The organism is Pedobacter sp. 05T44 (assembly GCF_056395985.1).
In genome coordinates this window covers 1-57,671 of record NZ_JBFTKO010000009.1, presented here as the reverse complement: position 1 = coordinate 57,671, position 57,671 = coordinate 1, and the positions used below count along the sequence as shown (strand labels likewise).

General features: G+C 37.8%; 51 protein-coding genes (1 of these 51 running past the window's edge). 23 read left to right on the top strand and 28 right to left on the bottom strand.

The genetic code is table 11. The features are described 5' to 3' along the window. The 6 genes from AC1DDK_RS15125 to AC1DDK_RS15100 all read left to right on the top strand — a co-directional run. On the top strand, positions 1-309 hold the 3' end of the coding sequence (locus AC1DDK_RS15125; RefSeq protein ID WP_288882639.1) for a SusD/RagB family nutrient-binding outer membrane lipoprotein. It extends 1,197 nt beyond the left edge of the window; the window shows 309 of its 1,506 coding nt (coding positions 1,198-1,506); its start codon lies beyond the left edge, outside the window; the stop codon is at positions 307-309. 23 nt (positions 310-332) lie between these two features. Next, positions 333-830 (top strand): lipid-binding protein, encoded by a 498-nt coding sequence (locus AC1DDK_RS15120; RefSeq protein ID WP_288882637.1) that lies wholly within the window; start codon positions 333-335, stop codon positions 828-830. Between the two features lie 229 nt (positions 831-1,059). Beyond that, the gene (locus tag AC1DDK_RS15115) at positions 1,060-1,518 is read left to right on the top strand and encodes an SRPBCC family protein (protein ID WP_337717412.1); all 459 of its coding nucleotides are present in this window, start codon (positions 1,060-1,062) and stop codon (positions 1,516-1,518) included. Positions 1,519-1,792: 274 nt separating this feature from the next. Further along, entirely contained in the window at positions 1,793-2,194 is a 402-nt protein-coding gene (locus AC1DDK_RS15110) for a GNAT family N-acetyltransferase (protein ID WP_337717414.1), read from the top strand. 312 nt (positions 2,195-2,506) lie between these two features. Then, positions 2,507-3,205 (top strand): FMN-binding negative transcriptional regulator, encoded by a 699-nt coding sequence (locus AC1DDK_RS15105; protein WP_337717416.1) that lies wholly within the window; start codon positions 2,507-2,509, stop codon positions 3,203-3,205. Between the two features lie 12 nt (positions 3,206-3,217). Next, positions 3,218-3,718 (top strand): P-loop nucleotide/nucleoside kinase family protein, encoded by a 501-nt coding sequence (locus AC1DDK_RS15100; protein WP_288882630.1) that lies wholly within the window; start codon positions 3,218-3,220, stop codon positions 3,716-3,718. A 210-nt stretch (positions 3,719-3,928) separates the two neighbouring features. Here AC1DDK_RS15100 and AC1DDK_RS15095 read toward each other — a convergent pair whose 3' ends face one another. The 4 genes from AC1DDK_RS15095 to AC1DDK_RS15080 all read right to left on the bottom strand — a co-directional run bounded on the left by AC1DDK_RS15095 (position 3,929) and on the right by AC1DDK_RS15080 (position 7,183). Next, on the bottom strand, positions 3,929-4,657 hold the full coding sequence (locus AC1DDK_RS15095) for an MBL fold metallo-hydrolase (RefSeq protein ID WP_288882629.1): 729 nt from the start codon (positions 4,655-4,657) through the stop codon (positions 3,929-3,931). Between the two features lie 315 nt (positions 4,658-4,972). Beyond that, positions 4,973-5,332: a DUF4406 domain-containing protein gene (locus AC1DDK_RS15090; RefSeq protein ID WP_288882628.1), complete on the bottom strand. Its 360-nt coding sequence runs from the start codon at positions 5,330-5,332 to the stop codon at positions 4,973-4,975. 14 nt (positions 5,333-5,346) lie between these two features. Beyond that, a complete protein-coding gene (nudK, locus tag AC1DDK_RS15085) occupies positions 5,347-5,946 on the bottom strand; it encodes a GDP-mannose pyrophosphatase NudK (protein ID WP_337717418.1) in 600 nt (199 codons plus the stop codon). Positions 5,947-6,232: 286 nt separating this feature from the next. Next, positions 6,233-7,183: a proline dehydrogenase family protein gene (locus AC1DDK_RS15080; protein ID WP_288882625.1), complete on the bottom strand. Its 951-nt coding sequence runs from the start codon at positions 7,181-7,183 to the stop codon at positions 6,233-6,235. Between the two features lie 261 nt (positions 7,184-7,444). On the opposite strand from AC1DDK_RS15080, the gene AC1DDK_RS15075 reads away from it, so the two are divergent. The 5 genes from AC1DDK_RS15075 (at position 7,445) to AC1DDK_RS15055 (ending at position 13,273) form a co-directional block, all read left to right on the top strand. Beyond that, a complete protein-coding gene (locus tag AC1DDK_RS15075) occupies positions 7,445-8,305 on the top strand; it encodes a hypothetical protein (RefSeq protein ID WP_288882623.1) in 861 nt (286 codons plus the stop codon). Positions 8,306-8,394: 89 nt separating this feature from the next. Next, the gene (locus AC1DDK_RS15070) at positions 8,395-9,564 is read left to right on the top strand and encodes an RsiV family protein (RefSeq protein ID WP_288882621.1); all 1,170 of its coding nucleotides are present in this window, start codon (positions 8,395-8,397) and stop codon (positions 9,562-9,564) included. Between the two features lie 70 nt (positions 9,565-9,634). Then, a complete protein-coding gene (locus AC1DDK_RS15065; RefSeq protein ID WP_337717420.1) occupies positions 9,635-11,053 on the top strand; it encodes a S41 family peptidase in 1,419 nt (472 codons plus the stop codon). A 213-nt stretch (positions 11,054-11,266) separates the two neighbouring features. Beyond that, a complete protein-coding gene (locus AC1DDK_RS15060) occupies positions 11,267-12,565 on the top strand; it encodes an OmpA family protein (RefSeq protein WP_288882617.1) in 1,299 nt (432 codons plus the stop codon). Positions 12,566-12,610: 45 nt separating this feature from the next. Next, positions 12,611-13,273, top strand: coding sequence for a head GIN domain-containing protein (locus AC1DDK_RS15055; RefSeq protein ID WP_337717422.1), 663 nt, complete (start codon positions 12,611-12,613; stop codon positions 13,271-13,273). Positions 13,274-13,468: 195 nt separating this feature from the next. On the opposite strand, the gene AC1DDK_RS15050 is transcribed toward AC1DDK_RS15055, so the two are convergent. Continuing rightward, the gene (locus tag AC1DDK_RS15050) at positions 13,469-14,440 is read right to left on the bottom strand and encodes a hypothetical protein (RefSeq protein ID WP_288882614.1); all 972 of its coding nucleotides are present in this window, start codon (positions 14,438-14,440) and stop codon (positions 13,469-13,471) included. 288 nt (positions 14,441-14,728) lie between these two features. Here AC1DDK_RS15050 and AC1DDK_RS15045 point away from each other — a divergent pair, with 288 nt between their 5' ends. Next, positions 14,729-15,883: a DmpA family aminopeptidase gene (locus tag AC1DDK_RS15045; RefSeq protein ID WP_288882613.1), complete on the top strand. Its 1,155-nt coding sequence runs from the start codon at positions 14,729-14,731 to the stop codon at positions 15,881-15,883. Positions 15,884-15,996: 113 nt separating this feature from the next. On the opposite strand, the gene AC1DDK_RS15040 is transcribed toward AC1DDK_RS15045, so the two are convergent. Then, positions 15,997-16,572, bottom strand: coding sequence for a DUF4352 domain-containing protein (locus AC1DDK_RS15040; protein WP_288882611.1), 576 nt, complete (start codon positions 16,570-16,572; stop codon positions 15,997-15,999). A 56-nt stretch (positions 16,573-16,628) separates the two neighbouring features. Continuing rightward, positions 16,629-17,228 carry a hypothetical protein gene (locus AC1DDK_RS15035; protein ID WP_288882610.1) on the bottom strand — a complete coding sequence of 200 codons (600 nt, stop codon included), beginning with the start codon at positions 17,226-17,228 and terminating at the stop codon, positions 16,629-16,631. A gap of 485 nt (positions 17,229-17,713) precedes the next feature. On the opposite strand from AC1DDK_RS15035, the gene AC1DDK_RS15030 reads away from it, so the two are divergent. Beyond that, entirely contained in the window at positions 17,714-18,622 is a 909-nt protein-coding gene (locus tag AC1DDK_RS15030; RefSeq protein WP_288882609.1) for an SAM-dependent methyltransferase, read from the top strand. Between the two features lie 284 nt (positions 18,623-18,906). Here AC1DDK_RS15030 and AC1DDK_RS15025 read toward each other — a convergent pair whose 3' ends face one another. Beyond that, positions 18,907-19,497 (bottom strand): RNA polymerase sigma factor, encoded by a 591-nt coding sequence (locus AC1DDK_RS15025; RefSeq protein WP_288882607.1) that lies wholly within the window; start codon positions 19,495-19,497, stop codon positions 18,907-18,909. 544 nt (positions 19,498-20,041) lie between these two features. On the opposite strand from AC1DDK_RS15025, the gene AC1DDK_RS15020 reads away from it, so the two are divergent. Next, positions 20,042-21,319 (top strand): hypothetical protein, encoded by a 1,278-nt coding sequence (locus AC1DDK_RS15020; protein WP_337717424.1) that lies wholly within the window; start codon positions 20,042-20,044, stop codon positions 21,317-21,319. A gap of 180 nt (positions 21,320-21,499) precedes the next feature. On the opposite strand, the gene AC1DDK_RS15015 is transcribed toward AC1DDK_RS15020, so the two are convergent. From AC1DDK_RS15015 to AC1DDK_RS14985, 7 genes are all read right to left on the bottom strand, one after another. After that, positions 21,500-22,447 carry a nitrilase family protein gene (locus tag AC1DDK_RS15015; protein ID WP_288882604.1) on the bottom strand — a complete coding sequence of 316 codons (948 nt, stop codon included), beginning with the start codon at positions 22,445-22,447 and terminating at the stop codon, positions 21,500-21,502. Positions 22,448-22,512: 65 nt separating this feature from the next. Next, positions 22,513-23,316 carry an AraC family transcriptional regulator gene (locus tag AC1DDK_RS15010; protein ID WP_288882602.1) on the bottom strand — a complete coding sequence of 268 codons (804 nt, stop codon included), beginning with the start codon at positions 23,314-23,316 and terminating at the stop codon, positions 22,513-22,515. A 173-nt stretch (positions 23,317-23,489) separates the two neighbouring features. After that, entirely contained in the window at positions 23,490-24,347 is an 858-nt protein-coding gene (locus AC1DDK_RS15005) for a hypothetical protein (protein ID WP_337717426.1), read from the bottom strand. 129 nt (positions 24,348-24,476) lie between these two features. After that, positions 24,477-25,019, bottom strand: coding sequence for a histidine phosphatase family protein (locus tag AC1DDK_RS15000; protein WP_288882600.1), 543 nt, complete (start codon positions 25,017-25,019; stop codon positions 24,477-24,479). A gap of 316 nt (positions 25,020-25,335) precedes the next feature. Next, positions 25,336-26,118 (bottom strand): hypothetical protein, encoded by a 783-nt coding sequence (locus AC1DDK_RS14995; RefSeq protein ID WP_288882599.1) that lies wholly within the window; start codon positions 26,116-26,118, stop codon positions 25,336-25,338. 89 nt (positions 26,119-26,207) lie between these two features. Next, the gene (locus AC1DDK_RS14990; RefSeq protein WP_288882598.1) at positions 26,208-26,837 is read right to left on the bottom strand and encodes a response regulator; all 630 of its coding nucleotides are present in this window, start codon (positions 26,835-26,837) and stop codon (positions 26,208-26,210) included. A gap of 73 nt (positions 26,838-26,910) precedes the next feature. Beyond that, the gene (locus AC1DDK_RS14985) at positions 26,911-29,919 is read right to left on the bottom strand and encodes a sensor histidine kinase (RefSeq protein WP_288882597.1); all 3,009 of its coding nucleotides are present in this window, start codon (positions 29,917-29,919) and stop codon (positions 26,911-26,913) included. 268 nt (positions 29,920-30,187) lie between these two features. Here AC1DDK_RS14985 and AC1DDK_RS14980 point away from each other — a divergent pair, with 268 nt between their 5' ends. The 3 genes from AC1DDK_RS14980 (at position 30,188) to AC1DDK_RS14970 (ending at position 35,064) form a co-directional block, all read left to right on the top strand. Next, positions 30,188-30,694 (top strand): hypothetical protein, encoded by a 507-nt coding sequence (locus tag AC1DDK_RS14980; protein WP_337717428.1) that lies wholly within the window; start codon positions 30,188-30,190, stop codon positions 30,692-30,694. Between the two features lie 448 nt (positions 30,695-31,142). Beyond that, positions 31,143-33,554 (top strand): TonB-dependent receptor, encoded by a 2,412-nt coding sequence (locus tag AC1DDK_RS14975; protein WP_337717430.1) that lies wholly within the window; start codon positions 31,143-31,145, stop codon positions 33,552-33,554. Between the two features lie 736 nt (positions 33,555-34,290). Continuing rightward, on the top strand, positions 34,291-35,064 hold the full coding sequence (locus AC1DDK_RS14970; RefSeq protein ID WP_337717432.1) for a hypothetical protein: 774 nt from the start codon (positions 34,291-34,293) through the stop codon (positions 35,062-35,064). A gap of 96 nt (positions 35,065-35,160) precedes the next feature. Here the strand turns inward: AC1DDK_RS14970 and AC1DDK_RS14965 are convergent, their stop codons facing one another. Both AC1DDK_RS14965 and AC1DDK_RS14960 read right to left on the bottom strand, forming a co-directional pair. Continuing rightward, entirely contained in the window at positions 35,161-35,922 is a 762-nt protein-coding gene (locus AC1DDK_RS14965; protein ID WP_048907264.1) for a LytR/AlgR family response regulator transcription factor, read from the bottom strand. Further along, entirely contained in the window at positions 35,919-36,995 is a 1,077-nt protein-coding gene (locus AC1DDK_RS14960; protein ID WP_337717434.1) for a sensor histidine kinase, read from the bottom strand. Before AC1DDK_RS14960 ends, AC1DDK_RS14965 begins: the two co-directional genes overlap by 4 nt. A 221-nt stretch (positions 36,996-37,216) precedes the next feature. Between AC1DDK_RS14960 and AC1DDK_RS14955 the strand changes: the two genes are divergently transcribed. From AC1DDK_RS14955 to AC1DDK_RS14930, 6 genes are all read left to right on the top strand, one after another. After that, positions 37,217-38,371: a lactonase family protein gene (locus AC1DDK_RS14955; RefSeq protein WP_337717435.1), complete on the top strand. Its 1,155-nt coding sequence runs from the start codon at positions 37,217-37,219 to the stop codon at positions 38,369-38,371. A 366-nt stretch (positions 38,372-38,737) separates the two neighbouring features. Beyond that, entirely contained in the window at positions 38,738-41,278 is a 2,541-nt protein-coding gene (locus AC1DDK_RS14950) for an ATP-dependent Clp protease ATP-binding subunit (RefSeq protein ID WP_048907160.1), read from the top strand. Positions 41,279-41,489: 211 nt separating this feature from the next. Next, on the top strand, positions 41,490-42,458 hold the full coding sequence (locus AC1DDK_RS14945; protein WP_337717437.1) for a formylglycine-generating enzyme family protein: 969 nt from the start codon (positions 41,490-41,492) through the stop codon (positions 42,456-42,458). Between the two features lie 42 nt (positions 42,459-42,500). After that, entirely contained in the window at positions 42,501-43,826 is a 1,326-nt protein-coding gene (locus AC1DDK_RS14940; RefSeq protein WP_172661110.1) for a Gfo/Idh/MocA family protein, read from the top strand. 14 nt (positions 43,827-43,840) lie between these two features. Beyond that, positions 43,841-44,848, top strand: a complete 1,008-nt coding sequence (locus AC1DDK_RS14935; RefSeq protein ID WP_172661109.1) for an FAD:protein FMN transferase — start codon at positions 43,841-43,843, stop codon at positions 44,846-44,848. A 39-nt stretch (positions 44,849-44,887) separates the two neighbouring features. Continuing rightward, positions 44,888-45,826, top strand: coding sequence for a hydroxypyruvate isomerase family protein (locus AC1DDK_RS14930; RefSeq protein WP_172661108.1), 939 nt, complete (start codon positions 44,888-44,890; stop codon positions 45,824-45,826). A gap of 4 nt (positions 45,827-45,830) precedes the next feature. Here AC1DDK_RS14930 and AC1DDK_RS14925 read toward each other — a convergent pair whose 3' ends face one another. From AC1DDK_RS14925 to AC1DDK_RS14875, 11 genes are all read right to left on the bottom strand, one after another. Continuing rightward, positions 45,831-46,904: a PA0069 family radical SAM protein gene (locus tag AC1DDK_RS14925; RefSeq protein ID WP_172661107.1), complete on the bottom strand. Its 1,074-nt coding sequence runs from the start codon at positions 46,902-46,904 to the stop codon at positions 45,831-45,833. Positions 46,905-46,976: 72 nt separating this feature from the next. Then, positions 46,977-48,212, bottom strand: a complete 1,236-nt coding sequence (locus AC1DDK_RS14920) for a carboxypeptidase-like regulatory domain-containing protein (RefSeq protein ID WP_337717438.1) — start codon at positions 48,210-48,212, stop codon at positions 46,977-46,979. Positions 48,213-48,229: 17 nt separating this feature from the next. Next, a complete protein-coding gene (locus tag AC1DDK_RS14915; protein WP_288882589.1) occupies positions 48,230-49,045 on the bottom strand; it encodes an enoyl-ACP reductase FabI in 816 nt (271 codons plus the stop codon). 81 nt (positions 49,046-49,126) lie between these two features. Further along, positions 49,127-50,785, bottom strand: coding sequence for a DNA repair protein RecN (gene recN, locus AC1DDK_RS14910; RefSeq protein WP_172661104.1), 1,659 nt, complete (start codon positions 50,783-50,785; stop codon positions 49,127-49,129). 153 nt (positions 50,786-50,938) lie between these two features. Continuing rightward, the gene (locus AC1DDK_RS14905; protein WP_288882588.1) at positions 50,939-52,738 is read right to left on the bottom strand and encodes a M56 family metallopeptidase; all 1,800 of its coding nucleotides are present in this window, start codon (positions 52,736-52,738) and stop codon (positions 50,939-50,941) included. A gap of 27 nt (positions 52,739-52,765) precedes the next feature. Further along, positions 52,766-53,146, bottom strand: a complete 381-nt coding sequence (locus AC1DDK_RS14900; protein WP_172661102.1) for a BlaI/MecI/CopY family transcriptional regulator — start codon at positions 53,144-53,146, stop codon at positions 52,766-52,768. A 77-nt stretch (positions 53,147-53,223) separates the two neighbouring features. Continuing rightward, positions 53,224-54,165: a type IX secretion system protein PorD gene (porD, locus tag AC1DDK_RS14895; RefSeq protein WP_288882587.1), complete on the bottom strand. Its 942-nt coding sequence runs from the start codon at positions 54,163-54,165 to the stop codon at positions 53,224-53,226. 2 nt (positions 54,166-54,167) lie between these two features. Then, positions 54,168-55,361: a bifunctional phosphopantothenoylcysteine decarboxylase/phosphopantothenate--cysteine ligase CoaBC gene (coaBC, locus tag AC1DDK_RS14890; RefSeq protein WP_172661100.1), complete on the bottom strand. Its 1,194-nt coding sequence runs from the start codon at positions 55,359-55,361 to the stop codon at positions 54,168-54,170. Between the two features lie 42 nt (positions 55,362-55,403). Then, complete coding sequence (locus AC1DDK_RS14885; RefSeq protein ID WP_172661099.1) at positions 55,404-55,730, bottom strand: DNA-directed RNA polymerase subunit omega; 327 nt, start codon at positions 55,728-55,730, stop codon at positions 55,404-55,406. Continuing rightward, complete coding sequence (locus AC1DDK_RS14880) at positions 55,730-56,668, bottom strand: outer membrane protein assembly factor BamD (RefSeq protein ID WP_172661098.1); 939 nt, start codon at positions 56,666-56,668, stop codon at positions 55,730-55,732. The genes AC1DDK_RS14885 and AC1DDK_RS14880 overlap by 1 nt, the downstream gene beginning before the upstream one ends. 87 nt (positions 56,669-56,755) lie before the next feature. After that, complete coding sequence (locus AC1DDK_RS14875; protein ID WP_172661097.1) at positions 56,756-57,124, bottom strand: DUF5655 domain-containing protein; 369 nt, start codon at positions 57,122-57,124, stop codon at positions 56,756-56,758. Positions 57,125-57,671 lie beyond the last annotated feature (547 nt).

Here is a 57,671-nt window from a genome sequence, read left to right as displayed (position 1 = left end):
AAATACCCTACAACTGCCAACCTGGAGACAAAAATAGAAAAGATAATTGTTCAGAAGTGGGCGTCACTATTTGGTTCCCATGCTTTGGAAGCTTTCTTTGAACAAAACAGAACAGGTTACCCAAGGATTAGCCCTGTATATTCAACAGAGGAAGATTACCAACCGGGTACTTTAGTTTATGCATCCAGAGGTGTTACCGGTGCGGGAAATTTTCCTAGAAGATTAGTTTATCCAGAGTATGAAAAAAGTAGAAATACCAATACCCCAGCCGAGGTGCCGATTTATACCAAAGTTTGGTGGGGAAAATAGTTTTTTAATCAAAAGAGATTCAGATGAAAATTAATAATAATAAGATATTGACTTTAATGTTGATGGTTATTGCAGCCGTATATGCTACAAGCTGCAAAAAGGACGTAGATTATGGAGGAACAGTAATGCAAAAAATGTCAGGTGACTGGCATGTATCGGTGGACAATTCTGCGAAGCGATATAATTTGTATAGTTTCAATACAGCAGACAATAGTGCTAAACAGTTTTGGATTCAAAGTACGGGTCTGAGAGCTGGGACGAAGAATATAGCAATCAAAGGAAAGATAAATGTAGATCTTGGGAGTCAGACTTTCTCGGTATCAAATGTTACTAATGTCGCTGTTGGGGCTCCTTACACAAGTTTTAGCATTTCAAATGGCCGAATCATCACAAATGGGACTGTTGGTCCCGGATCGGGTACACCTACAGATTCGATCACATTTGACCTGAATATTGATGGTGCTACATTCAAAGTGACAGGAAGACATAAAACTGGATTTGTAGAGGATCGTCCTAAATGATGTACTGCGCAGCAGCCTTTAATCACTTTGCTGCTGCGCCTAACTTAAAAGGTTCTCAATAGACTATTCCGAGCACTGGAATAGTCTATTACTTATTTGAGACGGTGTGAATATGGTTTAAAATTATGAGGGTTGATAGAACAAGTCATCAGACTTCTCTTAGGTTAAAAAGCTGTGAAGTAAATACAATCCTTTTTAATCGGTTACACAAATTTAGAGACGTAAGAATATGATTGATCAAACAATACAAGTCGTCATCAATGCACCCCATAAGGACGTTTATAACTATATCTCTGACTTGAGGAATGACAGAGAATGGAGAACAGAGGTGATATTGACTTCATCACAGGCTGACTTGGAAATAGGAAATATTGCAATAGAAAGCTCCTTTCTTTCCAGAAAGATCCCTCAATATATCCGCCGACTGGAATGCATAGCGTTTCAGCAAAATGATATGATTTTATACCAAACGCTTGATGGTGATCCCCATTACTTGAAAAGTACCCGGAGTGTGCAGATTTGCGAAGGTGATTCTACACGGTTCATTTATCGACTCGAATTTGATCAGAGCATAGTCAAGCATGCTTTGGGCTTCAGCTTACCTAAGTTAAATATTGATGTTGTGACCAGAAGATCAATGCGAAATTACATGAACAATTTGAAGACCATCCTGGAAACCAATGTGTAAAATGGGAGTAAGTTCAAGATCAAATAAACCCATGTCTTTTTTGATGTTATTGAGTAATCTGCTACTACGGTTGTAAACCGAAAAGCGTAAATCCAGCTGACTCGAGTTCTTGAATATAGCCAGTGTAATCAAGGCCAATATTTATACGCTCACAGAATCCTATAACGGACAATATATCACGCCATTCTTTTAATCCCTCGAAAAAAAAATGGTTAGGATTTGTATTTTTGTGATTATGATTTTTAGAACTGCGGAACTTTCAGATATAAAACAGATGCAGATAGTGAGACACTTGGTGAAAGAGAATACACTAAGTGATCCTAATCTTGTTCCAGATAAAGATGTAGCATATTACATTTCCGAGAAAGGAAAGGGATGGGTTTGTGAAGTGGATGGGCTAGTGGTGGGTTTCTCTATTATAGACCTCATGGAAAGAAGTGTTTGGGCGCTATTTGTTGATCCAGAATTTGCAGAAAAGGGGATTGGAAAGGAGTTGCACAGGCTAATGATCGATTGGTATTTTGAACAAACCACTGATACGGTGGTGTTGGGGACATCCCCGGGTACCCGGGCAGAACGATTCTATAATTTTCAAGGCTGGACTCCTATCGGAAGTTATGCTAACGGAGAGACTAAATTTGAAATGCATTATGAGGACTGGTTGAGATTTCGTTGAATTTGAGTACCTGATTCTGTTTTAAGCAGATAACCCACTTCATTCCTTCTCCCCAATTTTGAAAATAGCTGGTAAACGATTTTTCCGGCTATTTCTTTTTCAAATACCCTAAGTATTCCCATGGCGTTATGCCACATTGTTTTATAAAGCTTTTCGTGAGATAGGAAGGGGGTATTGAAGCTTACTTCATAAGCAATTTGTGTATTGATGAGTTTTTCTTTTATGAGTAATTTAATGGAAAGTTGGATAGGCCCTGTAACCTTTCTGCTCAGTTCATTGTCTCTATCTTTAAAAATTATAACAATTGACTATATGTATAGATCACCATTTTTTGAGGAAGAGGATAGTGAAAAGGTATTGGCATTTATGTTTGCAAATCCTTTTATTACCCTGATAGGTAACGATGGGGAATTTCCTGTTGCCACCCAGGTACCGGTAATTGTAAAAAGGATAGGTGATATGATCCTGCTGGTTGGCCATATCATGAGAAAATCAGATCATTTCCGTGCGTTCAGTATCAATGAATCAGTAATGGCGCTATTCAGTGGTTCACACGCTTACATCAGTGCTTCTGTTTATGAAAAACCAAGTTCGGTGTCAACTTGGAATTATCTTTCGGTACAGGCAAAAGGCAGGATTAAAATGCTAGATGAAGCTGGGACTTACCAAGCGGTAAAAGACTTGACTGATATATATGAATCTCCGGATAGCAGCCCAGCGGCATTTGGAAGGATGGATAAAGATTACATTAAAAAACATCTAAAAGCAATAGTCGGATTTGAGCTGGAAGTACTCAAACTCGATCATACTTTTAAATTAAGCCAGAATCATTCAGCTCAAAATCGCAAAGGCATCATAAATAAATTACTTGCAGGTAGCGATATGGATATAGCTTTGGCGCAAGAAATGGAAAAGCAGCAAAACGATCCAATAGAAATCACGAAAAAACTTACTAATGATTTAGGGGTGTGTACTTCTGGAACACGCCATGTAAATGAGAAGAAGATATAATAACTGAGATTTATGATACATTTAATAATTGGCACGCAAGGTGCCGGGAAATCTACTTACTCCATGAATTTAGCAGAAAAAATTAATGGAATTCACCTCTCAATTGATGATTGGATGCAGGAATTGTTTGGTCCAGACCTTCCAGTACCGATGGATTTTGGATGGATAATGATAAGAGTGCACAGATGTGAGCAACGAATATGGTCCACTGCAGTAAAAATAGCTCAGACAGGTGGAAATGTAATTTTGGATCTTGGTTTTATGAAGGTGCAAAATAGAAGTCTATACCTAGGGTTGGCAAAAGAGCATGGGATTTCAACCCAACTACATTATATTAACGCACAATTGCCGACTCGTTTGGAACGTGTTATGAAGCGGAACGCTGATAAGAGCAAAACTTATTCTTTTGAAGTGAGCCCAGCTATGTTTCATTACATGGAAAATGAATTTGAACCACCAACTGAAGACGAATTGAAAGATATTGTCTTTATCAATACAGATGAGTCTATTTAAGTAGAAACTTCTGCTAAATATTAAAAATTCTTAATCTAATTAATTTGCCACACAAATTCATTGGGGAAGATTTGAATATTAATGTGAGATAGGACATTACCCCTGATATAAAATAAAAGTTGATTATGTAGAAGGGGGCTAAGATTTGCCTCCTTCTTGGTTTGTTATGAGACTAAATTTCTTGATTTTTTGTAGCATCTCAGCGAAATTTTAAAATATGCTTTTTCTTAAGTCAATGAGTTGTTGCTTCACATTTTTTCGCACTATTCCGCCATGATAACAAATCAATTCATTAATTTCTAATTCAATAAGCTTTTCAATGGACCTAATCGCTGCCGGGAGGTTTAGCGTGTACTGTGGATTGGCAATATTAAGATGGCCATTTTCTATAACCAATGCATCACCTGCAATGAGTGTTTTGGTTCGGTAAAGATAAATAGATATATGTCCAGGCATGTGCCCAGGAGTTGGAATGATCCTAAGATCTTTATTTTCTTTGAAATCATCCGTCGTGAATACATAGTCCACATTAACAGGTTTTACGGATGTCAGCATTAACTGAAAATAACGCGCATTAGCTTTTTCTGATTCAGGTAACTCTGGATATATTTTTTGCGCCTGCAGCATTCGCAAAGATTTTTTCCTGCCATTAACATAATTTGCTTCCGTTGAAGAGGAACAGACTTTAACATGAGGGTAGACTTCTTTAATCTCATGAAGACCACCAATGTGATCGATATCGTGATGGGTTACAATTATAGAAGTCAGATTTTTCAAGGAAAAACCAATTTGATTCATCGCCTTTTCGATTAATGGTAATGATCCTTCATATCCGCAATCAACTAAAATAAGTTCATGTTCCGAGCTCAGAAGAGCTGGATGTAGAATAGTTTCAGCGCCACTAAAACTGTACTTTATTTCGAGACAATTTATTTTCATTTTTTTAGGGGGATTATTCAATGTCTTTCTAGTAACTGCATTTATAAAAGGCAGTAATATCAAGATGAATGCTACATCTGGGGTGATATACAATGGCTGACTAGGATCTGTATGGTTAGTTTAAAGTATCCTTTTATTATTGGCGCAGAACATCAAAGTGAATAGAAAATTGCATGGGTTGGACAAAAATTAATTTAAAGGCGCAGGAGAAAGGTGGGTAGTTAGAAGGAGGCAAATTTCAGCCCCCTTCCGGGTTTGTTGCGAGACTAAATTTATCAACCTTTTTTTGTAGTAAGTTTACAAGTAATTTTAATTTCACTGTTCAGCATTTGGAACTTCGTCAATGTGAAAATAAATTTTTAAACCTCTTTCCCTACCAATTCTAACATCTTCATCAGCACCTTTGGATAGACCTTCAATTCGAAGTATTGCATCGCATTTTTCCAGTAATCGGTGGGCACAAGGGTATTGTATTTCATTCCAGATTTCATCACCTGTTTGTGTAGAACCTGCCAGATTTATCAGTGGCAAGGCAACCCATTCGCCAATCATTGGTACGTGACCTTTTCTGAATAATGGGACGGCAAAGGCTTCAAGGTTAGCCAGATTTTGCTTCATTAAAATCGGATCATCATTAGTGCCGCTTCTATAAGGGCCTGCAATTAGTATAAGCATATTGTTCTTGTTTTCTAATTTTGTAATAAGTTTAAGGTCATTATCCGATTAATTAATAAATGCTGCAATAGCATTATGGTTTTGCCATCTTTTATTTCTCCCAGTTCTATCATCGCAAATGCTTGAGGGAAGGGGATTTCGAGAACAGTTATATGCTCCTCCTCCTCGGGTAGGCCTCCACCATCATTTATTTTCATCTCTGATGTGTACGAGGCTATGAAAAAGTATAAAAGTTCTGTAACTGATCCAGGAGACATATAAGCTTCAAATATTTTCGTAACCTCAATAATTTTAAAGCCTGTTTCTTCTTCTGTTTCTCGTTTGATACAATCTTCAGGGCTATCCAAATCCAATAATCCCGCACATGTTTCGATAAGCATTCCATCTTTATTCCCATTTAAATATGTCGGTAGCCGAAATTGTTTCGTTAAAATCACAGTATTTCGTTCCCTGTTATATAGCAGTATCGTTGCTCCATTTCCACGGTCATACACTTCTCTTGTATGTACCACAGCTTTGCCGTCTTTTTTCTCCGCCTGATAGGTCACCTTGTTCAGGATATACCAATTGTCCGATAAAATCTCTTTATTTATTAACTTGATATTTTTTTCCATATTTATCTATATAATTGAACATTTAATGTTGAGGAAAATGATAATCATCTCTACTATTCCTATGTAGTGGATAATTTATCCTGTGCAAAGAAGTGACATCGCTCTAATACTTATTATTTTTCGAGACGCCGTTGCCGAACTCCAGCCCATTTTTATTAATCCTTTTGATGAAAAAAAGATTTGATTTCCTTAGCACCGCAAGTTCCTTTGTCAGGTCTTTGTCGATCCTTCTGGTTATAGCTGGAGTTCACAACATATTTATCCTCATCGAAGTCAATTTTTGAATTTAAAGAGAACTAGAATTCGATATATCTGCAAGCGCCTGAAAGAGATTTAATGGATATTCTGATAGTCTGTTGCATAAATATAGATACCATTCTTTACCATAAACAAAATAAAGCTTAGTCATATAGCCCTCTGCCTGTAATTGAAGCAAACCTTCTTCTTGAATACCATAAAGGCTTTCAAATTCATAATCCGTTTTATCAGGGTGGTAAAAGTCGATGAGTTTCTTTGCCTCCTGCTGTATATCTGCATGATGAGTCGCTATAGAACATTTGTGTCTAATTTCAAACAGTTCTCCGATATAGCCCAAATATACTGTGTCAAGTTGCGAACCCCTTTTCATGCTTAACCCTTCATCAGTGCCGAAAGCACCTTTAACGATTCTGATTCTGCCTGGCAGCTTTTTTAGTTCATCGAAATCTTCACGCGTTCTGTACAAATATGCCTGAAGGGTTACCGCGAGTACATCAGTAAGTTCTGAAGCCTTCTTATAAATTCCCAACACATTGTCGGTCTGATGAGGCCCCTCAGCGCTTAGGTTCACCTCGATTCCAAATCGGGAGGCAACTGAGCAGATTTCCATTAAGTTCTCCAAACATAGCTCAAGAGAAACATTTAAACCTATATGTGACAAATCGAGGGAAACTGTAGAATTCAATTCTTTTGACGCGATATGAGTACAAATCCTTAAGAACTCATCTTTGGCAGCATTTGCCTCCGAAGCCTGGTTAATATTTTCACCCATATATTCAATAGAGCATTTCATTGAACGATTGTTCGCCTGTATAACTTTCTTCAGTGTTTCCTCTAACGTTTCACCTCCAATATATCGGTCTGCTGCCTTACGCAGGATACCATATAGTAATTTGTTGTTGAGCAAGTATTGTTTTGCCTGTTCATTAGTAGCTATGGTTTTTAAAGCGGCACTTCCAATACTTAATAATTCTTCCATTTGCTTTTGATATATAAAATTCTTGTGTTAACTGTATTATTTGTGATATCCCTTTAATCCTTAAGAGAAGTATGGCTAAGGTAAGCTATCAGTTGAGCTACTGCAATCACATGTTTATGGGATTTCTGGTGAGTAATAATAAGTAAATGACATTTTGAAATTATTAATATTTCCTGTAACCTTTTTGATTGTCTGTTTGTCTTGTAAAAAAAGTAATGGGTTCGCATCCTATTATTTAAGATCAACATAAACTCTTATAAAATGGTAATCAATCACTACCAGACAAAAAAGAACTATCTAAGAAAGAAAAGTTCAGCCAAAATCGCCGGTTCAATTTTTAGACTAATATTGCTAGGTGCTATCTTTAGTAGCTGTAAAAATAATATCCAGAAAGAACCTGAACTACCCCAGGTGAAGATGATTAAGTCGATCAAGACAACTGATGGGCAACTTGGGCAAAATTTTATAGTCAATTATGGTTTGGACAGACAAGTGTCTTATGTTGGCTCAGCTGATTTCAGGTTTGGCTATACCTATAGTTACTTAGGTACACAGATTAGCCGTATCGAGCACAATGCTGGAGATTTGCTTTATACGCTCGTTTTGAATTATTCAAATAATAATGTACTATCAAATGCAGAATTTAAAGTCACAAATGCTTCTGGTGTAATCATATCCTTCCCGTTGACTTGCAAGAATACCGGAAACCTTATCACAATAGCTACAAATGCCCATGATTTAACCTTTCTTGAACTCCAGGTAAGCGATGGAAAATTAATTAAAGCACTTACAAACGCCTGGTACTTAAAAACCTCAATAAGTTTTCAGTATAACGATAAAAAGGAGCGAGTCTATGGAAATGTGATTCCGGTACTTGCATTGAAAAATCCCATTTCACCTGCAATTGCGATTCTGGTAAATGAACTTATTTCGCTTTCCTTGCAGGCATTTTTTTCAAAACAGCTTTCAGCATTTCAGTCCTTAAGATCTTCGGTAACTATAAACTATACTCCAAATTCAGGAGATTTAACATCTATAAAATGCCAGAGTGATGAGCTGGATCCTGATGGAAATCTTGTTAAAAGTGTTAAAACCGATATCACCTATACTTATTCGAATTAAATATTAACGGACTTAATCTATCAGGCAAAAGAACGGGTTTTGCAGTCTTCTGAATTTTCAGCTTTCCTTTTTATCACACTAGTAAAATTATGAATTTGTATCGATCAACCATTTATATATCGTCTGTGGTTTGCCTTTCTATCTTTTTCTCTTGTAACGGAGATGGCAAACAAAAGTCATCTAAGATTAGCAAATCTACTCCAGGAACTTTGCAAATCCCTGAAATCCTGCCTCACGCATTGCCTGAAGAATTTTACATGCGGCTTGAGGGAGAAATTGGGGGGCAAGCCGTCGTAATGAATCTACAAAGGGACAAATCTGAGTTCTATGGGAACTATTATTATCAGGGTTCCTGGCTAACTTTATCGGAGATGGAAACCAGCCTCAAGGAAACATTTGTTTTTTCAGAATCGGGATTTAATCTGAACGACGAGGAACGTTTCATGCACCTTAAATGGACTGGTGTAGGATTCGTTGGGTACTGGACGGCCGACAATGGCCGAAAATCTTACCCACTGATTTTAAGAGAAAGTTATCCAGAGGGGAGTTTTCAGTTTAAACATAGAATTTTTAAGGATTCAATACAGAGCGTCCCCGTAGAGTATGAAAAAGGGATTGTAGAATTCCAGGAACAGTATATTGTAGCTGATGGAAATAACCGGGATTACAAATGGTTGGATAAAGTCATCAAGTTAAGAGATGGAATTAATGGTAGTCAGTCCTGGGAGCGGGGTATTTCAAAAAAATCTGATGGGATACTGAATGCTTTGTTAGTTGACCTACCAGATACCCTCGGAGCAGATAGTGCATTGTTGCATTCGAACTATTTCAATATGTCTAAAAACACCATACTGTATAATGAAAGATCATTTCTGGTTTTGGAAAAGAATTTTAGCGCATATACTGGTGGTTTGCATCCAAATTACAGTACAACTATGGTTTGCTTTGATGTGAAAAATAAAAAGCTTTTGCACCTGAAAGATATTTTAAAGGCAGATGCAAACCTTTCAGCTGTTCTGGAAAGTTGTTTCCGGGAACAATATGGCCTTAAAAAAAATCAATCCCTTAAAGAGATTCTATTTGAAGAGGAAATTTATGAGAATCATAATTTTTACTTCAACAATAATGGATTAGCATTTAAATACAATACTTATGAAATCGCACCCTATAGTGAAGGCGAAATATCCATATTCCTTCCTTTTTCAAAGATTAGAAATATGATTCGACCCACATTTCTGCAAAGATTTGACCCCTCGTGAGAATCCCCATCGGTTAAAATCACATGCTTATGTGATTGATGAAGCTTGATTAACGGGTTATCTTACAAAGATGATAACAAGAATAAATATAATTAGGGGAAAACATTTATTGCTGCTTGCCATGGCTTTGACGGGTGGTAGCCTTGCTAAGGCACAACGTTTGTTTACCGTTAGTGAACTAAAAAAAGATTTTTCCGTGGTGAAGGCTGCACTTAAGGAGGCACACGCTGGAATTTACCGATATAGTGATAAGGTCGATATTGAAAATCATTTCGTTTCCATGGAAAAAGGAATTAACCGACCAATGACTGAGCAGGCTTTCTTCAGATACCTCAACCCATTTATAGCAACAATTAAGGACGGCCATACCAAATTCCACAGGGAGGGGAGACCGGATGATTTGTTTGCCTTTGCAAAAACTGGTTATTTCCCCTTGAAGCTCTATTTTTACGGTAACAAAGCTTATGTGCGCTCGGATACTGTTAACGGGAGAATATCAGCCGGGGCAGAAATAACAAGCATCAATGGAAGGCCGGTCAAAGTTGTTCGCGACCTGATTTTTAAAAACATTTTCGTTGATGGCAAAGGGAATACAATGAAGTATGCCCTTATCAATGATAGTTTTGGGGGCTATTATGCGACATTTATTGAAACATCGAAGCTATTTAAGGTTGGCTATGTAGACAATGGGCAAGCAAAGACGATCTCCATTGCCGGAGTATCGTCACAAAATATTGGTCACATCGAGGACCTTGTTGCCCCGTACCAGCTAAGTTTTCTTGGCGAGAGAATTGCCCTAATGCGTATCTCAGTCTTTCAGCCTGGCCCTGCTGCGGTCGGGTTTGATAAGTTTCTTTCCGAATCCTTTCAGGCAATTCGAAACGCTCAGATTTCAACTCTCCTTTTAGATTTGCGCAATAATGAAGGCGGAATTGATGCTTATGGAATCATGTTGTATTCATATCTCACAGATATAAGTTTTAACTATTATGACAGATTTACCGTGGCAGGACCTGCTGAGTATAGTTTTAGCCGCTATGCTAAATTACCGCCAGAACTGGAGCATTTAAAAAGGTTTATAAAAAAAGTTGATGGCGAGTACCAGTTCTCGCAAAAAGTAGGGCTAGGCCCTCAGCAGCCCAATCCGCTGAATTTCAACGGTAAACTTATAATTTTAATCAACGGAAGAAGTTTTTCAGTAACGAGCGAATTTGCGTCGATAGCAAAGGATAACCGTAGGGCAGTTTTCATAGGTGAAGATACAGGTGGAGCAGCAGGAGGTAATACCAGTGGAGCATTTGCTCTTGTAACTCTGCCCAATACCAAATTGGGACTTGATATTCCCCTCCTGGGCTACCATATGCACCTTAAAGATTATTCACAGGCTGATTTTGGCGTAAAAGCAGATTATCAGATTGTCCCTTCCATAAAAGATATCATGGAGAAGAATGACCCTGTCATGCAAAAAGCACTTGCACTATCAAAATAAGGATTGAAATACGATAAATGTCTTACTTTTTTTATTGCAGTATAGGATTTGTTTTCTGTTGGTGAACATTTGAAAATCAATTTGATTGCTGCATTTTTTTGTCTTGTCTGGATTAAACCCCATGAACATGTGATTGTTGCATACTGCTCACTGGGCTACTTTTGTAACCATTAGGTATACACTAGGGATAATATTCCCCAAAAATTAGAAGAAATGAAAAAGATATTATTTGCACTGATTGCCACCTGCTCAATATGGACGGCCGCAGATGCTCAGATACTCCAGGGCCTTGGAAGAAAGATGAAAGATAAGGTTCAGGAGCGGATTAACTCAAAAATTGATAAAGCTGCCAACGCTAGTCTTGAAAAAGTTGAAGATAAAATTTCAGGAAAAAATAAGGAAGCCACAAAAAACGACAATCAACCGGCTATGGTGACTGAAAAGGAGTCTTTAAAATCATACTCTAAATTTGACTTTATTGCTGGGGAGAAAATTATTTACCTAGATGATTTTTCCAAGGATCCAATTGGAGAACTTCCCGCAAAATGGAATTCAAATGGAAAAGGAGAGGTGATAAAAGTGGACAAAACACCGGGGAAATTTCTTAGACTATTCCCAGGTACGAAATATCTCTCAGCCAATACTGCGGCATTTGGAGACAATTTTACGATAGAATTTGATCTTATTATGGATGGTACGCCTCCTTCAGGCACACGGTTTTACCCGGATCTGGCCATAGGTTTGTTTGCTGCAGGACGAAAGCCCGGCACGGACAATGCATTTTTGGATCAATATCCAAAGGTAGAAAACATCACCGAAATTTTACTCAAACCCAATGTTGACGGCGCCTCTATGTCTTCGTTAAAGAGCAAGGGAATGGCGAATGCTACCACGTTTGAAAGCGGGGCCATCGCATACAAAGAATACACTGCTTCATTCGGTCATCTCGCACATTACGCCATTCAAGTTGAAAAACAGCGATTGAGATTTTGGGTGGACGGCCATAAGGTTTTCGATACCCCTAGAGCAATCAACCTAAGCCCAGGACTCAATCAAATTTATTTGAATTGCTTTAAATACTGGTTTTATAACGAAGATAACTTTGGTCTATATGTCAGCAATTTCAAAATAGCAACAGGTATTCCCAAGCCGGCGGAAACCCTACTGACAAAAGGCTCATTTTCAACCAGTGGAATACTTTTTGACCCTGGCTCCGATCAGCTCAAACTGCAATCCATGGGTATTATAAAGGATGTGAGCAAATATCTGACCGAGGATCCGGCCATTAAGCTGAAAATCATTGGCTACACGGACAGCGATGGTGAAGCCGACGCTAACCAGCAACTTTCTGCGAAACGTGCAGCAGCAGTTAAAAAAGTTTTGATAAACGAATTCAAGATAGAGGCATCCAGACTGGAAGCCTTAGGTAAAGGGGAAACAGTGCCCATCAATGATAACAAAACAGAATCTAATAAGGCCTTGAACCGCAGAGTGGAGTTTGTAAAGGGCTAAAAAAAGCAAATAAAAATCGGCTTAAAAGCCACAAAATAAAATCACATGAACATAAAAAAAATAATTTTTCTCCTGCTAACTTTGCAGACTGGTATGTTTTTATCTTGTAAGAAGGACCAAATCAATGCTGATGGGGATCAAACGAGCGAAGTGAGAAAGCCGGGCAATTTTAAACAGGTATATACCAGTGGATCCACGCCCATTTTCATTTCCTACGGATCCGAATATAAAATAGAGCTGAAAGGCTCCAAAAATCTGATTGCAAGGTATAAGACTACTATTTCGGGCGATGAGCTGGCGCTAGGGTATGAACACTTGGAACTCGGTAAGGATGACCTTAAAATCTATGTGACCTTGCCGCTGTTGGAAAAAATCTCTTTAAGTGGTAGTACTACGATTGAAATTCATGGCAATTTCCCTGATCAGGCCACGCTCCTAGCTGATATTAGTGGTTCGGGTGACATAGAATTACTTGGGACAATGAAAACAGAAAATTCAAAAATTAACATTTCAGGTAGTGGAGATGCAAGGTTTAAAAACATGATTAGTAAAAATGCAATATTGAGTATATCTGGAAGTGGCGACATCCGGAGCAGTGTGACCGCTAACTTGAAAGCAGGGATAAGCGGAAGTGGTAACATTTATTATACGGGAGAGCCTGTTGTCGATTCTGGAATAAGTGGAACCGGAAGAGTAATTAAAAAATAATAAAGTATATCTGTCAAATTGCGAAGGGCCGGCTGTTAAGCCAGCCCTTTTTTGATTTCCTGATAATCATATCTTTATGGTTTTCATGGAGATTGAAGTAAATAAATTTTGATTTAAACCCTAGAAATCCGCTCAACATGTGATCCTGATCGCACCAAGATGCTGCTTAAATCAGCAAAATTAACAGGAGTTTCTTCATAAACGACTCATATCTATCAGGGTGTCGAAATTATAATTGATGATCTGAGCTTTCGTTTGAAGCAAGCTGCCGTCGAACAGCATGAGGTTAACCTTATCGAACAGTGCTTTGGAAATTTCTAAAATTTCAACAGTGACATTTTTTCCTTTGACAGTTGATTTATCTTGATAAAGCTTCGCTGCCTGAACTGCCATGTTTCCAAGTGCTGTCTTCCTGGCCTTAAAGTAGGACAGGTTAACGCCAAATTCCAGTTCGTCGCACATTCTGATCAAAATCGCTCTTGAAATGCGGTAGGCTGATGCTTCGCGTGAAACTGCGGCTCTGCGTTCTTCTTCAGAGCCGGCGTAATGATCTGATTTGGCAGACCAGTTTACGATTTCATTTTGGGCATTTCTCGAACTTTCAATCATATCCTGTCTGTATTGTGAGAGCTCCATTTTGTAAAAGTTAAACCTGACATCCAGTTGTTCGACTATCTTGCTGCCGGCAGAGCCTCCCGGATGATAAGAAGGAGTGCCAAGTTCTGTCATTTTCTGGCCAATGGCTTCGGTAAAATCCCTGTATAGATAACGGAATTCCGCATGTTCCTTCTCATAGTTGAAGCGTTTTACGACCGGGTCAAAAAAAGGATTAGGTATGGAATCTATGAATGCCCGCGCGGGTATAAATTCCTCGGCCGGGGCCAGAAGGTTTTCAGGTGTGATTTTTATGCGAGAAATTTGTTTCACAGCCAATTCAGTATTAATCAGTGGTTTGGCATAGTAGGATTTGATCAAAGTTTTCACTTGGGGTTCATTTGATATTTTCTTATAGAAATCTTCGATGTCCACAAGTCCTTCATCTGCTGCCATCATGGACTTCACCTGTTCGAGAACTTCCTTGTCGAGTAGCGCTTCCGGATTCGCAATTTGGCTGTATCCTTTCAACAGATTTAAAGTCAGTACAGAAATTAAGAGTATTTTTTTCATCATTATTTTTCTTTACTACAAGACAATGCTATTGCTGGTTTGGTTACAGGATTAAACTATTTAATGTTCAGCCTATATTTTCGGTGGACCAGGGGGATAGCTATACCGGAAATCCGCTTATGGATTCCGAAATAAGTGGAACAAGAAGGGCAATCAAAAATTAATGAATATCCTATAACAAACTGCGGGAAGGGCTTGCTTTATTAAATAGCAAGCCCTTTCTGTTTATAACTGTAAAATCACATTTTTATGTGGTTTGGTGATGGTTTGTTTTAAATAAATTTGTATATGAAAACAAAAATCTTGATTATCTGTGTATTAACATCACTTTGCACAGGCGCTTATGGCCAGCGGGCCAGAGAATTGGGAATTATATTCGAAGGAAAACCGGGCGAAAATAATACCATTACAGACGTTAAAGGCGTTTTAGTTGGTTATAAAACCTTGATATCTGGGGCAGGGACTTTAAGAACAGGAAAAGGTCCAGTACGCACCGGAGTGACTGTCATATTTCCAAAAGGCAAATCAATAGCGCCTGTTCCTGCAGGTTGGTTTTGTTTGAACGGAGATGGTGAGATGACGGGAACCACAGCTATTGAGGAATATGGCTTTAACTATGGGGCGATAGGTATTACCAATACCAATAGTGTGGGCGTGGTTAGAGATGGGATTGGGGAATGGAATATTAAAAACTTTTCAAAGGACGGGCAGACCGATTTCTCGTTTGGTTTACCTGTTGTCGCGGAAACCTTTGACGGACTACTTAATGATATTAACGGTCTGCATGTTAAAAGAGAAGATGTATTTGACGCTTTGAACAATGCACACGATGGGAAGATAGAAGAAGGGAATGTCGGGGGAGGAACCGGAATGTCCATGTTTCTATATAAAGGAGGTAGTGGAAGTGCCTCAAGAGTTTTTAAAATTGATACTTCCAGCTATACCCTTGGCGCGTTTATTCAGGGTAATTTCGGTGGCAGGCAGGATTTGGTCATTTCCGGAGTGCCAGTGGGTAAACTTTTAAAAGATGATATGCCAGTGATCAATTCAAAAGAAAAAGACGGTTCTATTATTGTCATAATTGCAACAGATGCCCCACTGCTGCCTGCGCAGTTAAAGATGGTGGCAAAGCGTGCAGCCCTTGGTGTAGGAAAAACAGGAGGTTTGGGTAGAAACAGTTCGGGTGATATATTTTTAGCTTTCAGTACCATCTCTCCAAATGATAATGAAAAAGGGACAATGCAATTCTGGAAAGTGCTGTCGAAAGAAATGCTGGACAAGGTATATCAGGCAACCATACAGGCGACAGAAGAGGCCATAATTAATGCTTTGGTTGCTTCAAAAACAATGGGCGGAATAAATGATAACCTCATTTATGGGATACCACATGATAAAATGATGCAAGTTATCAATAATTACAGCCACCAGGAAAAAAAGAAATAATTGAATATGTTGTTCAAGAAGAACATACTGGGTGGCAATCTTAAATAAAGACCCGCATACTGCACTATAAAACAATATGCGGGCCTAAGTAGAGCTGCTAACAGTCTGTCCTCTTACAAGGAAAATTTAGCCTTTGTCTGCTTATCGAGCATGGTCAAATCATCAGATTCAGGAAGGCTGATTTCAAACTCCTTCAAATGATCAGGAGCTTGAAAACCCATCGCCACACAGCGGTGAAATTCACCGGCTGGAAATTTTTCAGACCAGATTTTATCATTTTCTTTATTTTTTTCGTTGTCGGGATTGGCAAGGTTATAGGCGCTAAGTGAACCAAGAATATCACCAAACACCGTACCCTGTTTATCTCGTATTTTTGCTGTAGACAGGATAACCCCCATGTTGATCTCCCGATCAGTCTTATTTTTTACAGAAATGTCCAACACCACATATTGGTTGCCTTTCTTTGGAACAAACCCCACTGAACTTGTGGGCCTGAATGGTGTGGCTTTATAAATACTTAGCTGATAAGTCGTCGTTTCGATAGTTACCAGGGCCTTTTGCGTTTGATTTGCCTTAGTTATTTCCTCATTACCTGCATGCTCCTCTAGCTGCTGGCTTTGCGCTTTCTTTTCGCTGCAGGCAGCAAATAGCAGTGTTACGCTTAAAAGTGAGATGAATAATTTTTTCATTTTATTTATTTTCTAGTTAATGGGTTGTTAGCAGCTTTACTGAACTCAGCTGCCAGTTATTTTTCTTCGTGGAAACTGAATAATACTTTGGGCTCAGAATCAATCCTTAACATATCAAGGCATTTCTCACCATATTGGTTAACAAATGGCTCACACGCAAATTTTGCTTTAAGTAGTGTTCGGGAATCAAAGTCAGCCTGCGTTAGTTTCTTTTTAGACTCTGGGCCATAATTTATTACCATTCGATCTGTTCCGGTTACCGGATGCAGTTCAATGCTCTTATATACAATACCGTTGCTCAGCTCTGTTTCCCCTACAACCACTGTACCCTTTGTTTCTGTCCAGCTTTGCCTGGTCTCGCCCCCAGAGGAAGTTGCTTTAAGGTAAAGAAGCGCTGTATAGGTTCCATCGGCAGAAAAGTGATAAAACATATAACTGCCTCCAGCACCATCTTTATAACTTGAATTATAGGAATCATAAAAATTTGTTGAAGATAAAATACCAAACTGCCAGTAGTTTGTTGGTGAAATTAACTCTGCCGGTACTGTCGTTCTCGGGGAATCCCCAAAGTCTGTCTGTTCTTCTGGTGAAGATTTTTTGCAAGCTGAAAGTATAAGCAAAGCAGTTATACCCAGTAGCGCAATTTTGTTTTTCATTTTTATATACATTAAGTTGTATTGGCATTACCTATAGCTGGCTTTGCACTGCACAAAGGTAGCCTAGGGTTAAAGTGGGGGCAATAACATCTTAATGTGATTTTCAGGGCTAATTAATTCGTCTTTTGATCGCTATTCTTTAAAAAACAAGTGCGTAAATCGGATCGCAATCTTTAATTCTCCAATGCATTGTTAGCAGGTTGACCGGGATTTTATACGCTGTGCTTCTAATCTAGTCTAACTCAGTGCAAATGATAATCACTTTTTGATCCTTTCAAAACTTATTGGCGATTGCTTTTCCAGAATAGATTCACGCAGGCATACAATCACATTTATATGCGATTGTCTCATATTGCCACCCATTTTAATTTTGGGGAATAATCGGCTTTGGAAAACAGCTAGTCTTTTTTACCAATTCCTGAACGATTCAACATCCAGAATCGCGTCTGTATCAATCCCGAAAAATCATTGAAAATACCTAATAAATGAAAGCAGAAACAATCAATAATGAAAAGGCCATAGATACCCTAAAAGTGATCATCGCAAATGGCGGCCCCTTAGAAAACGACTACTCAGACTTAGAAATGAGTTTAGCCACACTTGCACTGGCAGATCCTAGGGACGGTGAGCTTGCCCTTAAAATGGCACCGCTAATAAGCTCATGTGGATTCCTGTTTGACAAAGTCTCCCTGATGGGGCATATTCGAACCAAACCATACGGCTATGCAGGAGATTTTGAAATAATCGAACGCATCTATCAGAATGAAATTCTTCGTGAGGATTACAGACTTTGGGATACCTACAGTCTTAAACATCCTGCAGCACAGGCGGTAAGAAACAGAAAAAAATATTTTAAGACCCTGCTTAGCAGTAAACTTGTGCAGCGCTCTTCATTGACGCTTTTAGACATCGCAAGCGGACCTGCAAGAGATCTTTTTGAAGTGTATCAGGACTTAAATTATGGTAAGCATCTGCTGAGCACCTGTGTGGAAATGGATAACAAGGCTATCGAATATGCAACTTTGCTCACCGCGCCATTCTCTGACAAAATTACTTTTATCAATAAGAATATCTTTCGCTTCAGTACCACAGAGCAATATGATTTGGTGTGGTCTGCTGGCTTATTTGATTACTTTGATGATAAAGCCTTTGTCAGGTTGCTGAAAGGGTTTGGAAAATGGGTTAATCCAGGTGGTGAAATCGTGATTGGAAATTTCAATGATGAATACAATCCGAGTCGAGTATTTATGGAGTTGTTTGGGGAATGGCACCTTAATCACAGAAGTGAGCATGATCTTATTGGTTTAGCACTGGAGGCGGGTTATCTCAATGAGCAGATCAGTGTTGGGAGAGAGCCTGAAAACATCAATCTTTTTCTTCACATCAGATGTTAAATCGTACAGCCGGATTTAATCCGGCTGTTTTCTATCATTTAAAGGTTTTACTGGAATTTTGTCCATTTTACCAGCTCAGTGACAATAAAAAAAGTAATGCAATTTTAGTCTTAAGAATAACGGATCACTTCATGAGCCTTTCTGTGGTATGATCGTTAGGTGAAAGTTCTACTTGACTCAAACCAGGGGTGCATGTAATTAGTTTTCGTGCTCAGCGCGGCCATCACCCTTAATCCCTGAATGCCGGGTGCCTATGGTGTAGGTTGTTCGGTAGTTAATAGCTTTCAGGCCAAATTATCGAGTATGCTTTTAGGCGTGCTTTTGGCGTAAATACTTTTTTTCAGACCTGAAGACAGGGCCTCACGCAACGCTTTTCTGGCCCTGGTTACCCTGACCTTAGACAAAACCTCGCTGATGCCAAGATTTTCTGCTATTTCTTTATGAGAGAATCCTTCAATTGCAAATAAATTAAAGGGCCCTCTAAGACAGCCTGGTAGATTCTGTAATGCCATTAACAGGTATTCCGTATCGGTACTGTTGGTAGAATAATATCCAGGTAAATTAATAGCTTCTTCCATTGGCTGGGTCGGTATACGCCTTTGGTTTTGCTGATAAACATTAATTGCACAGTTGATCATTATCCTTCTTATCCATCCCTCAAAAGATCCCGATGCATTGTAACTGGAGATCCTGTCAAAAACTTTTTTAAAGCCCAGCATTAAAATATCTTCTGCCTCCATAGTATCGGAGGCATACCTACTTGTTAGTGCCATCATTTTTTGGGAGTAGGCATTAAATATCTCCTGCTGTGCCCTTGGGTTACCCTGGATGCACTCCGTAATTAGCTTGTCCTGGAAAGTTATTGAACTGATCATGCTTTTTGATTTACCTTGTCTGTCGGTTTAACCACTTTAATTATGGTCGATGCAAAACTACCCCACATCAAATTTCTGGTCAATCACATGTTTGTGGGTTTTTTCAAAAAAAAGTGATGAGTAACTTCCTGATTGACATCTGTTTGTGGTTGTGCAAATCCTGTCAGGAGGCACGATGGACTGTTTCAAATCCGGATGCCAGTAGGACCGCGCCCTGGTTGTAAAATCATGCGATAAATAGGCAGACCTACTAGAGTTACAAGGAGAGCTATTCTTCATTTTTTGTTTTGGCCTGGCTGTTGGGGTCAGCAGGAGCTCGCCGCTGTAAGCTGCAAACAAAAATCCTGAAAGTAGACTGGGAATGACTTTTACCGGATTGTTTCTCTGACTTCCATAGGCATTTCGTTTTGCATAAATCACATCAACATGTGGTGGCCTGTAGTTTCCTGTTTAGTTAGTTTTGTTCAGTGAATTCAACCATGATTCATCCCAGTATTAATCCCATTGAAAATGAATGTCAGGAGTTCCTTTAACATAAACAATAATGAAAAAAAATCTTTTTATGCTCACATTAGTCCTGATTGTTTTCTCCTGCAAGAAAAATGGTCAGAAGCCAGAAACTGATCATGCACAACCTGTAAAACGAGACATCGGCATCCCGATAACCGGACGTTCCGCTGTTACAAAGACTATTGGTATTGATGGCGGATCAGTAAGCGCAGATGATGGTCTACTTTCAGTTATCGTTCCGGCCGGTGCGCTACAAGAGGCGATAGATGTCAGTATTCAGGCCATTGAAAATACACTGCCTGGTAGCCAGGGTCCTGCCTACAGACTTCTCCCAGAAGGTACCGTATTTAAAAAGCCAGTCACCATCCGAATTTCCTATGCAGAACTAAACCTGGAAGGCACAGATCCGGCATTGTTGAGGCTCACTTATCAAGATGCTGAAGGATATTATTACCTGCCTGGGACTTCAACCATAGACAATGTTGCCAAAACGGTAAGCACGGAGTCAAACCATTTTAGCAACTGGACCGTTTTTGAATGTTATAAGCTTACTGCACCAAATAGCGTGTTACCTGGTCGCACAGCGGACCTGAAAATAAGAACCTATATTCCTATTGGCCCTTTAGCTAAAAATCCGGATAAGGTGCTTGGTGATTATATCGAAACAGATGACAATGACCCCATTTTATCTTCAGCACTTTGGCGGTTGTCTGGGGAGGGGACGATCACGCCTTATGAAAAGGGGTGTGCCTATCTAGCACCTTCTTCAGTTCCAAACCAGAATCCGGTAACAGTGAGTGTGGAACTAACCGGGAACTTCTTTGGATCGGGATCCAGTAAAGTGCAAAAACTTATACTGTTAAAGCCGATTGCCATCGAAGGAAGTGAGAACTTCACCATCAACCTGGATGGTGTGTCTACACGTGTAACCCAAGGCGTATTTTTTACAATGGGAGATGCACTTTACATTAGTGGAAACATGAATGACAGACAATTTCATATCAGGATTTCAGCAAAAAGAACTGGCAGTTTTCCATTTAAACTCCAGTCAGCTGCAAATGCTGCAGATATAAGCCTGGTTTCTCAAGCAGATTTGCTTGATTACATGAGTTCTTTCAGGACTGCCTGCAATGAAACCGAACCCTCCTTTATTTTTTCACCGGGTCAGGTTGAAATTTCAAAATATCCAGCTCAACCGGGAGAATTTTTGCAGGGGATAGTATCCGGGGCAACACTTTATACCGGGGGTAACTATTGTTCCTCACCAAAAACTGTAAAATTAAACGCGTCCTTTAAGATTTTGATGAGATAGATGTGCATTACTCAGTGATACTTGTAGTGATGCGCTTCGCTGATTGTGAAGCGCATCATTATAAAAACATATAGAAATCGGGCCCTTATGTTTATTCAAGAGCTGGATTTTTACTTCAATATCTACAAATCAAATGAGTGTGAGTCTCAAGTTCCGCTTCCAGAGAAATAACAATAGATATCATTTTTTTAACCAGGCTACTTTCTGGTTTGAAATATGTGCGGACCCGATTATCTCTTTGTAGAGCTCGGGTCTTCTTGCATTTTTATAACGGTAACCACCGCTAGATTCTAGTATACCTTTATTCAAGGTTGCAATGACAAATTCATTTTTAAGAGATCTGCATTCAGCAACAGTTTCTCCAAAAGGGTTCAGGATCATTGAACATCCGTTTTTTAGCTGGTCATCATCCATGCCTATTGGATTAGAAAATACCGCATATATGCCATTGTCATACGCGCGGGCTGGCAGCCATTTCATTAACCAGTTTCTGCCCTTATCGCCATCAAATTCTTTTCTAAGCAATTCGGCATTTTTTTCTTTTTTAATCCAAAGCGCTGGATCAACAAAACCTGCACCGGGACGGGGAGAAGGGGTACACATGGTTACGTGAGGCATAAAAATAATCTCCGCACCCAGCAGTGTGGTAGCCCGTACATTTTCGATTACATTATTATCATAACATATTAAGATACCACACTTCCAGTCTTTAATTTCAAATACAGTGTATTGATTCCCGGCTGTTAGAAAAGAGCTGATGAATGGATGAAGTTTACGATGTTTTGCCTTGAGTCCGGTTCCATCCACGCAGACATATGCCTTAAACATATTGTCCTGATCATCCTTTTCGAAAAGACCCGCAAGAATAGTCATGTTATATTTTTTTGCCATCTCAATAAGAAGGCTTACTGAAGGCCCATCAGGTATAAATTCAGATAATTCCAGCATTTCTTCGCGACTGAGTTTTCTTGCGAAGGAATACCCAGTTACTGAACACTCGTGGAATGCAATAACTTCAGCGCCGGATTCAGCCGCATTTTTGACCATACCTTCGATGATTGAAAGGTTATAGTTTTTATCGCCACTCGCATTTTCAAATTGAGCAGTAGCTATTTTTAGATTTCCCATATTCTTTTAGTACAAATTTATGCTGAAGAATATGCTTAGTATTGGAAGTTTCCGACAATAATAATTTATTTATGCTGAACAAACAGATTCATTGCCAGAGGATCTGATAAGGTTAGATATTTTGATGGGGAAGTTCCCGTTAGTGCTTTAAAACTATTATTCAGGTGTGCCTGATCATAAAATCCAGCTTCGAGTGCAGCCTGAGCCAGTGAGAACGGTTTTTCAGGATTTCTAAGCAGTTTTAAAAAATGATTTATCCGGAGAATTCCGTTTAGTTTTCTTGGGGATATGCCGATGTAATGATCAAATTTCCGTTCAAGTTGCCGCTCACTAATAGATAAATAGTGAAGTAGGTCGACAATTTTTGTATTCCCGCTGCTTTGCTGCATCCAGTTAAGGCTTTTGTTCAGGATACTTTCTGTAGCTGGTAAGGGGGGCGAAATTCTTAAGAAAAAATCTTCTAATAAACCGATGGTTTCAACCAGGTTACGACTTTCCTTAACAGCCTCCTGTATCGGATGGGTAAGGTTTCCAAATAAGTCCCTAAATGAAAAGAAACTGTTTTTTAGCTTTTTGGATGGAATTCCCGTTAATAAACTAAGGGTATAGGGCTGAAGAACAATAATTACCGTACCGCAAACCGGTGGGGGTGGAATATTGACGAAATGCTCCATCAATCCGTAAGCGACAAATTCACCTTTTTCTAATTTTCTATTACCCAACAAAGGCAAAGCCGAATGGGCTAAGGGAATAACTATCCCCGGACTTCCATCAGAGAAAAACCGCATCGGTGAATCCGGCGCAGAGGGATAGTAAACTAAGAAATGCCTGATCAGATGTTCCAGGCCATTTGATGGGGCTATTTGCATACCGTAACAACTAAAAAGGTTATGTGAATAAATTCAGGAAGAAGCCTTTTTATTCTTTTTCTATTTCCGCTTTGACTAAGGACTTTTTCCCCGTAAGCCCGGAGGAAACCTACAATTGTAAATATAAATATTTTAAAGCATTCCGGATTCTTCGGGTGCTTTAAAATTTAGGTTTAAGGTGTAATCCTGATGGTTATTGTTTTTGGAAGGGCATTAACCGTTCCTTTTTTGGCAACAAGGGTTATTGGATAGTCTCCGGAGCTGGCAAATTTTATTATTGGATGTTGTTCTGTTGTTTCTGCAGGTCCATCCGGTCCGAAGGTCCATTTCCAGCCGTCACTGTTAAGGGAGGTATTGACCAACTGGATTTCCTCCCCCACTATATAGGGATAGGGGTGGTAGGCCAGCATAAATCCTGACCGAGGATCATTAGATGCCATAACAGTTACGGTCTGCTGGTAAACTGCCGACCTTTTGTTTCCATTGATCGCTACCAGTTTTAAATTGTAATCTCCCGCATTATTTAAGATGATATTCGAAGGGGTTTTAGTGCTATAAATGGAATTATTGATTTCCCATTCATAAGTAATTGCGTTCTGGGAGTTATTCACCAATAGCAATGTGGCGGGAGCGTATGATTTATTATCCTTAAAGGAGACAGTAAAATGAGCCAGCGGGCTATCGTCGGGTGAAATAATTATTGTTTTCTTTATTAAGGATTTTTTATTTCCACTAAAGGCAGTAAGCAATACCTCATAGCTGCCCGGAAGTCTAAAGACAATCTTTCCAGGTAAGCGGTCGTTCCCGTAGGATCCGTTGCCAAAGTCCCATTTAAATCTGTCAGCATTGAGGGAGGAGTTGCTAAATACCAGCTCTGCTGGAGCAACCTGGAGACCTGTCCAATCAAAATCCGCAACAGGATCAATGTTGTTGATAATGGGATCTTCTATTTGATTAGGGGTCTTGCAGGATTGGAGGATCAACACAGAGCAGAGTGACAGAAGTCTCATCTTGGAAATTGATTTTTTCATGTTTAGGTTTTATTAGAAATTAATAGAGACGCAATAGTCTTGGTCAGACAATTGCCAATTATTAGTTGGTTCGAGGTGATTGTCCTTACTTATATTTAGTGTCGGTTTTTACTCGTGCTGATAACTTTGTTATTTTTTCGGTTTGTTTTCGAAAACAGAGACTCTTCCATATTCATTTGGCTTGAAATTATTTCCTGTAAATCCCCGCCTGATAAGTTCTTTCTCTATCACTTGCATTACAAACCAATGACTGACAATTAATGTGTTATTTTTATCTTTCCTGATTAATTTGTCGACAAAGCCAATTAACCCGTCTTTGAATTTACGTGTGTCATTGTTGGATATAAAAAAATTAACACGAACAATAATTCCCCATATTATAAACGGCAATTTTAATCTGTTGGATAAACGGCCTAATATTTCCAGTTCTTTTAACTCCTTGACCTCTAAAATTTCCCCAGGGTAGATGTGACTTGCAGTTTTCAATGCCCTGATCATTGGACTTGAATAACAGCGCTCCCAATTTATTTGCAATAGGTCAACTTTTTTATATTCAATATTTATGTTGTTATCATACTCATTAAACCAATTTATTACTTCTGATTTTGAAAGCAATGTTTTTTTTGGGAAGGGGTGTTTTACTTTAAAGTGTCTAACTAAACCTATTTTCATTTTGTATTGAATATCGTTTTGCAATAGCTTGTAAACAAATAATTGAGCCTTTTATTAAGGTTTGTTTCCATCGTTTGTATCGCAAATTTATCGTTGCAGGATGTTTAGTGCAATAACATAATGATGTGGTTTATTTCTGTTAATATTTATCTCAGAACAATTGTAAATCACATCTGAATTGTTCTATTTCAATCTCATCCGGTTAAGGGAGGTGTTGATGAACTAAGATTGGTGAAGCAGTGCCAAGTAAAGTATTCACTGGACACTGTATCAATGTTCTCCGCAGAAATTTTTCATTGAGAACAGCGCGCGTTAATTAGTAGCTCTGATAAGTAAATGTGACTTGTAATTCCCTGGTTGTTGAGCCAATGAAACTTCTCTTGACTGGGTATTTTTCCGAATTGTACTCATACTCATAACGCCTGTCACTGTTTGCTGTAGGGTTATTGTAATCAGTGTAACGTACCCGCATGACATTGTTCTTGCTTAGGCCTTGTGCCTGTTGATTTTTGCCAGGGTTACCTTTGTAGGGGTTTAATTCAATATCATAAAGGTACTCAGACAAATTCTGGATAACACCATTCATTGAATAGGTTTTAGTTGCGGTCAGATTTTCACCTAAGTAGGTGAAAATCTCGTAATACATTGAATTGTTCATGTTGGAAAATGTTGTCATCTTTGATAGCAAATTTCCGCTATACTCGAGGGTTCTCGAAAACGAAAGGGAGGGGGTGCCAATTTCGTCATATTCCATGTAATCCATCTTAACCAGACGATCGTTCGCATGAAAATAATTGATTCTTGCAATTCTTCTGGTGTCACTGCTGATGATTGAATATTCAAGTACTTTGCTTGCATAAAAATATTCCTGGATGATGTTAAGTCCAGTTGTCTCATCCTTGCTTACTTCTTTTTTTAGTAAACCATTATCATTGTAACTACTGGTCTCTAGGATGTAGTGGCCATTTGGATTTAATGTACGTGTGGTATGTAGTCTGGTTTTGGTACTGGGCTTAGGGTCAGGAATAGGTTCGTTTGACGATTTCTTGCATCCGAAAAGCAATGCTGCTACCAGCAGCATAAATGTAATTTTTTTCATTCTTATTAGATCTTTATTTTACAAGACCCCTCTAAATAACAAAAGGTTACAAGACGTAGATATATTTATCAACTTGTACAACCGTTGTACTATAGATTAGCTCGCAGTGTCTTTGCAACTGCTTCACTTTTAGAATTTACCTGGAGCTTATCATAAATTTTTTTGATATGTGAACGCACTGTGTCCATAGATATAAAAAGCTTGTCTGCAATGAGTTTGTAGCTATAACCATCTACCAGTAGGTTCAATACTTCTTGCTCCCGGGCAGAAAGATTGAAGGTTTCGGTTTTTGATTTATGATTTTCAGCGAACATGTTAAGAACCTGGGTGGCAATCGAGGAAGTCATCGGGGCACCACCATTAAGTGCATCCTCAATAAACTCAATTAATCTCGCAGGTGGCGTTTTTTTTAAGATATAACCGTTTGCTCCTGATCGAATGGCTTCAAAGACATTCTGATTGTCATCAAATACAGTTAGCATCAGAACTTTACACTGAAAACCTTTGGCGCGCAAAAGCTTTAAACCTTCAATTCCATTCATAAATGGCATGTCGATATCCATTAGAATCAAATCTGGGTTAGTTTGCTTAACCTCTTCCAAAATATTCGTGCAGTCACCATAGGCTCCTAAAAGCTCATAGCCGGGGGTGCCGTTTAGCAAGATGAATAATACTTCCCTTAGCTGGGTATTATCCTCATATAATAATATCCTGATCATAGTTTCTGCAATTTGTTAATATTTTTTTAACCTTACAATCGCATATTTATGTGGTTTATGTAATTACGGGGTTCTAAACCGAAACTTTCAATACAATCCTGGTCCCTTCCCCCGGGGCAGACTGGATATCTATCGAGCCTTTTAGCATATCGCTTCTTTTGCGCATGTTCATGAGCCCGTTCCCTCGTGAATGACTTTTTAAGTCAAACCCCTTTCCATTGTCAAAAATACTTAAGGTAATCTGAACGCCTTCGTAACGAATGCTTATTCCCACCAAGGTTGCCTCTGAGTATTTTGAAATATTATTTAACGCCTCTTTGAATATCAAAAACAGGTTTCGCCGGCTTTCCATGCCAAGTTTTATATGTTTAATATTATCATTGGCCTCAAAAGAATAACGAATGTTTTGTGGCTCGAGAATGCTTGCCGTATATTCTCGCATTCGGGCTGTGATTTTATGCAACTGGTCATTATCAGGCTTGATACTCCACACAATATCATCCATTGACTCCATCATTTGGGTGCTGTTTTTACCTATCCTCTGTAAATATTGTTTTGCCATTGAGTCTTCTTCAAGCCCTTGTCTGGCCACTTCACTCAGGATATTGATTGAGGTTAAAGTTGAGCCTACATCATCATGCAAATCCCGGGCAACTTTTTCCCTCAACCGATGTACTTCTAAAAGCCTTTTCAACCTCGCCTGGTAAAGTGTGTAAATACTAAAAAGGGCAATAAGGATCAGAATTACCACGAACCACCAGCTTTGATAAAATGCAGGAGAAATACTTATGCCAAGACTGGTAATATCAGAAAATTTACCTTCAGTGTTCTGGGAACGAACCATAAAATTGTATTCTCCAGGCTGTAAAGAAGCAAATGTTGCGCTGAGTCCAGTTTCAGATCTTATCCATTTTTCGCTTGCGCCCTCGAGTTTGTAAAAATATTTGAGTTCATTTCCTCCACCATAAGTAAGCGGCGCAAAAGAAATATTGATAAAATTTTCATCATGTTTTAACTTGATCCTTCCTTGCTTTCCGATGGAATCCATCGACAAATAATGATCGAAGAGCTTAAAGTCTGTGATGGTGACTTTTCTCACCGGAGGGGTGATGTTGAGTTTCACCGGGTCAAAAATAACGAAACTGGATTCTCCGCTGAATGCTATTTTACCGTCTGGTAATTTTAAACCTTGATTCATTAAATTTTCCATATTGGAGGTGTTCAGAAATCCTGCTTTTTTATCAAAAATCTGAAACTCGCCTGTGGTAGAATTGTACCTGCAGATACCGCCTATAGTAGCCATCCATAAGTGACCATTACCATCCGGAACAAGAGAAGTGACTACACCCTGAGGAAGTCCGTTTTGAGTATTAAATTGTTTGATTTTATGTGTTGCCAAATTGAAAAAATCAAGGCCAGACGAACAAGCTATGGCTAAGGTTGAGTCTCCCAAAAAGGCTATGTCAGATACCCTGTTTGTGGTCAGTCCACTTCCATCTTTTTTAGAAATAAGATGTGAACGAACTTTGCCAGAAATGACATCTAGCTCGAAAATGCCATTGCCGGCTGTGGCAACCCAGATGCTGCCTAAAGACCTGGACAAAATTCTGGTTATTGAACTTTTAAGATTGGCTACTAAGGTGAAATCACTCTCGTTTCTTCGGATAAGCAATCCGCCATGTGTTCCAAACCACATTTTTCCATAATTATCATTTGCGAGCGTTCTTATAGTTTGTCCTTTAAATGCAGAAGGGGTTAAAAACACAGATGCGTTTTTTTTAAAATCGAACTCAATCAATCGGCCTGCCTGACAGGCAAGGTAAAGTTTACCTGTTGAGATTTCCTGTTCAACTGCCCATACAAAACTGAAAAAATTATCACCTTTTGGGGTGTTTTTATAAATTGCGTTGATAAGGCTTTTCTCAAGAGCGAGATGCAAAGAACTATCGTACCTATAAACACTTATCTTCGATCCCCAGGAGCTTAAAATTAGTCTGCCATCACTAAGCGCGGTAATATCGCTTAATGGTGCAGTTCCAAAATCAGCAGTGGTAACCGCATTTCGGATATGGTCTCCAATGATTGACATGGTGTACAATCCATTGTCGGTAGCGACCCAGAGATTTTTGTCTCTGTCCCGGAAAATTTGAGTAATATTATTCACTTTAATACCGTAATCAAGATTGTCAGGATTGAAAAAAATCTCGAAGGATTTCGTCTTCTCTTCAAAGAGATTAAAGGTATCAATACCAAATCCCCAGATTAGCCCGTTTTGTTCACTAAACCCCGATAGCTCATTATAGTTGGACTTTGGATTGGGCATTGTAGATATTTTTCTTAACCCTGATAATGGAGTTCCAGGATCGAATAATAAAATGGTGTAAGGTTTGTCTAAAGGCCAGGTGTTAATAAAAAAACGGTCATGTGAATCAATCATAAAATGGGTAACATCCTTTACTGATTTCAAGGCACTTAAAGTGCTCATCTTTGTAGGATTATTGTTCGGAGTATAGAAAACCTTTTTTAAAGGGTCAAAATAGCCTATGCCAGCATATCCACTAACCCATATTTTCCCAGATTTGTCACGCTGAATGCCCGTTGGCTTCCAGCCATCCGGATAGTTGAGGATATTTACGTTTTTTTCAAAACAGTTTTTTCTTCGATTGTATGTTAATATCTCTTTACCAAATATGATCAGGTAAGTGTCCTTCCCATCTTTGAAAAGTTTGACGTTATTCTCTTCAAGTTCAGATACTGTAGAATTTATCGCCGATTCACTAAAGATAAATGTGCGTGTATCCAAAAGTCCAATCCGGTGGCCCATTCTAACAATCAGAACTGCGGAATCATCAGCAGGAAATATCTGATCTACGGGAAGGGATGGTATACCTTTGCCACTTCTTGTACTGATCCGCCTGAAGCGATATCCATCATAACGTTGAAGGCCGTTCTGGGTACCTACCCAAATGAAACCATCAGCTGACTGCGAGACGCAATTCACAAAATTAGTGGAAAGTCCATTGGAAATGCGGTTGAATGAAATTTCAAGTGCTTTGGATTGGCTCGTGCTTACTAAAAGCAAAAATAAGTGAAAGACAAGTCTCAAAGTCGAGCGCACCATAAATGACTTAATTAGTTAATTCAAAAGTGCGCTTTTAAAGATTAAACTGCAAACTGTCAAAAGTGCCCGGATAATATTTTTTGTGATTAAAAAGAATGATTTATGCCTTACAAGCCATGGTTTGATAGTTTTTAGTTAACTAAAAATGATGTACCCAAGCGAAAAATCACCCGAACATGTGATTGTCCCTGGAAGAGAAGGCGGATATTTTTGTGTCAAAAAATATAATATGAAGCTAACTATTAATACACTACTCATTGGTATGCTGCTTTTCAGTGCAGCCTGTAAAAAAGACAAGGAGGAACAAGTACCAGACATAACGACACTTGCAAGTTTTTCTTACAGTACCTTTAATATTCTCAAGGATGCAGCAACTGATGTTGAAATTAGGGAAAATTTCGCCTACCTGACATTTACCAAACAAGGAAACCAGACTGGACTGCCTCATATTTCTTTTCAAATAGATGATTTTAAAGGAGTGGGAGAATATAACCTTTCTTCCGGCAAGATAACGGTTTATGCGGATGAAAAGGGGGATGAGTTTTATTGGAAGAATTTCCATAATCAGTTTAATGAAGAGTTCAAGGGTGAGGGTACAATAAAAGTGACTAGATGCGACACCCAGTTTATTGCCGAACTCAGCGGAAAACTTTTTCATGAAGAGGTTCAGGGATCTGAAGTAATCTTTAAAGAGACATCTTTTCAGGCCAAAACCAATCAAAAAATATTCAAATAATAAAGATGTATTTGATTCAAGAAATCATGCATCCGCTAAGTTTTTTGTAGTTCTTTGGATTGCCACGGATACAAAAACACCTATAAGCCATTCATCAGCAGCCATTATAGCTTTAACCTTTTTTAAGACTTCCTTATTTAGCAAAAGGGAAGTCTGCGGGTAAGCATTTAAGCTTAATAGAATCAGCGCAGAAAGCATCATTAATCTTTTATCATTTTTAAATTCTTTCTGGCAAAGAAAATGTTCTCAATGCATTGGTTACAACATTACAAGTCTTTATTTTAAAATGGTTTGGCCTTACGGGTATTAATGAAAATTAATGCCCAAGGCTTGTAACCAATAAACAAAATTGGTTGTCATCTATAGATAAACCAATCAACTTTTTAATCAATAGGATGGCTGGAAAAAGTAATCGTTTCTTAAAACCGGTCAAATACAAACACAAAAAATGAAAAAGTTTTTTTTAAGCATAATTTTAGGTATGCAAATGGTAACCGTTTTAGCACAGGACTTCAGTTTGACAGGAAAGCTTAGTAACGGCGAGGCAATAATAGATTCTCAACTAGGTATTCAGTTACTCCACAAAGACACAAAAGTAGTTTTAAAACAGGTACTGAGTGATTCTTTGGGCATATTTGTTTTTAAGGCCATTCCCAAAGGACAATATACTATTGTTGTAAAGAGCATAGTCTATAAGCCCCTGCAGATAGATGTCATTCTGAATAAGCATATAGACCTTGGTGTAGTAAAAGTGGAACCTATAAGTAATAATCTTGGAGAGGTTGCAATAAGTTTCATTAAACCACAGGTCGAGCAAAAGGCCGGAAAAACAATTATTAATGTGGCATCAAGCATTAACGCTGCCGGAACTACCGTTCTCGAAGTGCTACAGAAATCTCCAGGAGTTAGTGTTGATGGAAATGGTAACATTAAGCTTCGCGGAAAACAAGGGGTAATGGTGATGATAGATGGAAAGCTTCAACCCTTAAGCGGAGATGATCTTGCCACTTTTTTAAAGGCCATTCCATCTGATCAGGTTGATAAAATCGAGCTGATGGCAAACCCTTCGGCAAAGTATGACGCCTCAGGAAACGCCGGTGTTATTGATATTCGCACAAAAAAAGAAAACAGAAAAGGTACCTATGGGAGTATTGTCGGTAACTTTAACCAAGGTATCTACGCGAGAACCGGAGGAGGATTTGATGTAAGTTACCTGAATCAGAAATTATCCCTCTCTGCGGGATATAACTATTTGAACAGAACCGATTTTCAAGATATTATGCTCAAGAGGGAGTTCTTTCAAGCTGGTATGCGTTCTTCTTTAATTAATTACGATAACAACTTTAAAGTGCAAGCTGCCATTCATGTTGCGCAAGTAGGGGTTGACTATAAAATTTCGCCTTCCTCAACCCTGGGGCTTGCTGGGAAGCTTTATACCAATGATAACTCTCGCATGATAACCAGTCAAAGTCACAGTTATAATACTGCTGGCAATTTAAGCTCAACCTCAGCTACTACTGGTGGCGGAGATTTCAGCCGAAGAAATCCATCGGCCAATATCAACTATCGATATAAACACTCAATATCAGGAGCTTCACTGAACGCTGATGTTGATTACGCTTCTTACCTAACTGATAATCTACAAGACAACAAAACGTCTAGTTTTTTACCTTCTGGCGCACCTTTAAAAGTGCCATATTTACTTTACGGGGATTTATATGGAAAACTGCAGATATTTACCACAAAAGCAGATTACGTCCTGCCTTCAAAGGGCTTTTTAAATAAGATAGAAACTGGGATTAAATCAAGCTACGTCACCTCAGATAATGATGTTTCCTTTTTTGACAGAAGTACCGGTCAGAATATAAAGGATGTAACATTAAGCAATCATTTCATCTATAAAGAGAATATCAATTCTGGCTATATAAGTATTAATCGTAGTGCAAAACGTCTTGATATTCAGTTGGGCCTACGGGCGGAAAATACAAACACAAATACCGTTCAAATGATTGGCAATGTGAATAATAAAAGAAGCTACACACAGCTTTTTCCTAATACCACGATCGATTACAAGCTGTCAGAATCCCAACAGATTGGACTTTCCTTCAGTAAAAGAATCGACAGACCAAGTTACAGGCAGTTAAACCCATTCCGTGTCTACCTGAATGAAACAACATCACAGTCTGGAAATCCCAATCTACTGCCTCAAATTACTTATGCACTAGAGTTGAGTCATACCATATCTGAAAAGTACAGCTTTCGATATGCATTCAGACGAACGCTCAATAATATAATTCCCTTTATTTATCAAGATCCATCAAAGCCTGAGATGGTTATACTCACTGACCGTAACCTGGCGGTCAAGGATTATTATGGAATTGACTTTTCGGCCCCAGTTAAATTTGGGAAGTGGTTTCAGAGCTATAACAATGCAATATTGTTTTATTCGAAATTTAATGGTGCAGTATCGAATTCAAATCTTGACAACTCAATAGTGACTTATAAGTTTAATAGTAACAATACATTTATCTTAACGCCCAGCTTTTCGGCAGAATTTTCCGCCAATTACACTTCACGTGAGCAAGATGGATCTTTTAATTTCTTGCCTGTTTGGGCAGTGGGAGCGGGTTTTCAAAAGCAATTTCTTGCAAAAAAAGCCAGCTTAAAACTTAATGCCACAGATGTGTTCTATAAGCTCAAAACAAGAGGGATTGCCCGTTATGAGGGATATAATGAAACCTTTAATGTTCTAGACAATACGCGCCAGGTGTCTTTGAGCTTTACTTATAGATTTGGAAATTCCGGACTTCAAACTAAGCGTAAATCCGGTTCAGAAGATGAAAAACTACGTGCGAATTAAAATAATAATGGATGAGGTATAATAGAGCTTTGCAATAAATATTGTGAATTTTAGGGAGTTTTCAAAAATTACACTCAAAAGTCAGATTTATAATTTCCAAGTACATAGACACTAACTTTGTATGATGCATTAAATTAATTACAAATGCTTAGTGGCAGCACTTTTAGAGTCATCTTTTTTATCAACTTTTCTAGAACTTAAATTGTACTTTAAGTTAAAATCACCATAATCTGTACAGAATTCTAATCTGCTAAGAATCCAGTTTTGTTGATACTTAAAGGAAATTATATGAAGTTCATTTTTTGAAAACAGGGACAATTCGGGGATAAATGAGTATATTAAGGATAGAATTTAAAAAAAAATCAAGCTGAGAAATCGCTTGAATATGCTTGGGGCCGCATTTTTATTTAGCTGTCAAAAATTTTAGAATATTATTTTTTCGTCCATGCTTGTTATTTCGTGTATTAGATAGGCTTTTTTATTAAATTTTACAGAACCCTATGTTTACTGCAAAGATAAGAAAGGAAAGCCACTAAAAAAGTGGTGTATTTGATATTCAATATAATGATATGTGTAGAAAACGTGAAGAAACGTTAATCTCTCCATTAAACGCTCATCAGTTCAATACGTCAGATCGACAATTCAGCAGATATTTTTGCTACTTCACTCAATAAGTTCAAATGCCAAGCTTTAGCTGCCTGTAATTTTACATCACCAAAATAATAATAGAAGAAAAATGAAAAACATTAAAGATCAAAATGAGATAACCGTTCTTAAGGAAGCCGGTAACAAAAAAACAAAATTTGAATTACAAAGTCGTAGGAAAAAGACGCTTATAGCTCTTTTTCTTTTGGTAACATGCTCACTAACAGTTTCTGCTCAAAAATCAGCTGTATTGAGTGCTCTTTCTAAATATAATATTGATGCCAGTATCCTCAATGCCGACAATATTCAACAGCCTGAGGACTTTGCCTTTGACTTCAAACAGACAACGGTAACTGCAGGCAAGCAAATAGTAACCATAGCTAAATATGATCCGTCTGGCCCAAAGGAAGAACAATGGACTGTAGTTTCCGTAGACGGGAAATCGCCTTCTAAAGGAGATATTAATACCTTCCGTAAAAATCAAAGCAAAGAGGTAAAGTCTACCCAGACAGACGAATCAAGTTACAAGGTTGAGAAGGAATCAGCAGACTACCTGATGATAAGCTACAAAATAGATCAGGCTTCTATTCCAAAGGATGCTGCTTTTATGAAAGACTGTAGATCTTATATGACAATCAATCTCAAAACCAAGAAAATTGAGCAGGTACAAGTGATTAATGAAAAGCCTGTAAGAATCAAGATTCTTAATGCTGAAAAATTTGATCTGGTCATAAAATATACTAAAAATGACCAATCGAAACGTTATCTGCCTGTAAGCCAGGAACTCAATATGTTAGCTAAATTCATTGGACAGGAAGTTACTGTACAGACAATTACGGAATACTCAAACTATACTAAAAAATAATTGGTGTATTAAACCCTGTCGAAAGGTAAAATTTAATATCATGACCTGATGGGTCCTTATAAACTTATATAGGGTCCATCAGGCATTTATTACTTATTAGTAATCTAACCACATTTTAAATAAAGGTGCTTTTGTCCTGCTCACTAGGATATCATCGTCTGTACTATTCTTCACTTTGAGCTTTAACTTACCGTTGAAAAAGTTGTGGACTTTTTCAATTGAATTGACATGAACAATATACTGGCGGTTTATTCTAAAGAAATTTTTAGGTTCTAATTCTTGTTCCAACGCTTCGAGGGTCTGAGGGACGACAACTTTTTCACCATTAAAAAGATTTGCATAATTAATGTTCAAATGAGAATAAAAGAAGGCGATATCCTCCACATTAATTTTTCTATAACCATCTCGATATGGAAGAAAGAAACGCGATCTGTATTCTTTCGGTCGGATTTGGCTTAGTAATTCTTCTATCAAAGGGGATTGCTGGTATGATCTCTGTATTGAGTTCTCAAATTTTATAATGGCAGCTTCGAGCTGATCCTTATCAATCGGCTTCAGCAAGTAGTCTATACTATTATATTTAAATGCCTGGACAGCATATTCGTCATAGGCTGTTGTAAAAATTACCGGGCATTTTACATCCGCCAATTTAAAGACTTCGAAACTTACACCATCTGCCAATTGTATATCCATTAGTATCAGGTCAGGACTCGCATTATCCGCAAGCCAATCCACAGTCTTTTTAACACTGGTCAAAATGCCAAGAATTTCAAATTCTGGTCTTATTTTGAGTAATAATCTTTGTACTCGATCTGAATTAAGTTTTTCATCTTCCAGAATCAATATCTTCTTTATCATATCCATTTGATAAGAGGTACTTTTATTGTAAAAGTTTTGTCGTTTGTCTCTATAATAGGTTTTTTATCTCCTAATAAGGCATAGCGATCAATTATGTTTTTCAAACCCATACCTGTAGAATGAGGTTTATTAATTAATGGCAATATTGTATTAGAAACTATGAGCTCGTCATTGTTATTTGTATATATGTTAATAATCAAAGGATTTTCTTCTTCGGTACGATTATGCTTTATGGCATTTTCAATAAACAGTTGAAGCGTAACAGGGGGGACTAGCAAATCAAGCTTTGACTCATCAATGTCAATCCGAAATATACTTCCTCCTCCCATTCGATTGTTTATGAGAAAAAGATAAGCATCAAGGAATTTGAGTTCTTCGCCTAGGGAGATTAGTTTTTTCTTCGAGTTGATTAACAGATAGCGGTAAACTTTCGCGAAATTCTCTGTATACTCATATCCTAATTGCTGGTCCTTCAATATTAATTCCGAAAGCACGCTAAGATTATTGAAAACAAAATGTGGATCAAGTTGTAATTTAAGAGCCTGCAACTCTATTTCGGCCGCTAATTGCTTGTTTTGGGCTGCCTTTACCTCAAATTCAGCTGCCTTTATAGTAGTAGCTTTCCAATTATTTAATAAAAAATTGCCAGTATTTAGTGCACTGATTATTAAGGCCCATAGTACAATTGAAATAATGGAGTACAATGTTTGTCTTAAACCAATGTGTGGAGATTGAGTGCCAGCAGGTCCCACGATTATCAGATAAATTAATGATAGACAGATGATAAGGAGTAGCACACCCAGAATTTGAAAGAGTGTTTGGGTCAATAGCCGTTTTAAGGGATGAACCATCCATGGGATTTTTTTATTCAATATTCTGTCTATGAATAAACTTAGCTCTAACATGACCACACAAAATGCTAGGTTTATTAGAAGGTCTATTATTAATCTGGAAACAGACATGTCGGCATACTCTTTCCAATAGGAATATGGAAGTATAATAAATAAAGTTGCATACGAGCCCATAAAAGTGAAAACCAGCACCAACAAAGCCTTCGTTTTAATCCTTTTCATTGTGTTAGATATTTTCTCCTGATTATTCACAAAGTTTTGAAGACATGTTGGAGGTACCGCCCATATGGAGAAATGAAAGATTCATTTTTTTAGTGGAAAAAGGACACATTTGAGCCCTATTTAGAGCAAAGATAAGAAAACACCTGTCAAAGATTTTTTATATGTTTACATTAACCAGTTTTTAGATAACCAACTTCACATATAGAAGTAAAATTAAGTAAATGAATTGTTTCAAAAAATGCAGAAAACAGGCTGTCCCATTTCTGGCTATGTTGTTATTGCCTCTTATTGGCCTTTCTCAGAAAACAATTACTTCCTCTAAAACATTTGATCTGCTGATTGGTACTTATACCCGGACTAATGAAAGCAAGGGTATATTGGTTTATCGATTTGATGACGAAAGTGGTAAAATGACCTATTTAAACCAGATCGATGGTGTAGAAAATCCTGCTTTTTTAACAGTAAGCAATGATCTTAAGTTTGTTTATGCGGTTAATTCGAACAAAGTAGGAGAGGTAAGTTCATTTAAATTTGATCGTTCAACTGGTAAGCTGGAATTTATCAATAAGCAATCGTCCTCAGGCGTGGGGCCAGCCCATGTTGCTATAGATAGGGATGGTAAAAATGTATTTGTGTCTAATTATGGGAGTGGTAGTTTAACTGTTTTGCCCATAAATGGCGATGGCTCTTTAGCGCAGGCATCGCAAACGATACAGGATGAGGGAGGGAGTGCGAATAAATTAAGACAGGAGGGGCCGCATGTACACTCGGCGCTATTATCAAAAAATGAGAAAATACTGTTTTATGCTGACCTTGGAACAGATAAGATAAACATTTATAATTACGATAGTAGCAAAAAAATGCCTTTAACGCCTGCCGGACCTGCCTTTGAAAGTGTACAACCTGGTAATGGTCCTCGTCATATGGATTTCTCTCCTGATCAAAAATACCTTTACCTTGTGCAGGAAATGACAGCGATTGTTAATGTATACAGCTGTAATAATGGGAAGTTAACGTTTTTACAAAGTGTTAATATGATGCCAGAAGCCTTTACTGAAAATAGTGCTGCAGATATACATGTATCGCCCAATGGCTTGTTTTTGTATGCATCAAACAGAGGTAATGCCAATAATATAGTAGCTTATGCTATCAATAGAAAGAATGGTAGGTTAACATTTGTTGAACGATACAATGTTGATAAGACGCCAAGAAACTTTGTGATAACGCCGTCTGGCAATTTCATGCTGGTTGCAGCCCAAGATGCCAATAATGTTTCGGTTTATAAAATAAACAAAGCAACCGGAAAATTGACAGGAACATCTGTTAAAATAGACGTTGGGCAGCCTGTATGCTTAAAGTTGGTTCCAGCTGAATAGGATGGTTGGGTCGTCATTTTATTTGATCTGGCAAAGGTCTGCCATTTTGGTAGTTTTTTTATTGATAATATCCACTTTTGACAGGTGATATTATTCCATAAAAATCATTACATTTATACGACAAAGTGATCTGAATATGTTTAAAACAGTTAATTAAGCGTTTCTGGCCTATAGATATATGTGGAAGTATTGAAAATTATGCGTAAATGAATTAGTCAAAGATTGGTAACATTTATGAAATTACGGCAGTTCCAACATCTAATTAATAGTCAATGGCGTAATTGTTGATAAAATAAAAAAATCAGGGATGCTTTTTATTAAACAATTTTTATAGTTTAGAGCATTCCGGATTTTAGAAAGGTATATATGGAAGCTAAATTTTCTCCACAAGTAAAAGACGTGATTTCTTTTAGCAGGGAAGAAGCCCTGAGATTAGGTCACGATTACATAGGCGCAGAACATCTTTTGTTAGGCCTTATTCGCGAAGGCGATGGTATGGCTATTAAGATATTGAAATCATTAGGAGTTGATACTTCAAAACTTCGCCGCTCAATTGAGGATTCCGTAAGAGGTACCTCAAGTGTAACAGTAAATCTGGGCAACATTCCTTTAACCAAACAAGCTGAAAAGGTTCTTAAGATAACATATCTGGAGGCAAAAATCTTTAAAAGCGATTTGATAGGAACCGAGCATTTATTGTTGTCTATCCTTCGTGATGATGATAATATTGCGTCGCAGATTTTATTACAATACAACGTTAATTACGAAATCTTTAAACAGGAGGTTGAAGTGAATAAAAACGGATTCAAAGACGAAACTCAAAATAGTGCATCAACAGGCGGTGATGAAGATTATCGTGAGGAAGAGAGCTTTAGCAGCCCTAAAAAAGTTTCTGACATAAAATCTAAGACCCCGGTTTTGGATAATTTTGGAAGAGATTTAACAAAAGCTGCTGAGGAAGGAAGACTAGACCCGATTGTTGGTCGTGAAAAAGAAATTGAGCGTGTGTCTCAGATCTTATCGCGTCGTAAAAAAAATAATCCAATTTTAATTGGTGAGCCGGGTGTTGGTAAATCAGCTATCGCCGAAGGATTGGCCTTGAGAATTGTTCAACGCAAGGTATCAAGAGTTCTTTTCAACAAACGTGTGGTTACTTTAGACCTTGCTTCTTTGGTTGCAGGTACTAAATACCGCGGGCAGTTTGAAGAACGTATGAAAGCTGTGATGAACGAGCTTGAAAAATCTACAGATGTAATTTTGTTTATTGATGAGATTCATACAATTGTAGGTGCAGGTGGTGCTTCTGGTTCACTGGATGCATCGAACATGTTTAAACCTGCATTGGCCAGGGGCGAAATACAATGTATTGGTGCTACAACACTTGATGAATACCGTCAGTATATAGAAAAAGATGGTGCATTGGATCGTCGTTTCCAAAAGGTAATGATTGAGCCTGCTACGCCTGATGAAACTATCGAGATATTAAACCGTATTAAAGAAAAATACGAAGATCACCACGGTGTAACATATACCGACGAAGCAATTAATGCTTGTGTGGCCTTAACATCAAGATACATTACTGATAGGTTTTTACCAGATAAAGCTATTGATGCTTTAGATGAGGCCGGTTCAAGAGTTCACTTAACGAACATTCATGTTCCAGAGAACATCATCGAAATTGAAAACAAGATTGAAGAGATCAAGCTTGAAAAAAATAAAGTTGTAAAAAGTCAGAAATACGAAGAAGCAGCTAAATTAAGAGATACTGAAAAAAATCTTTTAGAGGAGTTGGATCGTGCTAAGGCTGAATGGGAGAATGAAACTAAAACTAAACGTTATACCGTTACGGAAGATAACGTTGCTGAGGTTGTTTCTATGATGACTGGTATTCCGTTACAACGTGTAGGACAAACTGATAGCGTTAAGCTATTGAATATGTACGAGACTGTTGGACAGAAAATTATTGGTCAGGATGATGCCATTAAAAAACTGACTAAAGCAATTCAACGTACCAGAGCCGGATTAAAAGATCCTAAAAAACCAATTGGTTCATTTATTTTCTTAGGTCCAACGGGTGTTGGTAAAACTGAATTAGCTAAGGAACTTGCTCGTTTTATGTTTGATAGTGATGATTCACTAATTCAAATTGATATGAGTGAGTACATGGAGAAATTTGCGGTATCACGTTTAGTGGGCGCGCCTCCGGGATATGTGGGTTATGAAGAAGGTGGTCAGTTAACTGAAAAAGTTAGACGTAAACCTTATGCCGTAATTCTTTTGGATGAGATTGAAAAAGCTCACCCTGATGTATTCAACATCTTATTGCAGGTGCTTGATGAAGGACAGCTTACAGATAGTTTAGGTCGTAAAGTGGATTTTAGAAATACCATTATCATTATGACTTCTAACATCGGTGCCCGTCAGCTAAAAGATTTCGGACAAGGGGTAGGTTTCTCTACTTCAGCTAAAGTGAACCAGGTTGATGCGCACTCAAGGGGCGTTATCGAAACTGCATTGAAACGTGCATTTGCTCCTGAGTTTCTTAACCGTGTTGATGATGTGGTTGTTTTCAATTCTTTAGGAAAAGAAGAGATATTCAAAATCATTGATATAGAATTGAAATCATTATTTGGCCGCGTACATAATTTAGGTTACGAAGTTAAATTAACAGAGAAAGCAAAAGAGTTTATTGCTGATAAAGGTTTTGATTCTGCCTTTGGAGCCAGACCTCTTAAACGTGCAATACAAAAATATCTTGAAGATCCAATTGCTGAAGAAATCCTTAAAGGAGATATTCATGATGGAGACACTTTGGAAATCGATTATGATAAAGAAGGAGATGTTATTGTTGTAGAAAATAAAAGTCCGGGTAAGAAAAAGAAAAAAGAAGAGGGAAGTGTAGAATAAACTACCACCTGTGACTATAAAACGCCTGTTAGATGAACATCTGACAGGCGTTTTCTTTTACATTGATTTTCATTTTCTGAGGTTGACTTAGTGTTTATATTACACATTTTATGAAATTATATGGGTGCAGATTTTGGTTTATCAATTATTGCCTCTATTTTAGAGAATAAATAGGTTAGGTTAAAATATTTGTTGTATCAAAATTTTATAAATGAAAGTGAAATTATCATTGTTAGTGCCCTTAGCATTTCTTGCTATTCAAACTACTCTGGCACAGGAGAAACCCGAATCTTATAAACAACAATTGGAAGGCACAAAGTTGTCGTTCGATATGGTTGCTATTCCCGGTGGTGAATTTATGATGGGAAGTAAAAAGGGGAATGCTGATGAACAGCCGGTTCACAAAGTGAAAGTTGCCCCATTTTGGATGAGTACCTACGAAGTGATCTGGGATAATTACGAGCCATTTTTATATAAGGATTACGAAGCAGCACATAGTACTGCTCCAATTCCAAAAAATGTTGATGCAATAACAAGACCTACAAAACCGTATCTGGATATGACTTTCGGAATGGGTAAAGAGGGGCAACCTGCACTTGCTATGACTCATTATAATGCTATTCAGTATTGTAAATGGCTTTATGCCAGGACAGGCGTTTTTTACAGACTTCCTACTGAAGCTGAATGGGAATACGCTTGCCGCGCAGGTTCTGTTACCGAATATTCTTTCGGAAACGACGGTTCAAAATTAGGTGATTATGCATGGTTTAATGGAAATAGCGATGGTAAAACTCATGTTGTTGGTCAGAAAAAGCCAAATGCATGGGGATTATACGATATGTATGGAAACGTTGCAGAATGGACCTATGATCAATATCTGCCGGATTTTTATGCATCAGTAAAAGGTGATAAGGCAAATGATCCTGTTGCCGTTCCAGAAAAATTATATCCAAATGCAGTTAGAGGTGGTGCATATAATGATGAAGCTAAAGATGCTCGTTCTGCATCCCGATTAGCATCAGACCCTAGTTGGAAACAGCTGGATCCTCAGATTCCAAAAAGTAATTGGTGGTTTCCTGAAGCTCCTTTTGTCGGAATGAGGTTAGTTAGACCAGTAACACCTCCATCAAAAGAAGAGATAGATGCTTATTATAGCAAGGCTCCTATTAAAGATTACTAATAAACCAAACATACTAAGAACCATATATAAACCTAAATTACAATGAACAATGAAGAACTGCGCGACAAACGCCGCGAATTTTTAAAAACTTCGGCTCTTGTAGCCGGAGGTGTTATGTTAAATGGAGTTGCTTTTGCTAACGGCGGAGCGCATTCATCTGTAGATGACACCATCAAAATTGCATTAATTGGTTGCGGCGGTCGTGGTACCGGTGCCGCTTTTCAGGCATTAAGTACTAAGCAAAACCTAAAGTTGGTAGCTATGGCTGATGCTTTTAGCGATAGACTAGAAAGTGCATACAAAGAGATCTCTGAAAAATTTGGAGCCAAAGTTGATGTTCCTCAGGAACGTAGATTTGTAGGTTTTGATGCTTATAAAAAAGCAATAGCCCTGGCCGATGTTGTTTTGTTAGCAACTCCTCCAGGATTCAGACCTAGTCACTTTGAAGAAGCAGTTAACCAGAGCAAGCACATATTTATGGAAAAACCAGTGGCTGTTGACTCGCCAGGTATCCGTAAAGTTTTAGCAGCTGCCGAAATTGCAAAAACTAAAAAATTAAATGTTGTTGTAGGTCTGCAGCGCAGATATCAAAATAACTATAGAGATGTTATTAAACGCATTCAGGATGGAGCTATAGGCGATATCACTGGTGGTCAGGTATATTGGAATAGTGGTGGCGTTTGGGTGAAACCGCGTGAAGCCAGCCAAACTGAAATGGAATATCAAATGCGTAACTGGTATTATTTTAACTGGTTATGTGGTGATCATATAGTTGAGCAACACGTACACAATATTGATATTGCGAATTGGGTTAAAAATGCTTATCCGGTTTCTGTTCAAGGTACTGGCAGCCGTGCCTGGAGAACTGGAAAAGATTATGGTGAGATTTATGATAACCACTCTGTAGAATTAACTTATGCAGATGGTTCTGTAATTAACAGTCAGTGCCGCCACTTTGAAGGTATTGATAACCGTGTTGATGAAAGCTTCCATGGAACTAAAGGTCGTGTTTTCTTATCTGCAGGTAACGAAGGAAGATTATATGACACTAAAAATAAACTGATCTATAACTACAGTTCAAAAGTAAACCCTAATCCTTATCAAACTGAGCACGACGAGCTTTTTGCTGCTATTGCTAAGGGTGAATATAAATTCTGGGATGCAGAACGTGGTGCAAAAAGCTGTATGACAGCCATTATTGGTCGTTATGCAACTTATTCTGGAAAAACTATTAAATGGGATGATGCTTTAAAAGCAGAGAACAGTTTATTCCCTGATGAGTTGAGCTGGACTGCAAAACCTAAACTATTACCTGATGCTAATGGATTGTATCCAATTCCTACACCAGGGCAAACTAAGGTGATATAAACGTTACTAACGTAATGTTTTTTATAAATAAAGCTTTTATTTTATTGCTGCTGTCGCAAATTTTTCTTCTTTTTAAGAAGGAAGATCTGCGACAGTATGCTATACATGGTTATGCTCAGGGAACTGATTATTCCATTAAGTATTTTGCTCGGGATAGCATTGTAACGAAGGGTAATGTAGATAGCATTCTTATGGTTATCGATTCATCTATGTCGCTATACAAATCATATTCTTTGATCAATAAGTTTAATGCTTCTTCGAACGGGATTGTTTTAGATCCACATTTTGCTAAAGTGATGGCAAAATCTTTTGAGGTGTATAAAGCTACCAAAGGAAAATTTGACGTAACTGTTGAGCCTCTTGTACAAGCATGGGGTTTTGGTGCAAAGCCAATAGATAAATTCCCCGATAGTGCTCGGGTAAAGGAATTACTGAAGTGCGTAGGCATGAATAACCTTAGTTTAAAAGGTAATTTCCTTAAAAAACAAAAGCCATGTATAAATGTAGATCTTAATGGAATTGCCCAGGGATACAGTGTTGATGTAGTGGCTGATTATTTAATTAACAAAGGAATCACATCGTTTGTAGTAGAAATAGGAGGCGAACTAAGGATAAAAGGACCGAAACCTGATGGAACATCAATGAATATAGGGATTGAAGGACCTGCAAATTCACCAAATGCCGAACCTGAAGTAAGGCATGTTATCAGCATTAATGATGGAGCAATAACTACTGCGGGTAATTATAGAAAATATTTGCAAAAAGGCTCCTGGAAGGTTGCACACCTAATTGACCCTAAAACGGGTTATCCTTTAGATAATGCATTGATAAGCGTTACAATTTATGCAAAGGACGCTATTACTGCCGATGGATATGATAGCCCCATAATGGCTATGAATGTTAATGAAGCACTTGATTTTGCAACCAAAAAAAATATGGAAGCGTATATTATTTATCACCGAAAGGACGGAAGCGTTGCCGATACACTTACGGCGGGATTTAAAAAAATGATAATAAACTAATCCATTGTTAAAAAAAGTACCTAACCAAAAACCAAAAATATGAACAGAATAGAATTTTTAAGAAATAGCTTTGTCGCCACTGGTGCGCTTGTGGCCGGGTCTTCAATAAATGGACTTGCTGCAGACAAAACTACTACGGGGCAAGGCTCAGCCTTGGCTGGTAAAACTTTTAATCTAGATTATGCTCCTCATCAGGGAATGTTTAAGAATAATGCCGGTGATAGCTTTCTGGATCAGATTAGATTTATGCATGATCAGGGTTTTCGTTCTATTGAGGACAATGGCTATTTAGGAAGATCAGTTGATGAACAAACAAAAATAGGAGACCTGCTTGCCAAATTGGGCATGAGAATGGGTGTTTTTGTTGTTGATGGAGGGGATAACTGGAAAACATCGTTAACAACAGGCAAAAAAGAGTTTAAAGATAAATTCGTAGAGACCTGTAAAAAGTCTGTAGAAGCTGCAAAAAGATGTAATGCAAAATGGTTAACAGTTGTTCCGGGATTTTACGAACGCAAATTACCTTATGGAAATCAATTTGCAAATGTTGTTGATGCTATGAGGGCTGGTGCCGAAATTTTTGAACCCCATGGTTTAATAATGGTACTGGAGACCTTAAGTGATACCCCTGAGTTATTTTTACAACAAACGCATGAAACCTATGCTGTTTGTAAGGCAGTGCAGAGTCCTTCATGTAAAATTCTTTATGACATTTATCATATGCAGAAAACTGAAGGGCAGTTAATAGTTAACATTGATAGATGCTGGGATGAGATTGCCTACATTCAAATAGGTGATAATCCTGGAAGAAATGAACCAACAACCGGTGAGATTAACTATAAGAACTTATTCAAACACCTTTATGAAAAAGGGTATAAAGGCGTTATGGGTATGGAACATGGTAATTCAAAACCAGGAAAAGAAGGTGAACTTAGAGTAATACAAGCATATAGAGAAGAAGACAACTTTCTTTCTTAGTGTTTTAAAATAGATCGAGTTGAGCTTTGGGGATTTTAAACAAACCAGGGTTCAACTCAATCTTTTTCTCGTTTAGGTGGTTCAGCCGACAATGAAGTTTAAAGTTATCTCTAATTAACTGAGCGATATTGCCATCGCCCCTCATTCTATCTCCAAATCTGCTATCGTTTACATTTCCACCGTGACAGGACTGAATCATATGCCACACCTTCTCAAAGCGATCAGGGTAGTTTTTGCGCAGCCAGTCTTCAAATATCCCTCCAATAGCGCCATTAAGTCGTACCACAGTATAACCCGCTGATATTGCCCCACAATTGGCAATAGTTTTTAGGATAACAGGGATTTCATGATCGCTTAGACCTGGAACGAGCGGGGCAACCATAACGCCCATTGGAATTCCTGCTTTGCTTAGCTCTTCCACTATTTTTAATCGTTGTTTGGCAGTAGTTGTTCTCGGTTCCATTTTTGAACGGAGCTTTTCATTTAAGCTATTAATCGAAACATATACCATGCACAAATTAAGTTTAGCCATTTCCTGCAGAATATCCAGGTCACGAAGTATGAGCGCATTTTTTGTAATCATCCCGATGGGTTGCTTATAGGTCAAAGCAATTTCTAAAAGCTGACGCGTTATTTTGAAGCGTCTTTCTGCGGGTTGATAGCAGTCTGTATTGCCAGATAATGAAATAGTAGATGCATCCCATCCTTTACGCTCCAAAAACTTTTTGAACAGGATAGGAGCGTCTGTTTTTACTATGATTTTGCGTTCAAAATCTAATCCAGCGCTAAATCCCCAATACTCATGCGCGTTTCTTGCATAGCAATAGGTGCAACCGTGTTCACAGCCCTGATACGGATTTAGAGAGTATAGCATGCCTACATCAGGACTATCTACTTTGTTTACAATAGATTTTGATTTGCCAAAAATGAAAGTGGTCTTTTGATCCTCCTCTTCCCATTCGTCAATTCCTTCATCATGTTCCTTTACATAATCATTTTTAGCAAAACGATTATGAGGGTTAAACTGAGCCCCTCTTCCTTTGTGGTAATTGTCGGGTGTTTCTTTGTCTAATATCATTAGTTAAAATTACTAAAAATATTAGTATCTTTGAAAAGAAGTTATTCACTATTTTGTGATGGGATGTAATCTTTATTTGCGCTTTAGAGGTATATAGTCCATAGGTACCATATCCGCTATTTTCTCATAAGCCCAATAGCCTTCGTATAAAAAGGATCTCGAATCTTGAATACCCCCGTTCTCATAGAATCGAACTGGTCCGTTCATTAAATTGGCTACAGAGATTTCATAGCTTGGCAAATCCAATGGTCGGAAAATCCAAAATCCGGTTTTTGAATAAGCTAAGGATTCTTTTTCCTTTGTGTATATCACACAAAGCGCGTCAGTATAGTCAAGTAGCTTTAAATTCTGATTGTAATAATGAACCAGCGTGTCTGGAAGCACTTCTGTACGGTCAAGTTTATCAAGATATTTAGGCATATCTTGCTGCTTTTGCCAAAAATTAACTTGTGCCGTGTCTATTTTAGCCGCGGTTTTAAAGATACCAGTCTTTGGTGGAATGGTTCTCAGTTTGGCTAATTTCTCATTTATTACCTTATCTGGGTAACGGTTAGGATTAGGAACTTTAATCATTTTGTTAATGATGAAGCCTTCTTCTTTAGTTTTGTTTTGATAGAGGGATTTAAAAAAGTGTTGGGAAGAGCCATAATATGCAATTTCGCGATTTATGGTATATTTTTTTCTTCTTGCTGATGAAGCCCTTAGTTCCTCAAAAAATGGATGCCCCGAGTAATAAATTATGCGTGTTCTGGAGTTGTACTCAAAATTATCAAGCATATATTTTAAGCGATATCCTAAAGCTTTATTTTCAACTATTAAAAACTCATCTGTTTTTACCGTAAGTAAGCTTTTGCTGACATCATAATCTATATTAAGGACCTGAGGATTTAGTATTTTACACTGGGCAGCATTTGGCGATTTACCAATAAAGAACTCTTTAAACTGCTCAATATATTTGGCCCTGTTAGGATCTGCACGAATTACTACTTCATTTAACTGAACTGTATTCTCTTTAAGGGTTAGTTCTACCTCTACTGATTTATCGGAAATGACAACATTTTTGGAATAGGGCAGGTACCCTACCATTTGAACAAGGATATCGTAATTCCCTGGTTGCAGGTTGTTTATTTTAAAGCGGCCATTGTTATCGGCTGCCGTAGCTATTTTATAGCCACTAATGTAAACACCTGCACCAGGTAAAGTTTCTTTCTGATCTCTGACAACACCACTAATTGAATATGAATTTTGTGCATAAACAGTAATAGAAAAACATATTAGGGAAATGGCTAATGACAGTCGACGGATCATAATTATAAACTAACGGGTTATTCTTCTAATCCCATTTTCTGCATAACGATATCGCTAACGCCTGTTGATGAATACCCACCATCATGGAACAGGTTCTGCATGGTAACCATGCGGGTTAAGTCAGAGAAAAGAGTAATACAGTAATCTGCGCATGATTCAGCATCGGCATTGCCCAATGGAGCTATGGCATTTGCATAATCGTAGAAGTCGCCAAAGCCTTTAATTCCTGCTCCGGCAGTGGTTTTAGTTGGCGATTGAGAAACTGTATTGATGCGAACTTTCTTCTCCAGGCCGTAATGATAGCCAAAACTGCGGGCAATTGATTCAAGCATTGCTTTAATGTCTGCCATATCTGTATAGAACGGATAGGTTCGCTGAGCTGCCATATAGGTTAAAGCTACAACACTGCCACCTTCATTTATTGCATCAAGTTTTTTGGCTACAGCAAGCATTTTGTGAAATGAAAGTGCAGAAACATCTATGCCTTTTTGATAATAATCGTAGTTTAGCTCTGTGTAAGGAATTTTTTTACGAATGTTTACACTCATGCCAATTGAATGGAGCACAAAGTCTATTTTACCACCTAATATTTCTTGTGATTGGGTAAACAGATTTGTAAGTTCATCTACATTGGTCGCATCAGCAGGAACGATCTGAGAACCTGTTTTTTCTGCCAAAGCATTAATCTCACCCATTCTCATGGCAATAGGAGCATTGGTTAAAACAAATTCAGCACCTTCTTCATGTGCTTTTTCCGCAACTTTCCATGCTATTGAATTTTGATCTAATGCTCCTGTAATGACACCACGTTTACCTTTTAGTAAGTTATACATATCTTTTTATTTTGGTTCTTCTTATGATTTATCGAAAGTAATAAAAATCTAAAAGATATGTGTGGCGGTTATTGTTAAAGATTAGTTAAAACCAAGCAGCTCCTGAGCATTTTTTAGGGCCGATGCACCAGGGTCTTTACCACTAAGCATTTCAGCAATTGCCCTTATTCTATCTTCAGGCTTTAATTTTCTAATCCCTGTTGTGGTACGCTCAGTCTCTTCATTTTTATAAACAAAATAATGAGCATCACCTTTTGCTGCAATTTGAGGTAGGTGAGTAATGCATATTACCTGCATATTCTGTTCCAGATCTCCAATTACATTACCTACCCGAACGGCTGTCTCTCCTGAAATACCTGTATCGATTTCGTCAAATATTAAGGTAGGTAGTGAGGTGTGCTTGGCCATGATGGACTTAATAGCCAGCATCAGTCTGGACAGCTCTCCTCCGGAGGCAACTTTACCCACAGGAGCAGGCGCCTGCCCGCTATTGGCAGAGAATAGTAAGGTGATATTGTCTTTTCCGTCCTTATTCAATTCAGGAAGTACATTCTGTTCAATTTTAATTTTAGCATTGGGCATGCCAACCTGACTAAGCACCTTAGCTACCTGATCTTCTGTATTGGTTATAGATTTGCTTCTGTTTGCCGATAGTTCGGTCGCTTTGCGTTCCAGATCTTCCTTCATCAAGGCTATTTCTTTTGTAAGTCGTTCAATCTCTTCATCTCCGCTTAATAGCTCACTTAGATTTTGGGATAATTGCGCTTCAATAGCCTGCAATTCTTCAATAGTATTTACCCTGTGTTTTTGCTGGAGATTATAAATGATGTCTAACCGTGCGTTAATTTCCTCAATTCTGGAAGGGTTAAAAATAATTCCTTCTTCAAATGCTACAGTTTCCTGAGCAATGTCTTTAATTTCTATAAGTGAAGACCTTAGGCGTTCGTTTAATGTGGCATAATCAGGATTAAATTTCTCAATGCTTTGAAGCTGATTGATAACCTCTTTTAATAGAGGTAGCACAGCTGTTTCCTGTTCACTCAGTATATTCTGACTATTTAAAAGGCTTCTTTTGATGCTTTCAGCGTTGCTAAGCATTTGTAATTCAGTTTCAAGCTGTTCCTGCTCGCCGGACTTTAAGGCCGCGGTTTCCAATTCATTGAAAAGGAACTGTTCGTAGTCTTGTCTACTGCGGGCTTCTGCAGCAGCTTCCTGTAAAATGGATAGTTGTTGCTGTGTTTTCTTATAAACTTTATACTGCTCACGGTACTGAGCCAACAAGGATTGATGATTTGCCAGGGTATCTACCACTAGCAGCTGAAAGCCAGGGTCGTTTACCTCTAGTGTAGCATGCTGAGAGTGTATGTCAATGAGTTTCTCGCCAACTTGCTTCATTACAGTAAGCGTAACGGGAGTATCGTTTATAAATGCTCTAGACTTTCCATCTGTGGATATTTCCCTCCTTAAAATACTTTCGTTATAAAAGTCAATATCGTTTTCTTCGAAAAGAGATTGTAATGTAGTGTCGCTAAGCAGAAATTGCCCCTCGATAATACATTTTTTGTCCTGATTAAAGAAATACTTAGTTTCGGCACGCTGACCCAATATAAGGGAGAGTGCGCCAAGCATGATAGACTTACCGGCACCTGTTTCGCCAGTGATGATATTTAAACCTTTATTAAGTTCCAAATCAACACTATCTATTAAAGCATAGTTACGAATAGAAAGTTTTTGTAGCATATTACTCTGCTAAATTATGAAAACTTAATCAATGGATGTTTATTCTTACAAACAAAAAAGCAGAAGATTTCTCTTCTGCCCTCAATCTAATTTTATTGTGTGGTTTAATAATTTGTGTGATCTGTGTTTGATCAATTCAGGTCTATATCTGTTTTAATTCCTTTTTTCTTTTTTAATGCTATCAATTCCATTGTCAAATTTTCTTTTCAGCTCTTTATACTCAGGTGAGTTTTGTAGCTCTTTCATCTCCTCAATATGTTTTTTAAATTCAGGAGAATTTATCTTTTCACGCATCAGATCAATGTTTTTCTTCATCTCGGCCTGTTGTTTTTTCCATTCATCAGAATTAAACTTTTTGCTCATTTCTGCAGCATTTTTCTGAATATCAGCTTGCTGCTTTTTCCATTCTGGCGAATCAAATTTCTTGCGCATATCCTGAGCAATTTTAAATGCCATTTCTTGTTGTTGCTTGAACTCTTTTGAGTTTATCTGATTGCTCATTTCAATGGCTTTTTGCTGAATCTCTGCCTGTTGTTTTTTCCATTCAGGAGAATCGAAATGCTTCGCCATTTCTGCGGCATTTTTTTGAACATCTTTTATCTGTTGCTGAAATTCAGGCGATTTTATGTAAGCCATGCTTACCTTTGTTACCGAGTCAAGATTAAACTTATAATCGAACTTAAAATCATTCATAAATGATTCATTAACTACTTCCTGCCTTAAACTATCAGGCATTTCTTTAAGCGAGTTATATTCTTTTTTATTCCCTTTAGCGTCAACGGTAACAATTTTGAACTTGTTTTTTTTCTTTGTGGTATCTGTTTTTACAAGGTCATTATCGCAGTCCTCGTTAGCAACTGGTGCTAATAGTGTCTGTATTTTTGATTTTATAGCTATTCCTTCTATATCAACCTTTTTGTTATGTTGATTGGCCTTATTTATAGCAGGAGCTTTTTTTGCAGGACTAATCCAAGCTAAGGATACTATAGTCGCTATTGTTAATGTTATAGCCAAAATCTGCTGTTTGGCATTCATATAATTGGTTTTCATGTCCGTAATTCTTTTAATGCGTTGATACAAATGTTGATCTTTTCCAGTTGCTGCCATTGAGAGGGCAGGAGTGGTTTTGTTTTTTAATATTTCAAGTTTTAAAAGTGCATGTGCATAGGTTAGTGGGCTACCAGTAAATTTTAGAACAAGATCATCACAAGCATGTTCACGTTCTATATTGATTAGTCGGCCGCCCAGCCATACAAATGGGTTAAAGAAGAGTATGGTTTCAATACCGGTTTTTATTAAATTTAATAGATAATCGTTTCTTCGTATGTGCGAAAGCTCATGAATTAATATTGCTTCAACTTGTTTTATATCAAGCTGAGATGCCAAAGCAATTGGAAATAATACCACTGGTTTTAAATAACCTATAACCAGTGGAACATTTACCCTTGAGGATAAATAGAATTCAATATTCTGACGAAGATTTAATTTAGCCACCATAGTTTCAAAAACCGGGCGCCATGAAGCTGGAACGGGAGTACGGTCAGCCCATTTTAAATCTAGTAATTTCTTATAGCCAATAGCCAGGATAAATAGCTGAAACAATATGCCAATGCTATATATGCTAACCAGATAAGGGAAAAAGTTCTCTGTTATGCTACTCATATCCTGAGGCAAATGAATAAGGTATTCGGATTGCTGTACATTGGAAATTTGATTAGACGCAATCGCAACACTATTTACCGGAAGTTTAAACAGTGTAAAGAATGTGATGCAGAACCCCAGAAATATAAGGCACAATGCACCATAGGCCATATTGTGCTTGATTTTTGCATCAATTTTAGGAAATGCACTTGTAACAGCTACCAATATACCATAAATGATGGCGCCTTGCCATAGAGAGTGGAAGATGCTCCATCCGGTAGCTTTAATGAGGTTGTTTACTATTGCTTCCATGTGTTTATAGTTGGTTCTTTAGGTTTATTACTTACTTAATTCGTCAAGATATTTTTTTATCGAATCAATTTCATCTTTACTTGCGGTGTGGTTCCCAAGTGCTTGCATTACTAATCTCGCCGCCGATCCGTTAAAAACATTATCGATCATTTTATTTACGAGATGCTGTTCTGTTTTTTGTTGATTGAGAAGTGCCGTATAAATATGAGTTTTAGAAGACGTGTCGCGTTTAACAAGTCCCTTCTCGTGCATAATCTGCATTAGTTTTAGCGTAGTGGTATAACCAGACTCTTTGCTTTTCTCTAAAATCTCATGAACGTCTCTAACCGTACAATTACCCTTTTCCCACAATATCTGTAAGATCTCTAGTTCACTTTCTGTAGGCTTAAGGTTTATTGATGCTGCCATATTTTGTTTATACGAATTGTTTCGTATTCAAATGTACGAATGTATTCGTATAAACAAAATATTTTTAACATTTTTTTTTAATTGTTTTTAAGACCTTGATTAAGAGGGGCAATTGCCTGATTAAGCGTTTCGTATTTATTGATGTTGGCGGGATCAATTTGGACAAGCAGGTTGTATGCTTTTATACGATCAGATGGATCTCCGGTAGAAATAGAAAAGACATTCACAATCTCATCTGCTTTTGTAGAAAAGTAGAAGTTGGGAAAAATAGAACCTAATTTCTGTTTGTCCATTTGTTTTAGTCCACTAAGTAGGGTTATCATTTTTTTTACTCCACGGCCGGTATTTTCTTGCAAGCGATCAAGCCCGTTAAAATGATAGTCGTAAATAAATACTCTAAGTTCTTCAAAGGTTTTATTAAGTAGATTTTCATTTAGCCAGTAGCGGTTGCGTAACCCATCAAAGGCTTTCCAGCCTTTATTTCCAGATACCTGAGCATTGTTTAGAATGGTAGAGGCCCTCTTATAGAAAGGAGTGCCGCCAAGGTGACTAAAACTATCTTTATCTAAGCCAATAATGGTATAAGCGTAGTAACTTAGTAAAGAACTAAGATTGGAAATATAAGTTTGATCGGAGAAATCTAATGATTGGCCCTCAGCATAGTTGAAATCGAAATCTTTATCACTTAGATTAAGTAGCGTACTGTTATAAGCCGACGCGTAAACTGGTCTGCTAGATTGAAGCTGTGCCTCTGCTTTATAGGCAGCGCTGCCATCCCAATCAGTTATAGTGATTACAAAATTGCATTCGATACGCTCCTGTGGGCTATAATTTTCGTTACTCCACTTATTATTATTTAAGAATTCCCTTATGGTAGTTTCAAGAACTTCCAGATTTCTTCTGTCCATATTAGGGATAGTAGGAGCCTGTACCTGAACTCTTGCATTTAATTCCTGAGCATTAACAAAGGTTTGGCAAATAAAAAAGAAAAGTAAGATAAGTAAGTAGCGTTTTTTCATGCTTAAACAAGCTTTAAAATTTCATTGCAAATGTCTTTGGCAACCTCAGTTTTTGATTTCATTTCAAAAACTGTCTTCTCAAATGCTTTATTAAAGATAGTTATTTTATTGGTATCCATCTTAAAACCTGCTCCTTTGTCATTTAAGGAATTTAGGATAATGAGATCAAGATTTTTCCTTGTAAGCTTGTCCTTTGCATGTTCTTCCTCATTTTCAGTTTCAAGGGCAAAGCCAACAAGTATTTGATTTTCTGTTTTTAGTCTGCCTAAAGTAGCCAGAATATCTTCTGTCTTTTTTAACTCCAGGTTGAACTCCCCGCTGGTTTTTTTTATTTTCTGACTAGCGGTAGTTACTGGTGTATAATCAGCAACGGCAGCACTCATTACCATAATTTGTACAGTAGGGAATTCTTTTTGACATGCAGTTAGCATTTGAGCTGCGCTTACAACATCTATTCTTTTGAGTTGTTGTGAGCTTTTTTCAGCTGTTGGTCCTGTAATTAATGTTACGTCAGCACCTAAGCGAGAAAACTGGTCTGCAATAGCAAAACCCATTTTGCCAGATGAATGATTTCCGATAAAGCGTACAGGATCTATAGCTTCATAAGTAGGTCCTGCTGTTACCAGCACTTGTTTCCCAAGCAATGGAAGATCTTTACGTATTGTTTCTAATAGAAATGAAACGATTTCCTCAGGTTCAGCCATTCTGCCTTCACCATATAGGCCGCTAGCTAATTCTCCTTTGCCAGGAGAAATGAGAAGATTGCCGTATGACAATAGTTTATCTATATTGGTTTGAGTGGTTTCATGCTTCCACATATCCAAATCCATTGCCGGTGCAACTAAAACAGGACACTTTGCTGAAAGGTAAACTGCAGTTAGTAGATTGTCGCACAATCCAGTAGCCATTTTTGCTAACGTATTTGCGCTTGCGGGCGCAACGAGCATGTAATCCGCCCAGAGACCTAATTCTACATGATTACTCCAAACTCCGGTTTCTTCTTCAAAGTATTGAGTGTAAACAGGATGTTTTGATAGTGTTGCAAGTGTGAGCGGAGTGATGAAGTTTGCCGCATCTGCAGTGAGAATTACTTTGACGTTTGCGCCAGCCTTTACCAGTAGCCTTACCAGGGTTGCTGATTTGTATGCTGCAATGCTGCCGCAAACGCCTAGAATAATATTTTTATCTTTTAGCATGGTTTATAATGCATTGATGCAATTTAATACCTATGCGTGATATTATTGTTGCTCTTTAGCGGGATTTCTGTAATAAATTTTGTCGTTCAGAAATTCATCAATAGCAATTAATGAAGGTTTTGGTAAACGCTCATAATGCTTACTGATCTCAATTTGCTCTCTGTTCTCAAAAATCTCTTCAAGATTATCATTAGAAGATGCAAACTCGGCTAATTTGCCATGAAGCTCTTCTTTCATGTTATTAGAAATCTGATTAGCCCTTTTAGAAATAATTACTAAAGACTCATAGATGTTTCCGGTTTTTTGATCCAGATCATTAACATTTCTAGTAACCGTAGTATTTGGTATTGCGGGTTTATTCGTACTCATTATCTGTTGGGGGTTTTAATTGTATTAATTGCAGAACTATCTCTTTTAGCTTCTTTTGTTAATTGAGATTTATATTTTTCATAATTAGCAAGGCGTTCAGCTATAAAGCGTTTAGCACTTTCTATTCCAGATTCACTATCTTTCTTTAAGGCGTTTGCTTCCTTTAAGTATTTACTTTCAGGATGCGCTTCTGCAAATTCATTGGCATAAGTAATTGCTTCTGTGAAGCGGTCTTCCTGACGCTCCTCAATACTGTTTTTAGCAAAAGCGTACTGTGATTTGATCATTAATAAATCCATTTCCTCTGAATATTTAATATCAGGATAATCGATTTGTGCATTTTTTAGTGCTATAACAGCTGCTCTGTAGTTAGATGCTTCACCACCATTGCCACCTATTTCGTAATACATTTTTGCATTTGCATACGCTTTGTCTTCAAGTTTAGTACGCAGAATACCAATGTATTTTGCAGCCTCTACAGCACGTTCACTTTTTGGATAGAAGTTAATAAAGAGCTGTAATGCATCAATAGCTTTATAGGTATTTTCCTGATCTAAGCTAGGTCTTGGAGAATCCAGATAATAGCAATAAGCGCTCATATATCTACACTCTTCAGCATATTTACTAGTTGGATAGCTATCTGCAAACGATTTGAATTGATATCTTGCAGTTGTGTAATCTCTTAGTTTAAAGAGAGTCAGTGCGTAATAATAATTCAGTTCCTCGGCTTCAGCTCTTCCCCTGTATTTTTGAGACAAGTCTTCGAATAAGATCAATGCCTTAGAATAATTCTTTTTGTTATATAGCCTCATGGCCTCCTGGTACTTTTTTGCAACGTCGTTGCTCAGTCTGATCTTCTCAAACTGACTTTTACAACCAGCAATAGTAAGGGCTATAATGGTGAAACTTAATAGTAATACGTGTTTAATTTTAAACATTCTGCAAAGATAAGTTAATAATACGATACCGTCAATTAAAAATAATAGGACGCTAAGCTATGTAAAGGCATTCATCCTGTCAAGTGCTTAACATAATTTAACGTTTCCATTTTTATAAGCCATAGACATATACTTTAACACCTCGTCATTTATATCTTCTTTATAATATATTCGGAGGTGGTGATTGTAATCATCGCTACCTGGAACAAGTTTTATTTTTCGAAAACACATATTGTCTTCATATGGTTGTTTAAATGGAAATACAACATCAATAAAGTTTTTGCCAAACTGTATAACGTACGCGAAGTTGATGCGGGATGAGAAAGCTATCATTGTTTTGGTAGTATGGAATTTCACCTCGCCTAATTGTTGGTAACATGAAACCAAGTGATTAAAAAGCTCAATCGAGGAAGGTGATTTTCCTTGAAGGAATGCTGACAATGTGTTGTTATCCATAATAGCATATTGTATTTGTGCCAATCTATAAAGATAATTCATTTTCTGTTTACGTGGTTCTGATTTGTCTTGTTTGATTCTTGCTTATTGGAGTACATTTTAATAGTTGAGGTGTATTTTTTTAACGACCTTCCAATGACTCTGAACGACTTTGAAACGACTCTGAACGATATTTTGTCGTTTGTAAGGCTTTTTGATGTAAGGTGTCAGGCGATGGGGTATTATACCTAATGTTATGTATACTATATATAGTGTAGAATTTGATGTGATTACGCACATAGTATATATATAATGTGAGGAGTCATTTTTGCCGGCCTTGTTTTACCTTCTGTGGTATTTTAAGATAAAGAATTAACCTGATTTTAACCTGCTGTTAATTTTTCTGGTTGTGGTTTAGCGAGTTAGGGATATTTTGTAAGAAATAGTGTATAAATGTTTGCGTGGTGGCTGAATTTTCCTACTTTTGCATCCCGCTTCGGAGGAAGGGAAACAGTGAAAAAGGAAGGTGAAAAAGAGTTTCAAAAAAGATTTGCAAAACAGAAAAAGA

Coding starts and splice junctions, on each gene's coding strand:
- AC1DDK_RS15105 (WP_337717416.1), top strand. CDS start 2,507: ATGTATAGATCACCATTTTTTGAGGAAGAGGATAGTGAAAAGGTATTG.
- AC1DDK_RS15120 (WP_288882637.1), top strand. CDS start 333: ATGAAAATTAATAATAATAAGATATTGACTTTAATGTTGATGGTTATT.
- coaBC (WP_172661100.1), bottom strand. CDS start 55,361: ATGCTAAAAGATAAAAATATTATTCTAGGCGTTTGCGGCAGCATTGCA.
- AC1DDK_RS15045 (WP_288882613.1), top strand. CDS start 14,729: ATGAAAACAAAAATCTTGATTATCTGTGTATTAACATCACTTTGCACA.
- AC1DDK_RS15075 (WP_288882623.1), top strand. CDS start 7,445: ATGGTAATCAATCACTACCAGACAAAAAAGAACTATCTAAGAAAGAAA.
- AC1DDK_RS15070 (WP_288882621.1), top strand. CDS start 8,395: ATGAATTTGTATCGATCAACCATTTATATATCGTCTGTGGTTTGCCTT.
- AC1DDK_RS15025 (WP_288882607.1), bottom strand. CDS start 19,497: ATGATCAGTTCAATAACTTTCCAGGACAAGCTAATTACGGAGTGCATC.
- AC1DDK_RS15080 (WP_288882625.1), bottom strand. CDS start 7,183: ATGGAAGAATTATTAAGTATTGGAAGTGCCGCTTTAAAAACCATAGCT.
- AC1DDK_RS15060 (WP_288882617.1), top strand. CDS start 11,267: ATGAAAAAGATATTATTTGCACTGATTGCCACCTGCTCAATATGGACG.
- AC1DDK_RS14920 (WP_337717438.1), bottom strand. CDS start 48,212: ATGATCCGTCGACTGTCATTAGCCATTTCCCTAATATGTTTTTCTATT.
- recN (WP_172661104.1), bottom strand. CDS start 50,785: ATGCTACAAAAACTTTCTATTCGTAACTATGCTTTAATAGATAGTGTT.
- AC1DDK_RS14950 (WP_048907160.1), top strand. CDS start 38,738: ATGGAAGCTAAATTTTCTCCACAAGTAAAAGACGTGATTTCTTTTAGC.
- AC1DDK_RS15110 (WP_337717414.1), top strand. CDS start 1,793: ATGCAGATAGTGAGACACTTGGTGAAAGAGAATACACTAAGTGATCCT.
- AC1DDK_RS15005 (WP_337717426.1), bottom strand. CDS start 24,347: ATGAAAAAATCAATTTCCAAGATGAGACTTCTGTCACTCTGCTCTGTG.
- AC1DDK_RS15040 (WP_288882611.1), bottom strand. CDS start 16,572: ATGAAAAAATTATTCATCTCACTTTTAAGCGTAACACTGCTATTTGCT.
- AC1DDK_RS14970 (WP_337717432.1), top strand. CDS start 34,291: ATGAAAAACATTAAAGATCAAAATGAGATAACCGTTCTTAAGGAAGCC.
- AC1DDK_RS15090 (WP_288882628.1), bottom strand. CDS start 5,332: ATGCTTATACTAATTGCAGGCCCTTATAGAAGCGGCACTAATGATGAT.
- AC1DDK_RS14995 (WP_288882599.1), bottom strand. CDS start 26,118: ATGAAAAAAATTACATTTATGCTGCTGGTAGCAGCATTGCTTTTCGGA.
- AC1DDK_RS14960 (WP_337717434.1), bottom strand. CDS start 36,995: ATGAAAAGGATTAAAACGAAGGCTTTGTTGGTGCTGGTTTTCACTTTT.
- AC1DDK_RS14955 (WP_337717435.1), top strand. CDS start 37,217: ATGAATTGTTTCAAAAAATGCAGAAAACAGGCTGTCCCATTTCTGGCT.
- AC1DDK_RS15015 (WP_288882604.1), bottom strand. CDS start 22,447: ATGGGAAATCTAAAAATAGCTACTGCTCAATTTGAAAATGCGAGTGGC.
- AC1DDK_RS14990 (WP_288882598.1), bottom strand. CDS start 26,837: ATGATCAGGATATTATTATATGAGGATAATACCCAGCTAAGGGAAGTA.
- AC1DDK_RS14940 (WP_172661110.1), top strand. CDS start 42,501: ATGAACAATGAAGAACTGCGCGACAAACGCCGCGAATTTTTAAAAACT.
- AC1DDK_RS14980 (WP_337717428.1), top strand. CDS start 30,188: ATGAAGCTAACTATTAATACACTACTCATTGGTATGCTGCTTTTCAGT.
- AC1DDK_RS14930 (WP_172661108.1), top strand. CDS start 44,888: ATGAACAGAATAGAATTTTTAAGAAATAGCTTTGTCGCCACTGGTGCG.
- AC1DDK_RS14925 (WP_172661107.1), bottom strand. CDS start 46,904: ATGATATTAGACAAAGAAACACCCGACAATTACCACAAAGGAAGAGGG.
- AC1DDK_RS15100 (WP_288882630.1), top strand. CDS start 3,218: ATGATACATTTAATAATTGGCACGCAAGGTGCCGGGAAATCTACTTAC.
- AC1DDK_RS15035 (WP_288882610.1), bottom strand. CDS start 17,228: ATGAAAAACAAAATTGCGCTACTGGGTATAACTGCTTTGCTTATACTT.
- AC1DDK_RS15065 (WP_337717420.1), top strand. CDS start 9,635: ATGATAACAAGAATAAATATAATTAGGGGAAAACATTTATTGCTGCTT.
- AC1DDK_RS14875 (WP_172661097.1), bottom strand. CDS start 57,124: ATGGATAACAACACATTGTCAGCATTCCTTCAAGGAAAATCACCTTCC.
- AC1DDK_RS14965 (WP_048907264.1), bottom strand. CDS start 35,922: ATGATAAAGAAGATATTGATTCTGGAAGATGAAAAACTTAATTCAGAT.
- AC1DDK_RS15020 (WP_337717424.1), top strand. CDS start 20,042: ATGAAAAAAAATCTTTTTATGCTCACATTAGTCCTGATTGTTTTCTCC.
- AC1DDK_RS15010 (WP_288882602.1), bottom strand. CDS start 23,316: ATGCAAATAGCCCCATCAAATGGCCTGGAACATCTGATCAGGCATTTC.
- AC1DDK_RS14975 (WP_337717430.1), top strand. CDS start 31,143: ATGAAAAAGTTTTTTTTAAGCATAATTTTAGGTATGCAAATGGTAACC.
- porD (WP_288882587.1), bottom strand. CDS start 54,165: ATGAAAAAACGCTACTTACTTATCTTACTTTTCTTTTTTATTTGCCAA.
- AC1DDK_RS14935 (WP_172661109.1), top strand. CDS start 43,841: ATGTTTTTTATAAATAAAGCTTTTATTTTATTGCTGCTGTCGCAAATT.
- AC1DDK_RS15030 (WP_288882609.1), top strand. CDS start 17,714: ATGAAAGCAGAAACAATCAATAATGAAAAGGCCATAGATACCCTAAAA.
- AC1DDK_RS15050 (WP_288882614.1), bottom strand. CDS start 14,440: ATGAAAAAAATACTCTTAATTTCTGTACTGACTTTAAATCTGTTGAAA.
- nudK (WP_337717418.1), bottom strand. CDS start 5,946: ATGGAAAAAAATATCAAGTTAATAAATAAAGAGATTTTATCGGACAAT.
- AC1DDK_RS14885 (WP_172661099.1), bottom strand. CDS start 55,730: ATGAGTACGAATAAACCCGCAATACCAAATACTACGGTTACTAGAAAT.
- AC1DDK_RS15095 (WP_288882629.1), bottom strand. CDS start 4,657: ATGAAAATAAATTGTCTCGAAATAAAGTACAGTTTTAGTGGCGCTGAA.
- AC1DDK_RS15000 (WP_288882600.1), bottom strand. CDS start 25,019: ATGAAAATAGGTTTAGTTAGACACTTTAAAGTAAAACACCCCTTCCCA.
- AC1DDK_RS14900 (WP_172661102.1), bottom strand. CDS start 53,146: ATGGCAGCATCAATAAACCTTAAGCCTACAGAAAGTGAACTAGAGATC.
- AC1DDK_RS15055 (WP_337717422.1), top strand. CDS start 12,611: ATGAACATAAAAAAAATAATTTTTCTCCTGCTAACTTTGCAGACTGGT.
- AC1DDK_RS15115 (WP_337717412.1), top strand. CDS start 1,060: ATGATTGATCAAACAATACAAGTCGTCATCAATGCACCCCATAAGGAC.
- AC1DDK_RS14905 (WP_288882588.1), bottom strand. CDS start 52,738: ATGGAAGCAATAGTAAACAACCTCATTAAAGCTACCGGATGGAGCATC.
- AC1DDK_RS14880 (WP_172661098.1), bottom strand. CDS start 56,668: ATGTTTAAAATTAAACACGTATTACTATTAAGTTTCACCATTATAGCC.
- AC1DDK_RS14915 (WP_288882589.1), bottom strand. CDS start 49,045: ATGTATAACTTACTAAAAGGTAAACGTGGTGTCATTACAGGAGCATTA.
- AC1DDK_RS14945 (WP_337717437.1), top strand. CDS start 41,490: ATGAAAGTGAAATTATCATTGTTAGTGCCCTTAGCATTTCTTGCTATT.